46 protein-coding genes and 1 tRNA gene (1 of these 47 running past the window's edge) are annotated in these 57,671 nt (G+C 48.9%); 23 read left to right on the top strand and 24 right to left on the bottom strand.

Annotated elements, in window-relative coordinates; translation table 11 throughout:
- The 5 genes from IDZ20_RS00945 to tkt all read right to left on the bottom strand — a co-directional run.
- Nucleotides 1-791 carry the 5' portion of an efflux RND transporter permease subunit gene (locus tag IDZ20_RS00945; RefSeq protein ID WP_188149557.1) on the bottom strand. 2,383 nt of this gene lie to the left of the window's left edge, so only the first 791 of its 3,174 coding nucleotides appear in the window; it begins with the start codon at nucleotides 789-791; its stop codon lies beyond the left edge, outside the window.
- Between the two features lie 2 nt (nucleotides 792-793).
- Entirely contained in the window at nucleotides 794-2,023 is a 1,230-nt protein-coding gene (locus tag IDZ20_RS00940; protein ID WP_188149556.1) for an efflux RND transporter periplasmic adaptor subunit, read from the bottom strand.
- A 210-nt stretch (nucleotides 2,024-2,233) separates the two neighbouring features.
- On the bottom strand, nucleotides 2,234-3,256 hold the full coding sequence (locus IDZ20_RS00935) for an alpha/beta hydrolase (RefSeq protein WP_188149555.1): 1,023 nt from the start codon (nucleotides 3,254-3,256) through the stop codon (nucleotides 2,234-2,236).
- 379 nt (nucleotides 3,257-3,635) lie between these two features.
- The gene (locus tag IDZ20_RS00930) at nucleotides 3,636-4,811 is read right to left on the bottom strand and encodes a phosphoglycerate kinase (RefSeq protein WP_188149554.1); all 1,176 of its coding nucleotides are present in this window, start codon (nucleotides 4,809-4,811) and stop codon (nucleotides 3,636-3,638) included.
- 270 nt (nucleotides 4,812-5,081) lie between these two features.
- Complete coding sequence (gene tkt / locus IDZ20_RS00925) at nucleotides 5,082-7,085, bottom strand: transketolase (protein ID WP_188149553.1); 2,004 nt, start codon at nucleotides 7,083-7,085, stop codon at nucleotides 5,082-5,084.
- Nucleotides 7,086-7,374: 289 nt separating this feature from the next.
- Here tkt and IDZ20_RS00920 point away from each other — a divergent pair, with 289 nt between their 5' ends.
- The 5 genes from IDZ20_RS00920 (at nucleotide 7,375) to IDZ20_RS00900 (ending at nucleotide 13,043) form a co-directional block, all read left to right on the top strand.
- Nucleotides 7,375-8,373 carry an ArsR/SmtB family transcription factor gene (locus IDZ20_RS00920; protein ID WP_188149552.1) on the top strand — a complete coding sequence of 333 codons (999 nt, stop codon included), beginning with the start codon at nucleotides 7,375-7,377 and terminating at the stop codon, nucleotides 8,371-8,373.
- Between the two features lie 50 nt (nucleotides 8,374-8,423).
- A complete protein-coding gene (gene metK / locus IDZ20_RS00915) occupies nucleotides 8,424-9,578 on the top strand; it encodes a methionine adenosyltransferase (protein ID WP_188149551.1) in 1,155 nt (384 codons plus the stop codon).
- A 386-nt stretch (nucleotides 9,579-9,964) separates the two neighbouring features.
- Nucleotides 9,965-11,347, top strand: coding sequence for an adenosylhomocysteinase (gene ahcY, locus IDZ20_RS00910; RefSeq protein WP_188149550.1), 1,383 nt, complete (start codon nucleotides 9,965-9,967; stop codon nucleotides 11,345-11,347).
- Nucleotides 11,348-11,469: 122 nt separating this feature from the next.
- Nucleotides 11,470-12,315 carry a methylenetetrahydrofolate reductase [NAD(P)H] gene (metF, locus tag IDZ20_RS00905; protein ID WP_188149549.1) on the top strand — a complete coding sequence of 282 codons (846 nt, stop codon included), beginning with the start codon at nucleotides 11,470-11,472 and terminating at the stop codon, nucleotides 12,313-12,315.
- Nucleotides 12,315-13,043 carry a 16S rRNA (uracil(1498)-N(3))-methyltransferase gene (locus IDZ20_RS00900; protein ID WP_188149548.1) on the top strand — a complete coding sequence of 243 codons (729 nt, stop codon included), beginning with the start codon at nucleotides 12,315-12,317 and terminating at the stop codon, nucleotides 13,041-13,043. Before metF ends, IDZ20_RS00900 begins: the two co-directional genes overlap by 1 nt.
- An 8-nt stretch (nucleotides 13,044-13,051) precedes the next feature.
- On the opposite strand, the gene IDZ20_RS00895 is transcribed toward IDZ20_RS00900, so the two are convergent.
- Nucleotides 13,052-13,690: an SGNH/GDSL hydrolase family protein gene (locus tag IDZ20_RS00895; protein ID WP_188149547.1), complete on the bottom strand. Its 639-nt coding sequence runs from the start codon at nucleotides 13,688-13,690 to the stop codon at nucleotides 13,052-13,054.
- 105 nt (nucleotides 13,691-13,795) lie between these two features.
- Between IDZ20_RS00895 and IDZ20_RS00890 the strand changes: the two genes are divergently transcribed.
- Complete coding sequence (locus IDZ20_RS00890; RefSeq protein ID WP_188149546.1) at nucleotides 13,796-15,223, top strand: hypothetical protein; 1,428 nt, start codon at nucleotides 13,796-13,798, stop codon at nucleotides 15,221-15,223.
- Between the two features lie 33 nt (nucleotides 15,224-15,256).
- On the opposite strand, the gene tfpB is transcribed toward IDZ20_RS00890, so the two are convergent.
- Nucleotides 15,257-17,038 carry a type IV pilus assembly ATPase TfpB gene (gene tfpB, locus IDZ20_RS00885; protein WP_188149545.1) on the bottom strand — a complete coding sequence of 594 codons (1,782 nt, stop codon included), beginning with the start codon at nucleotides 17,036-17,038 and terminating at the stop codon, nucleotides 15,257-15,259.
- Nucleotides 17,039-17,166: 128 nt separating this feature from the next.
- On the opposite strand from tfpB, the gene IDZ20_RS00880 reads away from it, so the two are divergent.
- From IDZ20_RS00880 to ilvD, 5 genes are all read left to right on the top strand, one after another.
- On the top strand, nucleotides 17,167-17,979 hold the full coding sequence (locus IDZ20_RS00880) for a PhzF family phenazine biosynthesis protein (RefSeq protein WP_188149544.1): 813 nt from the start codon (nucleotides 17,167-17,169) through the stop codon (nucleotides 17,977-17,979).
- A gap of 98 nt (nucleotides 17,980-18,077) precedes the next feature.
- Nucleotides 18,078-19,229, top strand: coding sequence for an acetylornithine deacetylase (argE, locus tag IDZ20_RS00875; RefSeq protein WP_188149543.1), 1,152 nt, complete (start codon nucleotides 18,078-18,080; stop codon nucleotides 19,227-19,229).
- Between the two features lie 115 nt (nucleotides 19,230-19,344).
- Nucleotides 19,345-20,676: an amino-acid N-acetyltransferase gene (argA, locus tag IDZ20_RS00870; protein WP_188149542.1), complete on the top strand. Its 1,332-nt coding sequence runs from the start codon at nucleotides 19,345-19,347 to the stop codon at nucleotides 20,674-20,676.
- Nucleotides 20,677-20,818: 142 nt separating this feature from the next.
- Nucleotides 20,819-22,501 carry a response regulator gene (locus IDZ20_RS00865; RefSeq protein WP_188149541.1) on the top strand — a complete coding sequence of 561 codons (1,683 nt, stop codon included), beginning with the start codon at nucleotides 20,819-20,821 and terminating at the stop codon, nucleotides 22,499-22,501.
- 153 nt (nucleotides 22,502-22,654) lie between these two features.
- Nucleotides 22,655-24,493 carry a dihydroxy-acid dehydratase gene (gene ilvD, locus IDZ20_RS00860; protein WP_188149540.1) on the top strand — a complete coding sequence of 613 codons (1,839 nt, stop codon included), beginning with the start codon at nucleotides 22,655-22,657 and terminating at the stop codon, nucleotides 24,491-24,493.
- Nucleotides 24,494-24,724: 231 nt separating this feature from the next.
- On the opposite strand, the gene IDZ20_RS00855 is transcribed toward ilvD, so the two are convergent.
- From IDZ20_RS00855 to IDZ20_RS00805, 11 genes are all read right to left on the bottom strand, one after another.
- Nucleotides 24,725-26,095: a tetratricopeptide repeat protein gene (locus tag IDZ20_RS00855; protein ID WP_188149539.1), complete on the bottom strand. Its 1,371-nt coding sequence runs from the start codon at nucleotides 26,093-26,095 to the stop codon at nucleotides 24,725-24,727.
- A 15-nt stretch (nucleotides 26,096-26,110) separates the two neighbouring features.
- The gene (locus IDZ20_RS00850) at nucleotides 26,111-26,716 is read right to left on the bottom strand and encodes an energy transducer TonB (protein WP_188149538.1); all 606 of its coding nucleotides are present in this window, start codon (nucleotides 26,714-26,716) and stop codon (nucleotides 26,111-26,113) included.
- Nucleotides 26,717-26,723: 7 nt separating this feature from the next.
- The gene (locus IDZ20_RS00845; protein ID WP_188149537.1) at nucleotides 26,724-27,125 is read right to left on the bottom strand and encodes an ExbD/TolR family protein; all 402 of its coding nucleotides are present in this window, start codon (nucleotides 27,123-27,125) and stop codon (nucleotides 26,724-26,726) included.
- A 51-nt stretch (nucleotides 27,126-27,176) separates the two neighbouring features.
- On the bottom strand, nucleotides 27,177-27,704 hold the full coding sequence (locus tag IDZ20_RS00840) for a MotA/TolQ/ExbB proton channel family protein (RefSeq protein ID WP_188149536.1): 528 nt from the start codon (nucleotides 27,702-27,704) through the stop codon (nucleotides 27,177-27,179).
- 63 nt (nucleotides 27,705-27,767) lie between these two features.
- Nucleotides 27,768-29,150 (bottom strand): MotA/TolQ/ExbB proton channel family protein, encoded by a 1,383-nt coding sequence (locus IDZ20_RS00835; RefSeq protein ID WP_188149535.1) that lies wholly within the window; start codon nucleotides 29,148-29,150, stop codon nucleotides 27,768-27,770.
- Nucleotides 29,147-29,932 (bottom strand): DUF3450 domain-containing protein, encoded by a 786-nt coding sequence (locus IDZ20_RS00830; protein ID WP_188149534.1) that lies wholly within the window; start codon nucleotides 29,930-29,932, stop codon nucleotides 29,147-29,149. Before IDZ20_RS00830 ends, IDZ20_RS00835 begins: the two co-directional genes overlap by 4 nt.
- A gap of 329 nt (nucleotides 29,933-30,261) precedes the next feature.
- A complete protein-coding gene (locus IDZ20_RS00825) occupies nucleotides 30,262-30,798 on the bottom strand; it encodes a dihydrofolate reductase (RefSeq protein WP_188149533.1) in 537 nt (178 codons plus the stop codon).
- A gap of 32 nt (nucleotides 30,799-30,830) precedes the next feature.
- Nucleotides 30,831-31,664, bottom strand: a complete 834-nt coding sequence (locus IDZ20_RS00820) for a thymidylate synthase (protein ID WP_188149532.1) — start codon at nucleotides 31,662-31,664, stop codon at nucleotides 30,831-30,833.
- Nucleotides 31,665-31,701: 37 nt separating this feature from the next.
- Nucleotides 31,702-32,532: a prolipoprotein diacylglyceryl transferase gene (lgt, locus tag IDZ20_RS00815; RefSeq protein ID WP_188149531.1), complete on the bottom strand. Its 831-nt coding sequence runs from the start codon at nucleotides 32,530-32,532 to the stop codon at nucleotides 31,702-31,704.
- 155 nt (nucleotides 32,533-32,687) lie between these two features.
- Nucleotides 32,688-34,958: a phosphoenolpyruvate--protein phosphotransferase gene (gene ptsP / locus IDZ20_RS00810; protein WP_188149530.1), complete on the bottom strand. Its 2,271-nt coding sequence runs from the start codon at nucleotides 34,956-34,958 to the stop codon at nucleotides 32,688-32,690.
- Nucleotides 34,952-35,476 carry an RNA pyrophosphohydrolase gene (locus tag IDZ20_RS00805; protein ID WP_188149529.1) on the bottom strand — a complete coding sequence of 175 codons (525 nt, stop codon included), beginning with the start codon at nucleotides 35,474-35,476 and terminating at the stop codon, nucleotides 34,952-34,954. The genes ptsP and IDZ20_RS00805 overlap by 7 nt, the downstream gene beginning before the upstream one ends.
- Before the next feature lie 129 nt (nucleotides 35,477-35,605).
- On the opposite strand from IDZ20_RS00805, the gene IDZ20_RS00800 reads away from it, so the two are divergent.
- The 7 genes from IDZ20_RS00800 (at nucleotide 35,606) to IDZ20_RS00770 (ending at nucleotide 43,565) form a co-directional block, all read left to right on the top strand.
- The gene (locus IDZ20_RS00800) at nucleotides 35,606-36,259 is read left to right on the top strand and encodes a histidinol-phosphatase (protein ID WP_188149528.1); all 654 of its coding nucleotides are present in this window, start codon (nucleotides 35,606-35,608) and stop codon (nucleotides 36,257-36,259) included.
- A gap of 62 nt (nucleotides 36,260-36,321) precedes the next feature.
- A complete protein-coding gene (locus IDZ20_RS00795) occupies nucleotides 36,322-37,590 on the top strand; it encodes an imelysin family protein (protein WP_188149527.1) in 1,269 nt (422 codons plus the stop codon).
- A gap of 102 nt (nucleotides 37,591-37,692) precedes the next feature.
- Complete coding sequence (locus tag IDZ20_RS00790; protein WP_188149526.1) at nucleotides 37,693-38,559, top strand: HDOD domain-containing protein; 867 nt, start codon at nucleotides 37,693-37,695, stop codon at nucleotides 38,557-38,559.
- Nucleotides 38,560-38,765: 206 nt separating this feature from the next.
- Nucleotides 38,766-39,845, top strand: a complete 1,080-nt coding sequence (locus IDZ20_RS00785; RefSeq protein WP_188149525.1) for a hypothetical protein — start codon at nucleotides 38,766-38,768, stop codon at nucleotides 39,843-39,845.
- A 12-nt stretch (nucleotides 39,846-39,857) separates the two neighbouring features.
- Nucleotides 39,858-40,280 (top strand): type 2 periplasmic-binding domain-containing protein, encoded by a 423-nt coding sequence (locus tag IDZ20_RS00780; RefSeq protein ID WP_188149524.1) that lies wholly within the window; start codon nucleotides 39,858-39,860, stop codon nucleotides 40,278-40,280.
- A 559-nt stretch (nucleotides 40,281-40,839) separates the two neighbouring features.
- Nucleotides 40,840-42,282: a methyl-accepting chemotaxis protein gene (locus IDZ20_RS00775; RefSeq protein WP_245792035.1), complete on the top strand. Its 1,443-nt coding sequence runs from the start codon at nucleotides 40,840-40,842 to the stop codon at nucleotides 42,280-42,282.
- A gap of 65 nt (nucleotides 42,283-42,347) precedes the next feature.
- Nucleotides 42,348-43,565 (top strand): hypothetical protein, encoded by a 1,218-nt coding sequence (locus IDZ20_RS00770; RefSeq protein ID WP_188149522.1) that lies wholly within the window; start codon nucleotides 42,348-42,350, stop codon nucleotides 43,563-43,565.
- Nucleotides 43,566-43,689: 124 nt separating this feature from the next.
- Here the strand turns inward: IDZ20_RS00770 and gcvH are convergent, their stop codons facing one another.
- Together gcvH and gcvT are read right to left on the bottom strand one after the other, a co-directional pair.
- Nucleotides 43,690-44,079, bottom strand: coding sequence for a glycine cleavage system protein GcvH (gene gcvH, locus IDZ20_RS00765; RefSeq protein WP_188149521.1), 390 nt, complete (start codon nucleotides 44,077-44,079; stop codon nucleotides 43,690-43,692).
- Nucleotides 44,080-44,157: 78 nt separating this feature from the next.
- Nucleotides 44,158-45,303 (bottom strand): glycine cleavage system aminomethyltransferase GcvT, encoded by a 1,146-nt coding sequence (gene gcvT / locus IDZ20_RS00760; RefSeq protein ID WP_188149520.1) that lies wholly within the window; start codon nucleotides 45,301-45,303, stop codon nucleotides 44,158-44,160.
- A 184-nt stretch (nucleotides 45,304-45,487) separates the two neighbouring features.
- Between gcvT and mutY the strand changes: the two genes are divergently transcribed.
- The 3 genes from mutY to IDZ20_RS00745 all read left to right on the top strand — a co-directional run bounded on the left by mutY (nucleotide 45,488) and on the right by IDZ20_RS00745 (nucleotide 47,028).
- A complete protein-coding gene (mutY, locus tag IDZ20_RS00755) occupies nucleotides 45,488-46,546 on the top strand; it encodes an A/G-specific adenine glycosylase (protein ID WP_188149519.1) in 1,059 nt (352 codons plus the stop codon).
- A 30-nt stretch (nucleotides 46,547-46,576) separates the two neighbouring features.
- Complete coding sequence (locus tag IDZ20_RS00750) at nucleotides 46,577-46,855, top strand: oxidative damage protection protein (protein WP_188149518.1); 279 nt, start codon at nucleotides 46,577-46,579, stop codon at nucleotides 46,853-46,855.
- A 97-nt stretch (nucleotides 46,856-46,952) separates the two neighbouring features.
- A tRNA-Phe gene (locus IDZ20_RS00745) sits at nucleotides 46,953-47,028 on the top strand.
- Nucleotides 47,029-47,430: 402 nt separating this feature from the next.
- Here IDZ20_RS00745 and IDZ20_RS00740 read toward each other — a convergent pair.
- The 4 genes from IDZ20_RS00740 to IDZ20_RS00725 all read right to left on the bottom strand — a co-directional run bounded on the left by IDZ20_RS00740 (nucleotide 47,431) and on the right by IDZ20_RS00725 (nucleotide 51,264).
- A complete protein-coding gene (locus IDZ20_RS00740; protein WP_188149517.1) occupies nucleotides 47,431-47,586 on the bottom strand; it encodes a hypothetical protein in 156 nt (51 codons plus the stop codon).
- 163 nt (nucleotides 47,587-47,749) lie between these two features.
- Complete coding sequence (locus tag IDZ20_RS00735; protein WP_188149516.1) at nucleotides 47,750-49,318, bottom strand: tetratricopeptide repeat protein; 1,569 nt, start codon at nucleotides 49,316-49,318, stop codon at nucleotides 47,750-47,752.
- A 2-nt stretch (nucleotides 49,319-49,320) separates the two neighbouring features.
- Nucleotides 49,321-50,193, bottom strand: a complete 873-nt coding sequence (locus IDZ20_RS00730) for a protein kinase domain-containing protein (RefSeq protein ID WP_188149515.1) — start codon at nucleotides 50,191-50,193, stop codon at nucleotides 49,321-49,323.
- Between the two features lie 786 nt (nucleotides 50,194-50,979).
- Nucleotides 50,980-51,264, bottom strand: a complete 285-nt coding sequence (locus IDZ20_RS00725; protein ID WP_188149514.1) for a hypothetical protein — start codon at nucleotides 51,262-51,264, stop codon at nucleotides 50,980-50,982.
- Nucleotides 51,265-51,520: 256 nt separating this feature from the next.
- On the opposite strand from IDZ20_RS00725, the gene IDZ20_RS00720 reads away from it, so the two are divergent.
- Both IDZ20_RS00720 and IDZ20_RS16260 read left to right on the top strand, forming a co-directional pair.
- Entirely contained in the window at nucleotides 51,521-54,019 is a 2,499-nt protein-coding gene (locus tag IDZ20_RS00720; RefSeq protein WP_188149513.1) for a glycoside hydrolase family 9 protein, read from the top strand.
- Nucleotides 54,020-54,471: 452 nt separating this feature from the next.
- Complete coding sequence (locus IDZ20_RS16260) at nucleotides 54,472-57,666, top strand: extracellular catalytic domain type 1 short-chain-length polyhydroxyalkanoate depolymerase (RefSeq protein WP_188149512.1); 3,195 nt, start codon at nucleotides 54,472-54,474, stop codon at nucleotides 57,664-57,666.
- Nucleotides 57,667-57,671: the final 5 nt, after the last annotated feature.

The raw sequence follows: 57,671 nt of genomic DNA, 5'->3' as shown, positions 1-57,671 counted from the left end.
GCGAAATTACGCAGCGGTATATTTTCGTACTCTGCACCGATATAAGCCTGTTCTTCTACCCGTACCGAGATCACGCCTTCGTCTGCACGAATTTCGCCAGCTGAACGATTGGTTGAAAACTCGCGTACGGCGTTGGCAATTTCAACAAAGGTTAAATCAAATTCACGTAATTTATCCTGACTAACATCAATCGATATTTCGTAATTAGCACCGCTGTAAAAGTCGGTGATATTAACATCGGGCAATGCTCGCAACTCATCGTGAATCGTTTCACCTAGGCGCTTTAATTCACCCATCGAAAGGTCGCCAGCGATGCTTACATACATCACCTCTTGGCGAAATTTGGTGTGACTCACACGAACCGGCTCCATGCCGTTGGGGAAGCTCGAAATACTATCGACAGATGAACGTATCTCGTCCAGCACTTCCTGCACGTCGTAATCGTCCAGCACTTTCAAATCGGCGGAAGCGTAGCCGCGATTCGATCGAGTAATAAGGCGCTCGATACCCTGTACACTTTGCAACGCTTCTTCGAGTTTAACGGTGATGGTTTCTTCGACTTCTTGTGGCGATGCGCCGCGATAGATGGCCGACACATTCACCCAATTATTTTCGCCTTGCGGAAACATTTGTTGGCGAATATTGAGCGCCGAATTAAGGCCCGCGAGAATTATGCCAATCATAAGCAAATTCGCGGCAACAGGATTACGCGCAAACCAAGCAATAATACCTTTATTGGTATCGAGATGTTCTTCTTGAGAGGCTGGTGACTTAGGCGATGAATCGACCATAACTAGCCCTCGCCTTGAGTGCTAACGGCTTCGCTACTGGGCTTTTCCGCAGTATTCTTTTTTTCTATTTGCATGTTATTAACGGCAGGCTTTTCCCTTGGCTGCAGCGCCATTCCAGCAATGGGATACTGCAAACTCGATGTCACTAATTGGTCGCCATTTGCTAAGCCCTTGCCAATTACCGCAAGCTTCCCTTGGTTGCGTAGTACGTCAACGTCGACAAAGGCGAGCTTACCCTCTTTATAGATAGCCACGCGGCCGTCTTTAACCAAGTTACGCGGAATCAGCGCAACTTTATCCAATTGTTTTCCGGTAATACTCGCCGAGACATAAGTGCCAAACGGCAGGCTTTGAGCATTTTCGATACCACTATTTGCCAGCTTGAGCGCGTATGGATCAGCTAATGCCGCGACCAGATATACCATGCGATTCGCTTCGCTCACGACACCTTCGTCACGTACAATTTTGGCGCTACGCTTAATTAACTCACCACCACGGGTAGCCGTGAGCCATACTTCTGCGTTCTTACCAAGCTGATTTAGGTAGGTAAGCTCCGCGTTCGCAATCGGCAGACGAATCTCCGCAAGCTCTAGCGCCAACACTCTGCCCAATTGCGTACCAATATTTACAACACCACCGGGGCTAATCAAACGCTCCTCAATTAAAGCATCAAATGGGGCGACAATTTTGGTTCGCTCTAGATCCTTCTTCGCTTGCTGTAAACCCGCCTCGGCGGCTTTTACTGCCGCGAGCGCTTGCTCCTGTTGTGGTTTACGCAAGCCCAGCTCGGAGGGCGCAGAATTGGTTATCTTCGCCCACTCGGCTTCGGCGACCTGGCCCTGGGCTCGCTCGAGAATAAACGCCGCTCGCGCACTGGCGAGACTGGCGTTGGCTTGCTGTAAACGCACCTCATAATCAAAGGGGTCTATTTGCGCGAGTAGATCGCCTTTTTTTACCATCCCACCGCGCACAAATTGTTCGGATACCGAAACGACTTTGCCGCTAACTTGGGAGGTTAGCGCAGTCTGATACTTAGCCTGAACCACCCCCTGAGACTGAACCAGCAACACTTCACTACCCAGCGTTACAGGTGTTAACGTCACCAGAGGAGCGTCTTGGCTATCGGGCTTTTTCTCGGGGGGCTTTTTATTGAGAATGAAAATAGCCGCGATCACAAGGCAAATCGCAAGAGCGATAAAGGGAAGCAGGCGCCGCAAAAAAGGAGATTTCATTGAAAGTTATCCCAGACTAAAGAAGGCACGAAAAAGATATACACAGTGTGCCAGATTCCGGGTGAAAAACCGGCCTCTAATTGTGGGAATATTGTGAAAAGCTAAGGCTACACCCACAGCCGCCGGTCAAAAATCGACGTACTGAGGGCGCGAAAGGCGGATAGACGTAAACTATCTGGGATAACACAAACAGCTGTGCCAAAAACACGGCTAGGCTAGTGAGACAACCTTTTGCTCGAGAAATTTCAACAAAGCCGTGAAGGCAAATTCTCGCCGTTCTGGCGTTTCATTCACGATCTGATGAGCCATATCATTAACAATAACTTGCGAGGGGTATTTGAAGTGCTTCTTGATTACCTCAAGATTATATTGCCAGTCGACCGTGTCATCACTTGCCCCCTGAATAATCAGCAAAGGAGTTGAGCGCTGACTAATTTTACGCTCACCCAGCATGCGTGTTTGGGTGCTGAAATAGTCGACCCAAGCGGTCATTGCGAGAATCCAACGCATTGGTATTCGACGTACCTGAAGAGGGTCTTTATTCTTCAAAAACTCGCAAAACTCTTGGTGATGTGAGTTCACCGTAAATTTTCGACGAATATCCTTAACAAAATATTTAGCGACCGCCGCCCCCATTCGTACCCACGGCCAATTTCGCGGCCGCACCAAGGGGGCCAGCAAGGTAATAGACTTAATTTTATGGTCGTAAGCTTGGTCCATTACAAAATACAAAATGGCGGCGCCACCGGTACTCTGACCTACCAAGCTCACATCGGCAAAGCGTTCGCTGCGTTTAAGCAGCATCATGGTCGCCGCCAGCACGGCTGCGTACTCACTAAAATCACCGATCGAGGCAAGCGGCCCCTCACTCAAACCATGACCGGGAAAGTCGACTAACACCACGGTGTAATGCTGCAAAAGCAAGCGTCTTACTAGGTGCAGGTAGAGTCCGGCATGATCAAATAACCCGTGGGTAATTACCACTGTATCGGAATGTCCGAATCGATCGGGGAACCAGGTATGAGCGACACATTCGTAGCCCGCCAATTGAGCGCGGCCAACGTGGTAATTACAGTGGGTTTCCTCCACCAGCTGATCGAAGTTATAGCGCTGAAAATATTCCCGCAAGCTATCAGAACACTGTTCAAAATCTAGCGCTCGATTAAACTGTAACGCCGGTAATTGCTGACGTAGCTTAGTTCGCTCAACCTGACCCATTACCTTTACTGCCATCTACCCAACCTGTATTACTTGTTAAACTACCCAAACTTGAATATCCAAAAACAGTCGTAAATTGGCCAGCCTCACCAACTTAGTTCATACGTTAACTAAATACGCTCGGCAAACAACCCACGAAGACTGCCTCCCTGAGTTTAGCAGGCACAAGAGAGCTCGGCGCAAAATTAACGAAATTAAGCGGATCGAAGGAGAATAGCTAAGACAAACGGAACAAGCGCCCATAAAAAAGCCACTGCAACCATTGAGATTGCAGTGGCTTTTTAGCAACACAGCCCGCAAAGGCTAAAGTCGCTTTTTAACCGACCTGAATCGGAAATTGAATCTCGACAACAGCTGCTTTTAAAATAAGCAGCTGACATAACCCCAAGGAGTTTTATTCGCCTGCACGAGTCTCTAGCATGGCGACAGCCGGAAGTATCTTGCCTTCAACATACTCAAGGAATGCACCACCACCGGTAGAGATGTAAGAGATCTTATCAGCCAAGTCGAATTTATCAATTGCTGCCAAAGTATCACCGCCACCCGCAAGAGAAAAACCGGCACTATCGGCAATTGCCTGAGCAACCACTTCTGTACCCTTGGCGAAAGCCGCATATTCAAACACGCCGCAAGGACCATTCCAGAGAATGGTTTTAGCATCCTTTAGGATAGATGCAACGTGAGCAGCGGTTTCTGGGCCATAGTCGATAATTTCTTCGTCAGCCTGAATTTCGTTGATCTTCTTGGTTTCAGTTGCTGAATTGTCTGACCAATCACTAAAACCATCTTTAGTGGTACGCACGTCGGTTGCATAGATGACTTTGGTTTCACGACACAAACGCTGCGCTTCTGGAATCAAATCTTTTTCATAAAGTGAGTTACCCACTTCGTTGCCAGCAGCAGCTACGAAAGTATTTGAAATACCGCCACCGACAATCAGGATGTCACAAATTTTAGACAGGGCGTCTAACACAGTAAGCTTGGTTGAAACCTTGGAACCACCAACAACCGCAACTAATGGACGCTCTGGCTTGGCCAATGCTTTTTCAAGCGCATCCAATTCGCCAGACAGCAAGGGGCCAGCACATGCGATGGGGGCAAATTTAGCAACGCCGTGAGTAGAAGCCTGAGCGCGGTGAGCCGTACCGAAGGCATCCATTACAAATATATCGCAAAGCGCCGCGTAGGCTTTAGATAGGGTTTCGTCGTCCTTCTTTTCGCCTTTGTTAAAGCGAACATTTTCCAACAAAACAACATCGCCATCATTTAGGTCGAACCCTGCTTGCCAGTCTTTGATCACCGGAACATCTTTACCCAGCAACTCACTTAAACGCGCAGCCACGGGCTTAACCGAAGACTCTTCATCGTACACGCCTTCTTCTGGACGACCGAGGTGTGACATCAGCATCACCTTGGCACCAGCTTCAAGAGCCAACTTAATAGTTGGTAGCGAAGAGGTGATACGAACATCTGAGGTAATTTTGCCATCCATAATCGGCACGTTAAGATCCTGACGAATCAGTACACGCTTACCTTTAAGGTCTTGGTCCTTCATGAGTTTTACTGACATGTGTTTCTCCAGTGATAGGAAAGGGAATTTTTCTAGCGATTTAATGTATGTTAGTTGCAGCTTTGTGCTCGCCGCGTGCCATCTCCTCAGCTCTAATGGCCGATCAGTGGCTTAGGTCATTTTAACTCTGGCCTTACTCTGCAGGACTCAAAAGAGAATCCGAAAGCCTCGCAAACACAGGAAAATAAACCTAGATAAAAAGATAGAGTAGTACAAGAAAGCTATAGCGCCGACTTTCATCGCCACTATAGCTCGGTAAAATCAACCGTCTTAGTCTTCAATCAAATCTTTAACGGTATTAACAACGTTATCGACAGTAAAACCAAAGTGCTCCATCAAAACGCCACCAGGTGCTGACTCACCAAATGTAGTCATGCCAACCACACGGCCATCGATACCAACATACTTGTACCAATAGTCTGCGTGGGCAGCTTCAATCGCAACGCGAGCAGAAACGCTTAAAGGCAGAACAGATTCTTTGTACGCGGCGTCTTGCTGATCGAATACGGATGTACTCGGCATAGACACAACGCGAACCTTAACGCCGGCCGCAGTAAGTGCTTGCGCCGACTTAACCGCCAACTCAACCTCAGAACCGGTGGCAATCAAAATTGCAGCTGGCTCGCCATCGCAATCCACCAAGGTATAACCACCTTTCGCGGCATTAACGACCTGCTCAGGTGTGCGACTTAAAGGCGCCAAGCCTTGACGACTAAAAATCAAGGCCGCAGGACCGTCTTTGCGCTCTACCGCAGACTTCCACGCAATGGCCGATTCGGTGGCATCCGCAGGACGCCAAGTTTGCATGTTTGGGGTAAGACGCAATGTACCCAACACCTCGATTGGCTGGTGAGTAGGGCCATCTTCGCCCTGACCGATAGAGTCGTGGGTATAAACAAATACGTTGCGCAACTTCATCAGCGCCGACATACGTACCGCGTTGGCGGCGTACTGCTGGAACATCAAGAAGGTAGCACCGTAGTTAATAAAACCGCCATGAGCAGAAATACCATTCATGATCGCGCTCATACCAAACTCGCGCACGCCGTAATAGATGTAGTTACCGCTGGCATCATCTGCGGTTAAACCCTTGGAACCCGACCACAGGGTAAGGTTTGAACCGGCTAGATCGGCAGAGCCGCCGAGCAATTCCGGCAACAAAGCGCCGAAGGTTTCAATAGTATTTTGTGACGCTTTACGGCTGGCAATTTTCTCAGCCTTTGCTTGGCATTCAGCGATGTAAGCGTCGGCCTTAGCGGAGAAGTCGGCAGGTAACTCACCTTTTATAACACGGCGCTGGTATTCAGCAGCCAACTCTGGATAAGCAGCTTTATAAGCGTCAAATTTCGCATTCCACGCTTGCTCAGCAGCTTCGCCTTTAGTTTTACCATCCCAACCCGCGTAAACATCAGCTGGGATCTCAAATGGCGCATGTGGCCAATTTAAAAATTCGCGTGCGGCAGCAATTTCGGCATCACCTAATGGTGCGCCGTGACAATCGTGGCTGCCCTGCTTATTTGGCGAACCAAAGCCAATGGTGGTTTTGCAACAAATCAACGTAGGCTTGCTGGTTTCCGCTTGCCCCGCTTCAATCGCGGCTTTAATCGCAGCGGCATCGTGACCATCAACGTCGGCAACCACATGCCAACCGTAGGCTTCGAAACGCTTCGGGGTATCGTCGGTAAACCAACCTTCAACGTGACCGTCGATAGAAATACCGTTGTCATCCCAGAAGGCAATCAGCTTGCCCAAACCCAAGGTGCCGGCAAGTGAACAGGTTTCGTGAGAAACGCCTTCCATCAAACAGCCATCGCCCAAAAAGCTATAGGTGTAGTGATCGACAACTTGGTGTCCTTCGCGGTTAAACTGCGCGGCTAAGGTCTTTTCCGCAATTGCCATACCAACAGCGTTAGAAATACCTTGGCCGAGCGGGCCAGTGGTGGTTTCTACACCTGGGGTATAACCATACTCTGGGTGACCAGGGGTCTTAGAGTGCAGTTGACGAAAGTTCTTCAACTCGTTGATTGGCAGATCGTAACCGCTCAAATGCAACAAAGAGTAGATAAGCATGGAGCCGTGGCCATTAGACAGCACAAAGCGATCGCGGTCGGTCCAAGCAGGATTTTGAGGGTTGTGGCTTAAGAAGTCGTTCCACAGAACTTCGGCGATATCGGCCATACCCATTGGGGCGCCGGGGTGTCCACTGTTAGCTTTTTGTACTGCATCCATGCTTAAGGCACGAATAGCATTGGCAAGATCTCTGCGGGAAGGCATGTGACAATGACTCCTGATGTAATGATTATCTGTGAATTTCCGGCCCAAGGATTTACTGGGCCCGAAGGGGGACGAATTTTGGAGGGCGTATTCTCTCGCACATTGCGAGGCAGGTAAACCAGTAACTTATAGTCATTTTGACAAATAGACTAAAAACCGATCTACACCACGGCTATCGCCCATAAAAAGTGCGTTTTCTTGGGATTTTCTTATGCCTAGCGCTCATAAGGCCCAGCATCTATATCAAAATATTTTGATATAGAGTTGGTCTGCTGCTAGACTTGCGACCATGACTGCTCAAACTTCCATCAAATTGGCGCCAACTTCAGAACCCGATAGCGGCCTGTCAGATCTTGCCCAACGCTTAAAAGCGGCTGGAGATCCACTGCGGCTGGAGATACTCCGTGTGCTTGCCACCGACTCCTTCGGCGTGATGGAACTGTGCCAATTGTTTGATATTAAACAGTCGGGTATGAGCCACCATTTAAAAGTCCTCGCAACCGCAGGCTTGGTTGCCAGTCGCCGCGAAGGCAATTCAATCTTTTACCGACGCAACCACTCAAGCCTCGAAGACACCTCCGCGTCACTTACTGTCGCCCTCTACCAAACCTTAGATGGGTTGCCCATAACTGCGTCATTACAGCAACGAATTGATCAAATTCACAATCAGCGCGCCGAAGCCTCACAAGCGTTTTTTGCAGAGCAAACTGACACTTTCAAAGAAAAGCAGGATTTGATCGCCGCGTATCAGGTGTACGGGCCACAGATTTTAGAGTTGCTCGCGACAACCGCACTGCCTGCGTCACAAAGGGTGCTGGAAATTGGCCCAGGTGCCGGTGAAATGCTTCCCCAGCTAGCACAACAGTTTGCCCAGGTTGTCGCGCTCGATAATGCCGACAGCATGCTGCGCAATGCGCGCCAGCTGTGCCAGCAACAGCAGCTCGACAACCTCGTGTTCGTCTGCAACGACACTCGTTACTGCCAAAGCCAGCAGCAAAGTTTCGATTGCGCGGTTATAAATATGGTACTGCATCACACACCGTCTCCCGCACAAATTTTTGCCGATGTAAGCCAATGTTTAAAACCTGGTGGGGCCTTTTTGGTGTGTGAGCTGTGCGAACACAATCAAGATTGGGCGCGCGAAGCCTGTGGTGATGTTTGGCTTGGTTTTGAACCACAAGATCTCAGCCGCTGGGCGGCCGAAAACGCCATGCGAGAAGGCCAGAGTATTTATGTGGCCCTGCGCAATGGTTTCCAAATTCAGTTGCGTCAATTTTTTAAGTTATAACTTTTTATTAGCGTCGACAGACACTGTTAATTTTTTTAGGAGCTCAACCCATGTCAGATTACTCCCTGTTTACCTCCGAGTCGGTATCCGAAGGTCACCCCGACAAAATGGCCGATCAAATCTCTGACGCCATTCTCGACGCGATTTTAAAGGACGACCGCAATGCCCGCGTCGCTGTTGAAACAATGGTTAAAACCGGTATGGCGATTGTTGCGGGTGAAGTTCGCACCTCAACCTACGTGGATTTAGAAGATCTTATTCGCGATGTTATTACCGGTATTGGTTACAACTCTAGCGATGTAGGTTTCGACGGCGATTCTTGTGCGGTTATCAACGCTATTGGCAAACAGTCTTCCGATATCGCCATGGGCGTAGACGAAGCCGTCGATAAAGACATGGGCGCAGGCGACCAAGGTTTGATGTTCGGCTACGCAACCAACGAAACCTCGGTGCTAATGCCAGCACCTATTTACTATGCTCACCGATTGGTAGAAAAGCAGGCCGAGTTACGCAAAAACGGTAGCCACGCTTGGTCGCGCCCCGATGCAAAAAGCCAAGTAACCCTGCGTTACGAGAATGGTAAGCCGGTAGCGGTCGAAGCGGTGGTACTGTCTACTCAGCATTCCCCCGATGTGTCGCAGGCCACCATTCGTGAAGCTGTGATGGAAGAAATTATTAAACCGGTTTTACCGGCCGAGTGGCTGCACGCAAATACCCAGTTCCACATCAACCCAACCGGCCAATTTATTATCGGCGGCCCGGTGGGCGATTGTGGCCTTACCGGCCGTAAAATTATCGTCGACACTTACGGCGGTATGGCACGTCACGGTGGCGGTGCTTTCTCGGGTAAAGACCCATCTAAAGTTGACCGTTCAGCCGCCTATGCCGGTCGCTATGTTGCCAAGAATATTGTTGCTGCAGGCTTGGCTGATCGTTGCGAGATTCAAGTTAGCTATGCGATTGGTGTTGCCGAGCCTACTTCAATTTCAATTAATACATTTGGTACTGGCAAGATCTCTGACACTGCTATTGTCGAGCTGGTAAAACAGCACTTTGATTTGCGCCCACGCGGTTTGATCGAGATGTTAGATTTGCTGCGCCCTATTTACCAACAAACCGCCGCTTACGGTCACTTTGGTCGCGAGCTTCCTAACTTTACTTGGGAAAAAACTGACAAAGCCGATGCTTTGCGTGCGGCGCTGTAAAGCTCGGCTCTTAGAATATTGGCTAAGCTTACTCGTTATAAAAATGCCGCTTGTGATGGGTGACGTGCCAACGAGTTAGCAGGGTAGTGTCGATCCAGACACGCTGTGAATACTTCCCTGTACGCTCCGCACTCGCGGCAAGCTTGGTTTGCGAGAAACAGAAAATTGAGTTGCACCACCAGTTAAATACAAGCCGCGTATGGGGCTAGTGTACTGTGCCGTCGCCGGCAGGACGCCGGCGCAGAGCTTACAGGGATGGATTCACAGCGCGTCCAGAACACTAGGCCCATACGCAGCGCTCCATCAACGAAGCGCATAAACAAACAACCTACGAAGTGCCCACCAAATCTAAACGCACTTTCAGAAACAAATAACCGGAGAACAACATGACAGCCATAGAAAACTTTACCGACTACAAAGTCGCGGACATTTCCCTAGCCACTTGGGGCCGCAAAGAAATTGAAATCGCCGAAGGCGAAATGCCAGCACTAATGGCGCTGCGCGAGCGCTATAAAAGTGAACAGCCGTTGGCCGGTGCCAAGATTATGGGCTGTATTCACATGACCATTCAAACCGCCGTATTAATTGAAACCCTAATCGAACTAGGTGCCGAAGTACGCTGGTCATCTTGTAATATTTTCTCCACTCAAGATCACGCCGCCGCCGCGATTGCCGCTGCCGGTATTCCGGTATTTGCATGGAAAGGTGAAACCGAAGAAGAGTTTTGGTGGTGTATCGAACAAACTATTTTGAGCGGCGGCAAACCTTGGGATGCCAATATTATTTTGGATGACGGCGGCGACCTCACTCAAATCGCGCACGAAAAATACCCCGAGATGCTCGACAAAATTCACGGCATTTCTGAAGAAACCACTACAGGCGTACACCGCTTGCTGGAAATGATTGAAGAAGGCTCGCTTAAGGTTCCTGCAATCAATGTAAACGACGCCGTAACCAAGTCTAAAAATGATAACAAGTACGGCTGCAGACACAGTCTAAACGACGCCATTAAACGCGGTACCGACCACCTTTTATCCGGCAAGAAAGCTTTGGTTATCGGTTACGGCGATGTGGGCAAAGGCTCTGCCGCATCACTGCGCCAAGAAGGTATGATCGTAAAGGTAACCGAAATTGATCCTATCTGCGCCATGCAAGCTTGTATGGATGGTTTCGAAGTTGTATCGCCCTATAACGACGGCATCAATACCGGCAAGCCAGAAGATATTAACATTGAAGTATTAGGCAAAACCGATTTGATCGTAACCACCACTGGTAATACCAACGTGTGTGACTCGGCCATGCTGCAAACCCTTAAAAACGGCGCCGTCGTCTGTAACATCGGTCACTTCGACAACGAGATCGACACCGCATTTATGCGTAAAAATTGGCAGTGGGATGAGATTAAACCTCAGGTTCACAAAATCTACCGCGACAAAGCCACCAACAACCATTTAATCTTATTGTCGGAAGGTCGCTTGGTGAACCTAGGCAACGCAACCGGTCACCCATCGCGCATTATGGATGGTTCTTTCGCCAACCAAGTATTGGCGCAAATGTATTTGTTCGAAAAGAAATTTGCCGACCTACCAGCTGCTGAAAAGCCCGCCAACCTTTACGTTAAGATCTTACCGAAAAAGTTGGATGAAGAAGTGGCTAAGGCAATGGTTGAAGGTTTTGGTGGCGTAATTACTCGCCTTACCGACGGCCAGGCAAAATACATCAAAGTGCCCGTAGATGGACCATACAAGCCTGAGTCTTACAAATACTAGGTTAACCAAACGACTGAAGCGCGGCGCCCAACAATTGGCTCCGCCGCTTCAGCTTAATACCCTGCAAAATATTTGATTGGTAAAAACCGCGACTACAAAAATATTCAAACCGGTAATTCGACATGAGCGAAGAACAAGATTTTAGATTGAGTTTTGAGTTTTTCCCCCCAAAAACCGATGTCGGGCGAGAAAAGCTTAAAGATGTACGCGCCGAGTTAGTAAAGCTTAATCCCGACTTTTTCTCGGTAACTTATGGTGCAGGCGGTTCAACCCGCGACAACACCAAGGGCATTATCAAAGCCATGTGTAGCGAAGGTATCGACGTCGCCCCGCACCTCTCCTTTGGTGGCGATGACGAAGCCACCATCGAGGCCATGCTGGCCGAGTACAAAAGCCAGGGCGTAAAGCGTTTAGTCGCTCTGCGCGGTGACATGCCGTCGGGTATTGGTAGCGCAATGCAGATGGTTTACGCCAACGAACTGGTTGCTTTTATTCGCCGTAAATTCGGTGACGACTTCGAAATTGAAGTTGCAGCTTACCCAGAAATTCATCCCGAAGCCAAAAGCTATCTCGACGATGTTCGCTATCTAAAAGGTAAATTTGAAGCAGGTGCCAATAGCGCGATCACCCAATACTTTTTTAATCCAGACGCCTATTTCTATTTCTTAGAAGAGTGTAAAAAGGAAGGTATTGAAAATCGTATCTACCCCGGCATTATGCCCATCACCAACTTCCGTAACCTAGCGCGGTTTAGCGATGCCTGTGGCGCTGAGATTCCTCGCTGGATGCGCAAGCGCCTGGAAAGCTATCAAGACAACTCAGAAAGCCTAACCGCTTTCGGTATCGACTTGATCACTGAGCTGTGCGAAACCTTACTCGAAAATGGCGCGCCCGGCCTGCACTTTTACACCATGAACCAGATCGAACCTACGCGTTCGATTATCGAAAACCTCGGCCTTAACGATTAATGCGTATCCCTCGTATTTATACCGAGCAAACCCTTTCTGCTGGCAGTGAAGTAGAGCTGGAGGAATCCAGCTCGCACCATTTATTGAAAGTGTTGCGCATGAGCGAAGGCCGCGAGCTTATACTGTTTAACGGCAGCGGCGGCGAATACGCGGCGACCATTTCGATGGCGGGAAAAAAAGTTGCGCGCGTGCGGCTGGGCGACTTCAGCCAGGATGATCGCGAGTCGCCACTGATTACCGAGCTAGCGATTGGTATTTCTAAGGGGGATCGTTTCGATTGGGTTTTACAGAAAGCGACCGAGCTGGGCGTTACTAAAATCACGCCGCTGTTTAGTGAGCGCACTGAAGTTAAGTTGCAAGGTGAGCGTTTGCAAAAGCGTATTGGTCAATGGCAAAAAATTATCGTCGGCGCCTGCGAACAGTGCCAGCGCAACCGTTTGCCTGTATTAGAAACACCACAAGCACTCGAAGCTTTTTTGGTGAACTGTACTAGCGAGCAAAAATTCGTTTTGCATCACCGTGCCGATGCGCAATTGCGCGATATCAGCAAACCCAGCTCCGTCGTATTGCTGATTGGCCCTGAAGGCGGGTTGTCCGACGCCGAAATTAGTGCCGCCGAAAATTCTGGTTTTATTTCACTAACCTTGGGGCCGCGGGTATTGCGTACCGAAACTGCGCCAATTACCGCTCTCACCTTGGTTCAGTCTCTCTGGGGCGACTTGTTATAAATTTCGGTTTATTTAATTAAGCCACTTACCTTGTCGGCCAAAGCCTGCGCCAACACGAAATGGCCGGGTGCATCGAGATGCACGCCATCGACGGCGCTTGCGCTTACCACAGTGTTCGAATCATAGAAGTGAGTCTTAAACTGGCTTGCCACCGCTTTCAAATGACCCGCTAGTTCGCCACCAAAACGTTCTGCGCCAGCAAACTTATTCGCCATCGGGCCCTTAGCACCAGTAATCGCCGGCGGCGCGACGATCAGAATTTCTGGCACCGGCATGCTCTCTTCAATTGGCGCTTGGCGCACAGCGGTTACCAAACTCGCCACGCCCTGTGCCGCGTGCCAAGCGTTGTTATTATGCATGTTTTGTAAATCGTTGGTGCCAAGCATCAGCACTAGTAATGACAGCGGTGAGTTAATCTCAATTCTTTGCGCAATGTCCGTCATTGCGCGCCGCCCCGGTTTAAACGGGTCTTCCCACAGGGTTCGACGGCCATTCAAGCAATCTTCCACCACCCGCACATCCATACCGGCCGCGCGCAGAATATGTTCCATGGCGCCGGGCCAGCGCTCGTCGAAACTCAGACGCGCACGACTACCCGGCACAATGCCCCACGTGAGCGAATCTGAGTAAACTAAGATTGTTTGCATAACAACTCCCTTTCACGAATTTTCAATAAAATTTACCACTTAGGTGCGATGCCTCGCCGAGCGAAAGCAGATATGATACAAAATCTTTAATAGGAGAAGCAGGTTATGACTGGAGTGTTAAATATCGGCCTTGGGCTGAATCTATACAAGCAAGTTGTTGAGCTAAAGCGGACAGCCTTGATACTAAGTTTTTTAGTGGTTGGCGCAAGTCTTAGCGGTTGTGGTGGTTCAAGTAGTAATGAATCTGCTCTATTCCCCACTCCCCCCCCCACAGCAACACCCACCCAAGAGCCACACGACCCCTTCGCAACCATCAACTTCGCCGATATCGAACCGGTCAACACCAATTCCTCCTACGTAAGTGTGCTTAAGCCCTGCGTACTGGCCGAATCTAGTAACGATTTTTGCAGCTTAGCCAAACTACCTATTATGGGCTTGGAGAGCGACACCCTAAGCGTAGATGACGTTATGGCGCGCGTGCTGGTCTCTCATCAATGGCAGGCCGACAACTTCCGCCTGCTGCTAGAGTCCTATCCGGTAGAATTGCTCGCGCTGTTTAAAGGCTTAACCGCGGTGGTAATCGACGCCGATATTCGCCCCTCTCACTACCGTACAGAAACCGGCGCTATCTATTTGGACCCAGGCTACCTTTGGACAACGGTCGCGCACAAAGAAACCATTAGCAAGGCTGAAGATTATCGCGCGGGCTTTGCCGACCCGCTCGCGTTTCGAACCCTGTCGCGCTACACCAAAGATGACAACTATGTGTATAACTACGGCTCGCTAAACGACAATAGCACCCGCACGCTAGGTGATATCAGCTTGCTACTGGCGCGGTTACTTTTGCACGAGCTAGCTCATGTAAACGACTTTATGCCTCTGGACCGCTATAGCGACCTCGATACCAGCTTAAATGTGGATGGCGCTATATTGAGCTTGGGCCTCGGCGCTACAATTTCAGACCAGCTATACGACTTTGTACCCTTAACATCCAGCCTGCTGATGGATCTCGCCGAGGTGATGTTTTTCGGCCGCACTCCAACCACTGCTGAAAAAGCAATTAGTGCCAGCAATGTTTCCACAGCATTTTCAAACGATTCCGCCAGCGACGATTACGCCTACTCCAATCAGTACGAAGATTTGGCGATGCTGTTCGAAGCCGCCATGATGAAATACTTCTGGGATGTCGACTACGACCTAGCGATTACAGGAACGCCATCAAACGACGGGTACTACTGCAACGACTACGTGATTCGCTGGGGCGTTCGCAACCGCTTAGGTGATGCGGCTGTCGGGGCTCGAGCGAAATTCGTTACCGATGCCCTTATGCCCAACCTCGACATGGATGACTTCTACAATAACCTAGAGGAACCTCGCTATATGCTCGCGGGTTCTGACTGGTGCCTACCTACAATCTTCAGCGAAACCGGTGCAGGCCTGCAAAAAGTACAGCGCAGTGATACATCGTCACTCTCAACCATTGAAAAAGTTGAGCGGCCAATTCCAATCGACGACTTAGGTAAACCTCACTAAAACCTTGCTAGCACTCGTTAGTTGCAAGGTAATTTAAGTATATCGCTCGGGAGGAGGTGCGACTCGCATCACCTCCGCGAGCGTTGTCTTACCCTGTGCAATTTTTTGTGCACCGGATAAACGCAACGTCCGCATACCTTCACGCATGGCCTGTTGGCGCATGGCATTCAAATCGGTGTTATCGGTAATGAGTTCCTGCACACTATTACTTAACGACAGAATTTCGTAAATTCCCTGGCGACCCAAGTATCCGGTGTTGCGACACTCCAAACATCCCACAGGCTCAAACACAACCGCAGGCTTATTTACCTTCCAAGGTTTAACTAAATTGTCCCAGTGTTCGTCCGAAATCTCGCTCTCTTTTTTACAATGCGGGCAGAGGGTTCGAACCAATCGCTGTGCCATAACGCCCAACAGTGTTGAACGCAACAAATAGCTGGCAATATTTAAATCCAACAAACGGGTAATGGCCGATGGTGCGTCGTTAGTGTGTAAAGTAGATAGAACTAAGTGGCCGGTGAGTGCCGCCTGTACTGCCATCTGCGCGGTTTCTTCATCGCGAATTTCGCCAACCATGATGATATCTGGGTCTTGGCGCATTAAGGTGCGAATACCGGCGGCGAAATCTAAACCAATACTGTGCTGAACTTGGGTTTGGTTAAACGCCTCTTCTACCATCTCGATCGGGTCTTCAATGGTCGAGACATTAACTTCATCAGTCGCTAACTGGCGCAGCGACGAATACAGCGTTGTGGTTTTACCCGACCCCGTTGGCCCTGTTACCAGCATTATGCCGTGCGGTCGTGTGCCCATTGCTTGCCAGCGACGATAGTCTTCCCCGGCCAAGCCCAAATCTTCAAAGGTTCGAAATAACACGTCAGGGTCAAAAATTCGCATCACCAATTTTTCACCGAACGCCGTGGGTAAGGTAGACAAACGCAATTCTGCTTCAAGGCCATTGGGCCGCTTGGTTTTTATCCGGCCGTCTTGCGGTTTACGCTTTTCGGCCACGTTCATCCGGCCCAATATTTTTAAGCGGCTGACAATAGCGGTGGTAACGCTGGCGGGAAACTCGTAAATATTGTGTAACATGCCGTCGATACGAAAACGCATCCGCCCCATTTCACGCCGTGGCTCGATATGAATATCACTAGCGCGCTGATCAAACGCATACTGTAAAAGCCAGTCCACAATGTTAACGATGTGTGCATCATTTGCTTCAGGGTCTTTTAATTTACCCAACTCCAAAAGCTGCTCAAAATTAGTCATGCCCGACGCGCGCTGCCCGCCGCCATCTTTAGCGCCAGAGACAGACCGCGCTAAGGAATAAAACTCAACGCGAAAGCGCTCGACATCGCCCGGAGCGGCAATAACTTTTTTAATCTGTTGACGCACGGTTTGTTGGAGCTGCTGTTCCCAATCGGTCAGATAGGGCTCGGTAACGGCAATGGTGACCGTCTCGTGATTGATACCGACACACAACAGCCCGTGACGCTTTGCAAACTGATAGGACATCACTTCAGCCACTTCCGCCACGGGGATTTTCATTGGGTCGATATGAAACACCGTAAGCTCCGCCTTTTCAGCCAACCAGACCGTGAGGTGGGCTTCGTCCAACACCTTGCCGGGAGTGCGCTGATCTTCTAGGGCCTGCTGCGCGATATAGGTAATCGGATGCAATGCCGCCTGTTCGCGAGAGCGATGTGCGCCCATCAGCAGGTTGGCATCTTCGCGAAGCACAATACCTTCGTCCGAAAGTTCCTGTATGAGTGTACGTAAATCGAGATTTGTTGGAGCTAAAAAGTTGGATTTCATAATTTACTCAAACGCTTATGACGTTTTATTGATGCGCAGTCTGAAATGATTGTAGCCTGTTCCCTTAAAGACCTAAACTTAACCGAGTCGCATTCAGGGCAATTGAAAATAAGAAAGGACAAACACCAATGGAATTAAGCCTATATCAAGTCGATGCTTTTACCAATAAAGCCTTTAGCGGTAACCCCGCAGCCGTTTACCTATTAGAGCAACCGCTAGCGGCTGCGCTGATGCAAAATATTGCACTGGAGATGAACCTGTCCGAGACGGTTTTTCTGGTTCCAAACGGAGAGGCCTTTGATATTCGTTGGTTTACGCCGCAACTCGAAATTGATCTGTGTGGCCATGCCACCTTGGCCAGCGCCCATGTACTGTTTAATCACTATGGGTTTAAGGGTGATTGCATTCAATTTAATTCGAAAAGTGGCCGCTTAACCGCTAGCCGCAATGGCGACCTTATTACGCTCGACTTCCCTGCTCGCCCGCTCGAGCCTGTGACGCTGCCCAGCTCGGTTAGTACTGCTATGGGCGTAACACCGCAATGTGCCTATGGTGCGGAAGGCAGTAACAAGCTACTTTTGGTGTTCGCGTCGGCAGACGAGCTAAAGAGCCTCACCCCAGATATGAATGCACTTAAACAATTACCCTATCAGGGATTTAACTGTACGGCGCTTGGCGGCGGTGAAGCAGGTGCCGATGTCGATTTCGTCTGTCGCTATTTCGCCCCAGCGGCAGGTATAGACGAAGACCCAGTAACCGGCTCGGCCTACACCAACCTTGCTCCCTACTGGGTTAATCAGCTAGGTAATACACAATTTAAAGCGCGCCAACTATCCGCGCGCGGCGGCGAGCTACAAATAGAGCTGGCCGGCGACCGGGTGTTAATATCAGGCCAATCAGTGACAACCCTAGTGGGTACGCTTATGCTTTCAAGCGAATAATAAACTTAAAACCTCGGTTTTTACCCACGCCCTTCGAGATTATTAGGGGCTTTCACCTAGCACTCTCTATCGGCAGTTTTTAACAGGCACGTTAATTCATGACTAATAGTAAGCGTTTTATCCAACGGCTTTCTCAGCTCGTCGCCCTCCCTTCAATTAGCTGCACATCGGCGGAGTGGGATATGAGCAACCGCGCTGTGATCGATCAGCTCGCTAGCTGGCTTGAACCCTTGGGCTTTAGTTGCGAAATTCAGGAACTGCCAGACAACAAAGCCAACCTTATCGCCACGCTCGGCAGTGGTTCTGGCGGCTTGGTGCTGTCCGGCCACACCGATACTGTACCCTGTAACCCCGAACGCTGGGATCAAGACCCGTTTACCCTGCGCGACAGCAATAATCGCTTTTATGGGTTAGGCGCTACCGATATGAAGGGGTTTTTCCCTGTGGCCCTGGCCGCTATCGAAAACCTCGGTGAGCAATTGCAAAAGCTGAAGCAGCCGCTGATTATTCTTGCCACCGCCGATGAAGAATCCTCTATGAGTGGCGCGCGGGCACTGGCTGAAGCCGGTAAACCTAAGGCTCGTTACGCGGTTATTGGCGAACCCACAGGTATGCGACCAATTCGCATGCACAAGGGAATTACCATGGCGAGTGTTCGTATTCAGGGCTTGGCTGGTCACTCATCCAACCCCGCACTTGGTCACAATGCATTGGAAACCATGCACGAAGTGCTTGGTGAACTTCTGGCGTTTCGAGGTGAGCTGCAAAAGCAACACCAACACACGGGGTTTGAGGTTCAGGTCCCAACCCTTAACCCAGGCTATATCCACGGTGGCGACAACCCCAACCGCATCTGCGGTCATTGCGAAATGCATTTCGATTTGCGGCCGCTGCCAGGTATGCATATCGACGAACTGCACAAGCAGCTCGCCGACAGGCTGTTACCTATCGGGCATCGCTGTAACACACCAATTACGCTAACGCGCTTGATTGGCGATATCGAACCCTTTGAAGAGCCGGCAACCAGCGCGCTGGTACAAATTGCAGAAAAGCTTACGGGCAATCCATCTGAAAGCGCGGCCTTTGCGACCGAAGCGCCATTTTTACAGGCGCTGGGCATGCAGACCATCGTCATGGGTCCAGGGTCGATTAACCAAGCTCATCAGCCCAACGAATATATTGAGCACAGCGAAATCCAACCGGCTATTGATGCAATACAAGCACTTATACTGCGTTGTTGTAACGAATAAATGGCAAACAAAACGATAAACTAAGAACAAATGCGCCGATTGTCCGCAAACTCCCTTATAATTTCGGGTAACTTACTACGTTTGGGCCTAGCTCAACATCGCCACAGGAACTCTAGTGTCTTTAGAATCTGATCAATACATTAACTGGTTTCGCCACACCTCCCCCTATATCAATAACCACCGCGGCAAAACGTTTGTGGTGATGCTCCCCGGCGACTGTGTCGACCAACCCAGTTTTACCAACATTATCAATGACCTAACGCTACTAGAGAGCCTTGGCGTTAAGCTTGTGGTGGTTCACGGCGCGCGCTCTCAGATCGAACGCCAGCTGGCTAACAGCGGTTTCGAATCCGCCTTTCATAACGGCGTTCGTATCACCGCGCGCGAGCACCTTGCGGACGTATTGAAAGCCGTTGGCGAGACTCGCTTCATTATGGAAGCTGCATTTTCCTATGGCCTACCTGACTCCCCCATGTATGGCGCAAAAATTCGCGTGCGCAGTGGTAACTTCGTCACCGCCATGCCTCGTGGCGTTATCGATGGCGTCGACTATCAACTTACAGGCAAGGTCCGCAGTGTCGACGCCGAAGCCGTAAATGAGATTCTTGCCGACAATAGCTTGGCGCTCGTCTCGCCTTTGGGTTATTCCTTCACCGGTGAGGTTTTTAACCTGAGCTTTGCCGATGTGGCGATTCACATTGCCACCGCGATCAAGGCCGACAAATTGATTGCCTATAATGATGACGGCCCGATAATCGACAAGAATGGCAAACAATTCCGTGAACTTACATTACTCCAGTGCGAGAAATTTTTAGTCGCTCAACAAGAGCACAATCGCTCCAACACCTATTTTTCGCTGCGCGCGTGCCACAAAGCCTGCGATGGCGGTGTCGCTCGTGCGCACGTGGTCTCCTCCACAGAAGACGGCTCTTTGTTAAAAGAGCTTTATACCCGCGACGGCTCCGGCACCATGGTTTATCGCGATAACTACGAAACCATACGACGCGCTCGCATCGAAGATGTAGTTGGTATTCTTAACTTAATCGAGCCCCTCGAAAACAACGGCATCCTAGTGAAGCGATCGCGTGAGCTACTCGAGACTGAGATCAGCTGTTTTACGGTGATGGAAAAAGATAACTTGATCATCGCCTGTGCGGCGCTTTACCCAATAGCTGGCTCGCAAGCGGCGGAGCTCGCTTGCGTTGCGGTACACGACGATTATCAACGAGACGGACGTGCCGCAAAGCTGCTAACGCATCTCGAACGCCAAGCCCACAAACTCAAGCTGGACACCCTATTCGCACTTACCACGCAAACCGCTCACTGGTTTATCGCCCACGGCTTTCGCGAGTCTGACGTATCGGCATTGCCTGGCGAGCGCCAGAGCCTATATAACTTTCAGCGACGCTCCAAAGTCTTTACCAAAACGGTCGAACCAAGGGAATAGCCCTTAGCGGCGTCTATAAATATATGCGTTTGGCGAGTCACTTTCGCTAGCGATCATCAGCCACGTTCACACGCGATATATCTCGCAGCAAAACTGTGGATTTGCGCCTAAACTTAGTGTTCAGGCGCAAAAGGCACAAGCTATGAATCACCCCCTTCAAACCAGCGGCGAAGGCGATCTCAAACAGATTGATATCATTAAGATCTACAGCAATAAACGCTGCTTAGTGATTGACGACTTCCCTGAGATTCGCGGCTCGTTAACGCGCATGCTGAAAACCTTCGGCGCCAGTACTGTCGATACGGCAGCCAATGGTGAAGAAGCCATTAAGCTGTGCTCGAAGAAGCGCTACGACATCGTGCTTTGCGATTACAACCTCGGCGCAGGAAAAGACGGTCAACAGATTCTTGAGGAAGTGCGCTTTTTACGCGTCCTCCTAATGACCAGCCTGTTCGTGATGATTACCGGTGAATCCTCAAGAGAAATGGTGCTCGGCGCGCTCGAATGTCAACCCGACGACTACATCACCAAACCCTATACCCAGCAGTCATTACAGATGCGGCTTAATCGCGCCATTATCCGCCACGAAGCGCTGCTTCATATCAAGAAAGCAATCTCGGCGGGCGACTACCAAACAGCGCTCGACTACTGCAACAAGATGATTACTGAAGGCTCTCGATTCGCGTCCGACTGCCTAAAAATGAAAGGCCACTTACATTTTTTATTGAAGCAATTGATCGAAGCCACCCACGTATACGAAAGTGTTTTAGGTAAAAAGCCGCTCATATGGGCGAAGCTTGGTATGGCTAAAACTCAAATTTCGTTAAACAATCTCGACGCCGCTGAAGAAGTTTTGGAATCTGTCCTAGCCGAAGACTCTCGTTATATCGAAGCGCACGACCTACTCGCCGACATCTACGAAAAACGTAACGATTTTATGGGCTCCCAACACTCTACAGAAAACGCTACACGCATATCTCCAAAAGCCGTATTGCGACATCGCCGTCTCGCGGCCTTAGCCGACAGGAACAACGACGACGAGGTAACTCTTCGCTCCCATCAGCAGGCAATCAAGTGGGGGCTAAACTCCTGCCATGAGTCTGAACAGGATTACTTTAATTACTCGCGAAAAGTCAGTGACATCGTTAAGGGTAGTGATACCTCGGAAGCCAAAGCACTCGCAGCCAACGCCACAAAAGTGCTCGATAGGGCACGTAAACGGTATACCGATCGCCCCGAGGTTGCGGTGCAAGCGCAGTTTGTTGACGCGCAACTTTTACAAAGTCGCGGCGAAGAGAATAAGGCCCGCGAATCGATCGATAAGGCGCGCGCAATGTACAACAACCTAGCGACGCCACCGCTTGAGTCGAGCTTAGAGTACGCTCGCACCTTACACGCACTTAACGACGAAGACGACGCGCGCGAGCTGTTAACTCAACTCGCCGCCCGTTACGAAAATGATACCGAGGTCATGTCGGTAATTGATGGTATTACCGGCGAGCCCATAAGCGAGGCTGGCAAGAAGGTGGCCGCCAAGCTAACCCGCGAAGGTATCAACTCTTATGAAGAGAAATCCTTTGATACCGCTATCCAAGTGTTTATCGAGGCCTTGGTTACCTACCCGAAACATATCGGACTAAACCTCAACTTAGTACAAGCGCTCATCGCACAATCAGAAGCGAACGGGTACGAGCCACAGTTTGAGAAGCTCTGTCGCCGCTGCCTCCGTTCAATAGGTTCGATCCCGCCCAATCATAAGCAATTTAAGCGTTATGACTTTCTGTTAAAGCAGCTTAAAACCCACTATCCAAACGCACTTAGTTAAGTTCACCTGATTAACCGCTCTTATTGCCTCTCGCGGCTGTAACGGACGAAAAAATATTGGCAATCTGCTATCCTTGCTGCCCAAGATTTTTAATCCGACTGGCTAATTTTTTAGCCTTGTCGTAACGAAAAGCATAGGCCGCAGGAGTTTCTAATGCCCGTATACCGTTCTCGCACCACCACCGCCGGTCGTAACATGGCCGGTGCCCGTGCCTTATGGCGCGCCACTGGCATGAAAGACGACGATTTTCAGAAGCCGATTATCGCCGTCGTAAACTCCTTCACACAATTTGTTCCCGGCCACGTGCACTTAAAAGATCTCGGGCAATTAGTCGCCCGAGAAATCGAAAAAGCTGGTGGCGTGGCAAAAGAATTTAACACCATCGCCGTCGACGACGGTATTGCTATGGGGCACGACGGCATGCTTTACAGCCTGCCAAGCCGCGATATTATCGCCGATTCGGTCGAGTACATGGTTAACGCCCACTGTGCTGACGCGATGGTCTGTATTTCCAATTGCGACAAGATCACCCCCGGAATGCTCATGGCCGCTATGCGCGTCAACATTCCCGTAGTATTCGTCTCCGGCGGCCCTATGGAGGCTGGCAAGACTAAGCTTGCTGACCACGGCTTAGACCTCGTCGACGCCATGGTGATAGCCGCCGATGACTCCGCTTCAGATGAGACCGTTGCGGAATACGAGCGCAGCGCTTGTCCTACCTGCGGTTCGTGCTCCGGCATGTTTACGGCCAACTCAATGAACTGCCTTACCGAGGCACTCGGCTTAAGCTTGCCAGGCAATGGTACAACGCTGGCCACACACGCCGACCGTAAGCGGCTGTTCGAACGTGCCGGAGAATTGATTGTAGGCATTACTCGTGAATTCTATGAGCAGGACAACTACAACCTTTTACCGCGAAGTATCGCCAACAAAGCGGCTTTCGAGAACGCCATTTCGCTCGATATTGCGATGGGTGGCTCTACCAATACAATTTTGCACCTACTCGCCATCGCTCAGGAAGGCGAGATCGACTTCGACTTAGACGATATCGACCGCATGAGTAAGATCGTGCCGCAATTGTGTAAGGTTGCTCCGAATACACAGAAATATCACATTGAAGATGTTCACCGCGCTGGCGGAATCATGGCCATTCTTGGCGAACTAGATCGTGCAGGTTTGCTTAATTCAGAGTGCCCCACGGTACACAGCAAAACCTTGTCAGAAGCCATTAATAAGTGGGATATCACACTTACTAGCGATCCCGATGTAGCGCACTTTTACCGCGCCGGCCCTGCTGGTATTCCGACTCAAGTAGCCTTCAGTCAAGATACTCGCTGGAACACGCTCGACGGCGACCGTGCGACTGGCTGCATTCGCAATCTCGAACACGCCTATAGCAAAGAGGGCGGCCTCGCCGTTCTTAGAGGCAATATAGCGCTCGATGGCTGTGTCGTTAAAACCGCCGGTGTAGATGAATCAATATTAGTATTCGAGGGTATTGCTCATGTCACAGAAAGCCAAGACCAAGCCGTCGCGGACGTATTAGATGGCAAGGTAAAAGAGGGGTCTGTGGTAATTGTTCGATACGAAGGCCCCAAAGGCGGACCTGGAATGCAGGAAATGCTTTACCCAACCTCTTACCTCAAATCGAAAGGCCTAGGCAAATCCTGTGCACTGCTGACCGACGGTCGTTTCTCCGGTGGTACATCAGGACTTTCGATTGGCCACGCGTCACCCGAAGCTGCGGCTGGTGGTGCAATTGGCTTGGTACGTAACGGTGATACTATCCGTATCGATATCCCCAACCGCACCATCAACGTATTGCTTAGCGACGTAGAGTTAAACACACGCCGTAAAGAGCAGGATATTAAAGGTTGGAAACCCGTTGAAGCGCGTCCTCGACGTGTATCTGCAGCGCTTAAGGCCTACGCGATGCTTGCCACAAGTGCCGATAAAGGCGCCGTACGTGACCTAAGTAAGCTCGAGGATTAATAGCCTCCGATCCGCTTATTAAAGCGACGGGGCTTGGTAGCAAGACCACCTCAACCAATCTGCTAAGGCCTTAGTTATTCAGTAACCTAAGGCCTTTTTTACGCCCCCGCAGCACGTCATCCGCACTAATCGCCCTCTTTGTATAGCCATCACGTATTTAAAAACTACACGCATAAAAAAAGCCCCTTATTAGGGGCTTTTCACTTTCAACTAAACGGAATTCTATGATGCTTATTTGGCTAACTGCTGCTGCCGAAAAAGCTCATTCTTCGCATATTTCAACCAGCTCTCAGCAAACTTCTTGGTAGCCTTATCTTTCATAGCCTTATCAAAAGATTTAATCGCATCCTCATACTCTTCCATATTCAAATAGGCGATACCAACATTAAGATTAACGCTACCTTCCTGCTTTAAATCACCGAGCTTTAAGGCTTTATTACCTGCGGCAACAGCTGATTTGTTATCGTCGACCGTTAGGTATAGATCCATCAACTGAGCATAAAGATTGCCATCATCTTTCGCCTTATCGGCGGCTTCTTTCATCGCAACAATTGCTTTCTTATATTCCTGAGATAAACGCCAAGCTGCGGACAAGGTTTCCAAGTTCTTTTCTGAGCGAGGCACTATCTTAGCCTTCATACCCTCTTCAAGAACTTTTGCAGCCTTGTAAGGGTAGTCATTTGCCATCGAAAGATAAGCCAAGTTCAAATAGTGTGAATCTTTTTCGAAAGCACCAGCGACATAGCTCGCATCCAAAAAGTAATACTGCTCTTTATCACGCTCAAGCACACCGTAGACACTTGGTAGCTGCTGCCAGTAGGACTTCTTCGGATAATGACGAACAAGTTTGTGCAACACTACCAACGAGCTCTTATAGTCTTCTTTTTCCAGCATCAAAGCCTTCTGAATGCTATACCAGCTTTCTTTGGCGATTTTACCCGAATCTTCAACCATTTTTACTGCAGTGTTAATACTGCCAGAAGCGCACTTTTTATCATCCATTTGATAACAAATTTGCGCACGCAAGTAAAAAGCATCGGCAGAGGGCGGATCGGCGTATTCCATCCAACGATTTAAATACTTAACAGCAGCACTATAATCTTCGTTTGAGAAAGCCAATTGAGACAGCGTATACACGGTCTGTAATTCCAAGCCCCAAGGAATTAAGGGCGCCTGCTGAACAACTAAATCGTAATACTTAACGGCATTCTTCATATCGTCCATGGAGTAGTACACAAATCCAAAATAGTTATAGATTTGCGCCAACTCGTAGCCGTTACACTTCTCGCAGCCTTTTTCAATTTTGCGAAGCTCTTCTAAGCCAGCCGGATAATTTGGCGGCACTTCCGAACCGTCTTTGTTCGGCGCCGGCGACACTAAATCCGCCACCCTACCCAATTTTTTGAAAAAGCTTTCGCTAATACCTGGCAGAGGGCGCTTGTCTTTGACTTTCGCTGCTGCCGCAACAGATACAAAAGAAGACGATAAACCCAGTTCAGTACTTGCTTTGTCGGCTACTGGAGCCAAAACAAAGCAAGCGGCAACTGCTATAACGCTGCTTCTGCTAAAGCGGCAGAATGATGTCACTAAATTCAATTTCATAGGAGTCACCGCCGATTAGTCGTTCTCGCCCATTTGGAAAGTGAAGCGGTTGCGAACGCCAGGAACTTCAATTGGCTCACCGTCTACAACTTTGGGCTTATATTTAAATTTCTGTGCAGCCTTAACCGACGCACTTGCGAACACGGTATCAGGGCAATCTACAACAGTTATATCGCGGGTTTCACCGGAGCTAGTCACAGTGTATTCAACCGTACAGTAACCTTCTAAACCACGGTTTAGGGCACGAGATGGATACTTTGGTGAAACTTTCACGATTGGGAGGTAATCACCATCTGAATTAAAGCCGCCAATACCTGCAATCTGAACCCCTGTATCAATTTGCGGCGCAAACGATATTTCGGTATTCACATCGGGATTGTCGAACTCTGGCTCAGGTAAATCGGGTGGTGGCTCTTCCGGCTCGTCGGGTTTATCTGGCTTGCGCGTGTCGTACTCTGTGGTGATTTCACGCTCGGGCATTGTAATGTCGGGAATCTTAAATTCCTCGGCTTCTTGAGGCTCGGTCATGTTGCGCAAAATCAAAAAGTGCATCAACAGTAGTAATCCAAGGGTTACAACTGCCGCAGGAGCCAGTGATGTTACAAATCTCGCTATGCTCATAAGTAACCTATTTTTTCTCAGCGGAGACAGATACATCGGCAACACCGGCCTCTCGGGCGGCTTGGGCAACTTCTGTCAGCGTTTTGATATTGGATTTGTTATCAGCTTGAATAACTACCGCACCCTTAGGATTTTCAGCCAACAAAAGTTGGATCTGATTTTTAATCTGACGGGGGTCGATTTCATTCTTGTTAATCCAGACTTTATTATCTGCATTGACTGCTACCAGAATATTGGCGTTTTTCTTCAACGCCGCCGTTGTGGCGTCAGGACGATTTACCTGAATACCCGGCTCTTTGATGAAAGATGCAGTCACAATGAAGAAGATCAACATAATGAACACCACATCAAGCATAGGTGTCAGGTCGATAGCACCTGTTTCTTCTTCTGCGTTCGCTTTTCTGCTCATGGCTTCTCTCTTAATTCAGCCTGCTGTTTCAGCCTGCAATCTAGATGTGACCTAGTGGTCCATCGTCAGCTGGTCTTCGACCAAATGGTTTTCACGCTCTGCAATTCGGGTGACTAAGGTAGTACCGAATACACCGGAAATTGCTGCAACCATTCCAGCCATTGTAGGGATAGTAGCGCGAGATACACCCGCCGCCATCGACTTGGCATCGCCACCGCCGGTAACCGCAAGAATGTTAAACACTTCGATCATCCCCGTAACCGTTCCCAACAAGCCCAACAGCGGACACAAGGTCACCATTACACCGATAAGGTCACGATTTTGGTTAATTTTCTGTGTAGCTCGATTAATAAGTGCATAACGAATTTGACGTGAATTCCACGAATTGCGTTCGGCACGGTCTTCCCAAATATCTAAGGTCGCTTTTTTAACCTTTGAAAGAGAACCCTTGTAAAACCAGACGCGCTCGAAGATTAGTGTCCACATGAAAAACGTCAGTGCTGCGATCCAATAGAGTATCGGTCCGCCCGACGCTACAAAGGATTGAATGGCTGCTAATGCTTCCATCAATGCCAGCATGTTGAATTCCTCTAGTAAATCACTCTGACGGAGCTAATAAGAACTCCGCCAGAGAATGAAGGTTTACTTACGTTCTGATTTTTCTGCGATAAGGCCAGCGCTCTCTTCTTCAAGAAGGTGCACAATGCCTTTCGCCTTGCCATTCAGGAAGGTATGTAGCAATACCGTTGGGATAGCAACAATAAGACCCAATACGGTTGTCACCAAGGCTCCAGAGATACCGCTAGCCATTGCTTTCGGGTCACCGGCACCGTATACGGTAATAGCCTGGAAGGTAACGATCATACCGGTCACTGTACCCAATAGACCCAACAACGGAGCAACCATCGAGATGATCTTCAGCAAGTTCAACCAACTTTCGATTGGTGGAACCTCTTTCAAGATTGCTTCTTCTAGCTTCAACTCCATAGTTTCTGTATCGGCGTTTGCAGCATCTTCGCCAGCTTTCATCACACGACCCAGTGGGTTGTTGGTGTTAGCTGAGGTATTGCGCAACTGAGCTTTAACTTTGCTGCCAATAGTTATTAACGACAAGAACTTAATCAGCGCGATAATCAAAGCAAATGCACCTACACCAGTAATGATGTAGCCAACTTCGTTACCTTGATGCCAGCGTTCAACTAGAGATGGGCTGTTGATAAGTGCAGCCATCATAGAACCACCGGAAGGACCAGTCGGGTCAATACCAACCTTAGTAAAGCCGGAACTTGCGCTTTCCAGAGCTGAAGCACCTTTAAGGAAGCTAGAGCTAGGCTGGCGAGGCAATTCATTCAAACTACCGCTCTTCACGTCGTAACGAAGGTACTTACCGTCAGATACTAAGTTGTAGTTGCCAATACGTATAACTTCACGCTGTGCTTTGTTACCCGATGGATCGGCAACTTCAGCGGTAAATTTAACAACTTTTCCGCCTTCAACAGTTTCACGCTGTAGTTCGTACCAAAGACGCTCAATCTCGTCGATAGAAGGCAGCTTGGTTTCACTGTTCATCTTTTCGATCAAATTGGTAATAAACTCGGTACGACCAGCGATCTGAGCGCTAACCATCGACGTTTCAAGGTTAGAACGCAAGTCGCCGGAAGTCGACGTCAAGTGACCGAACAGCTCTTTCAAAGAACCTAAACGCTCATCTAGCTGCGCGCGTTTAGCTTGAACCTGAATCTCCTGCTCTTTATAGGTTTTTTCAAGTTCAACAGAGCGTACTTCTTCAGCCTTTTTAGTGGCTTCAGCATTGGCCAGCAACTTTGCTTGGTTGGCCTTTTGCGTACGGAATTCCGCTTCGCGTTTCTTGTGGTCAGACGACTCAGAAATCTGGCTGTTCTTAACCATTTTCAGCAGTTCGTCTAAAGACGCTGCTTTGTCGTCTGCGGCGGATACACTACCCGACAGGGCAAGAGCACCGGCTGCAAAAAGTGCAATCAGATTTTGCTTGAATGTCAGTTTCATTGTGCGGCCTCCGGAGCAAGAATCGGCAATTCCATAACATCGATCGACGCTTGTTTCTTAGCAATACGGATACCTTTCAAGATGGCAGCACGATATTCGCCAGCATCGAGTTCAACCCAAGCACGCTGCGATTGATCCCAGGCACCTGAAAGTTTGGTATCGATAGTTTGATACATGAGGGCTATACGGCCCACCAACAGAATGTTCACTTGGCGCTCTTGGCCACCCACATTAAGAGTATCTACGTAGGTGTCGAGTTTACGACCGTATTCCGCTTCAATATTGTAGGCTTCAAGCACCTGACGGAACTTTTCAGCTACCGAAATATCGGCGCGATCTTGGTTGCTGCGGAGTGTGTCAACACGCTTTTGGCGTTCTTCAGTGTGGAAAGGTAAATCCAGAGAAACGAACTGCTCTAGACCTTCCAACATACGAAGAATCAAAGGCTGGATCTGACGCTCGATTACAGTAACCTGATCGATTGACTCGTTCAGTTCACCGATAACCTTACGCTGGTTAGCAAGTTGCTTTTCGAGCTGAGCGTTATAAACACGCAAGCCTTCAATTTCCTTGTTAACGATTTTGAATTTCTGCAACAGACTTTGCGTGTCTGCTTGCATTTTATCTATGCGTTTTTGCGATTGTTGGCCAGCAGATGTCTTTGCCTGGCTGACTTGCATAATGGCATCCAAAGTTTTATCTGCATGGGCTGCGCCAGCAAAAAGCGCTCCTGCAGAAAGAACTGTGGACAATGCCACAGCTGTGATTCGCTGCTTCTTCATAATTCCCCCAACTCGGGTGCGTAAATTGAAAAGGTTGCGACCGGGCTAAACAATATTGGTCAACCCAGAATGTGTAAACAATTTAAAGATTTGAGACTCGATAATCGTCAGAGCTGCGCATTTTAATAAGAGCACTCGCCAACATTCAAACACTAAAGCAAACACATATATAAGAACGAACAAACCATAACGAAAAGTAACACCTGAGACTGTAACTTTGTGAAACAGGTAACGTTTTGGTAACACTCGTACATAAAACAAGCGTTTGTTTGCTTAGCCTGTGACTACCTTCCTCAAAACCTTGGTGACTGTGGTGTAGAGTCTAGCACTTATTTTCTACGGTCTAGTACAACAAACGAATATGCATAGGGGTTGCTTGCATCCGCTGCATTATGCTCTCTCGAAACTTCCTGCCATTGAGCACGATCAAATTCCGGAAAATATGCGTCACCATCAACGTCAGCATGCACCTCGGTCAAGTATAAACGATCACTTGCAGGTAAAATCTGAGTGTAGAACTCAGCCCCACCAATGACCATCACTCGCTGAACGCCCGCCGCCTCAGCAGCGCTAGCCGCCCGAACAATAGCGGCCTCCAGGCTATGTACAACCTCTACACCAGGAGCCGTCCAATCAGTTTGACGCGTTACGACGATATTGGTTCGGCCCGGTAGAGGCCGTCCGATCGAATCGAAGGTTTTCCGCCCCATAACAATCGGATGACCAAGAGTAACCGATTTGAAATATTGCAAATCACGCGGCAATCGCCACGGCAATTGGTTATCGCTTCCGATTACCCCATTTTCAGAAACCGCGACCACAATCGCAATCTCCACGCCATAACCAGCTTTAATATCGTTCGTCATCAGTACCTCTCTGAGCTCGTTATTTGATCTTTTTAGACAGAGATCGGCGCGGCGATATGCGGGTGTGCTTGATAATCAACCAACTCAAAGTCGGCAAACTCAAACGCAAACAGATCTTTAACGTCGGGATTTATCCGCATACTTGGCAGTGGGTAAGGCTCGCGCTGCAGCTGGATCTCAACCTGCTCGAGGTGGTTCAAATACAAATGGGCATCGCCAAAGGTGTGAACAAAATCTCCAGGCTTGAGACCTGAAACCTGCGCGATCATCATGGTAAGTAGCGCGTAAGAGGCAATATTAAACGGCACCCCCAAAAACACATCGGCGCTACGCTGATATAACTGGCAGGACAAACGGCCATCCAACACGTAAAACTGAAACATGGTGTGACAGGGCGGTAAAGCCATTTTGCCGCGCTTTGCATTTTCGTCGGGTGCCACACCCTCGTCGGGCAACAGCGCGGGATTCCATGCCGACACAATTAAGCGTCGAGAATCTGGCTTGGCCTTTATCTGCTTTAACAGCTCAGCAATTTGATCGATTACGGTGCCATCTGCAGCGGTCCAAGACCGCCACTGAGCTCCGTACACAGGCCCAAGTTCACCCTCTTCCGTAGCCCATGCATCCCAAATCTTTACGCCATTTTTCTTGAGGTAAGCAATATTAGTCTCACCTTTTAAAAACCAGAGTAATTCGTGAATTATGGATTTTAAATGGCACTTTTTGGTGGTTACTAACGGAAACCCCTGCTCGAGGTCAAAGCGCATTTGATAGCCAAAAACGCTAATAGTACCGGTGCCCGTGCGATCTTCTTTACGCACACCGGTATCGCGCACGTGGCGCATCAAATCTAGATATTGCTTCACAGAAACTGACCTTAAAAATTTAAATGAGGGCTATCGACTAACGGGATACGCCCGAAGCTTGGCGTCGATAGGTCCATATCAACACAGCTGCACCTACCACAAACATAGGAATAGATAGCTCCTGACCGCGGGTCATCCAGCCGAACATATCGTAGCCAATATGCGCGTCGGGCTCGCGGAAGAATTCTACGCCGAAGCGGAAGACACTGTAAAACACCAGAAATAGCGCCGCAACAGCCGCGCGCGGACGGGGCTTACGAGAAAACCAGTAGAGGATACAGAAAAGCACTAAGCCCTCAAAAAAGGCCTGATAAAGCTGCGATGGATGGCGCGCAACATTGGGATCGTTAGGAAATACCATGCCCCAGGTTGGATTGGTAGTAACCCGCCCCCAGAGTTCTTGACCAATAAAGTTGCCGATCCGACCAAAGCCCAAACCCAACGGGACTAGGGGTGCGACAAAGTCCATCAAGTCTAAAAACTTCACGCCTATTTTACGCGCGAACAGCAGCATCGCAACAACTACACCAAGGAGGCCACCATGAAAGCTCATGCCCCCTTCCCAAACCCGCAACAACCAGAGCGGATCCTCTAGAAAAGCTTCGAAGTTATAGAAGATAACGTAACCAAAGCGGCCACCTAACACCACCCCCATAGCGCCATAGAACACCATATCCTCAACCTGCGCTCGCGTCAGCGGTGAATGCGGCAAGCGCGCTCGGTACATTCCGATCAACCAAGCGCTGGCAAAGGCGAGAAGGTACATCAAGCCGTACCAGTGCACATCTGGCAAGGTGATGTTTTTACCCAATATCGTGTAGGAACCAAGAGAGAGAGCGACGGGATCAAGATCGGGATATTTAAACATTCGAAGCGACTTTTGCAGATAGTTTGAGTTTCAGAGCTGGCGAGGATCATACCAGAGCTCTATGAAGAATTGACAACAAACACGTAACGCGGCGAGACAGTGACAATGAAAGCGTCACCAAGTTCGGCGAAACCAGCTTCACTCCTACGCTCGGTTTAATGATCGAGTTTGATTTCGCTATGCGGGCGAGCAATCCGAGATAAGCCAGTTTGACGGAAGGCAACATCAATACAGCGATTGATCGATTCGGCATCGGGCAAGCTCATAACCTCGGCCAGCAACTCCTCGGCTTGACGCATGGTTACGCTGCGAATCACCGATTTAACCTTAAGCAGGTTAGACGCGCTCATCGAAAGCACATCAAACCCCATCGCCATCAACAACAAAGCCGCGGCCGGATCGCCAGCAAGCTCCCCACAAATACTCACGGGTACGCCCTGTCGATGCGACTCCTGTACAACATACACCAGAGCTCTCAGCACCGCCGGATGGAGTGAGTGATAGAGATCGGCCACGCGAGGATTGTTGCGATCCACAGCCAATAAGTATTGGGTTAAGTCGTTGCTGCCGACCGAGAGAAAATCCACCCGCGAGGCAAATTCCTGCGTTTGAAAAACCGCAGCTGGGACTTCAATCATCACCCCCAGAGGTGGCATCTCAATATCGTGCCCTTCTTCGCGCAACTCATCGTAAGCTCGATATAGCAGCATTTGAGCAATTTCCAGCTCGGAAATATTGCTAACCATTGGCAGCATGATACGAAGATTATTGAGCCCTTCACTGGCCTTTAGCATCGCCCTTACTTGTGACAGAAAGATTTCGGGGTGATCCAAGGTAACCCGTATTCCTCTCCAACCAAGGAAAGGGTTGTCTTCCTCAATCGGAAAATAAGGGAGCGACTTGTCACCGCCAATATCGAGTGTGCGCATGGTGACCGGGTGAGGAGCAAAAGCTTTTAACTGTTCGCGATAGGTTTGACGCTGCTCCTCTTCACTTGGAAAGCGGTCGCGCAGCATAAAAGGGATTTCAGTTCGATAAAGACCGACGCCTTCAGCACCACGACCGATGGAGATCATTGCGTCGGCAACTAAACCCGTATTGACCCAGAGCGCAACGCGGTGGTGATCCTGCGTCTCGCTCGGTAAATCTTTTAAGGATTCCAATTCCTCATTGAGTTTTACATCGTCATCAAGAATCTCTTGATAGCGCGCCTTAAGCGAATCGCTTGGGTCGATGTAAACCGTTCCGCGATAACCATCGACAATCAACTCGCGACCATCGAGGCGGGTAAACGGTAGGTCGACCGCCCCCATAACCGTTGGGATACCCATCGAACGCGCTAAAATGGCAATGTGACTGTTACTGGAACCGCGCGTCGAAACTATCGCTTTCAAGCGGCCTTGCGGAACATCCGCCAATACCGACGCACTTAAATCCTCACCCACCAAAATAGTATTATCGGGATAAACGCGATCGTGATGGGTCGCCTCCTGTAGGTAAGCCAACACGCGGCTACCTAAATCGCGTACGTCCGACGCACGCTCACGCAAATAGGGGTCGCTCATACTGGAGAAGGTTTTCACGTGCTCAAGAATCACCTCGCTCCACGCATAGGCAGCACCAAAACCACTGGAGATTCGCTCGGTAACCTCTTTACCTAAGGACGTGTCATCTAGCATGCCGATATAGGCATCGAACAATATTCGCTCTTCTTTATTTAAACGATTTTCCAACTCTGAGGCCAAGCGCCGCACATCTTTTCGAACTTCAGACAGGCAGTCTTGGAAAAAAGCGAGCTCCTCTTCAACCGCCATACACATGGTATGGGGCACAGAATTTAGATCGGCGAGCGGCGACGACACCACACAGCGCCCGATAGAAACGCCAGAAGCACCCGGCACTCCCAAAAAACGCGCCTCCGCCTTCTGACCAATACCGCGCAGTGCACCGGTTGCCTCAGCATGGGCTATTACCGCCGCCAGCTGCGCCGACATGGTGATCAGAAATGCCTCTTCACCTTCATCGAACTTGCGCTTTTCGCGCTGCTGCACAACCAATACGCCGAGCACTTGGCGCTGGTGAATAATAGGAACACCAAGGAATGAGCGATAGCGCTCCTCCCCCGTTTCTGGGAAATATTGGAATTTGGGATGAGATTCAGCATCCTCAAGATTAAGAGGCTCTTCGCGCGCCGCGACCGAACCAACCAAACCCTCGTTTAATGCGAGTACTACCTGACCGACCGCCGACTGATTCAAACCGTCGGTGGCCATAAGAACGAATTCACGCATTGAATTGCGTAGATAGACGGAGCACACCTCCGTAGTCATTGCCGTTTTGACCCGAGCGACAATGATATGCAGCACCGAATTCAGGTCGGGCGCTACATTCACCTCCTGAACAATACTGCGTAGGGCACCTAACATACAGCGCCCTTAGTAAGCTGCTGCGATGTAACCTGCGATATCAGCAAACGATTATGTACTGGCGCCAACTCTTTCAGAGCGCGGCGATACACCTCGCGCTTAAACGACACCACCCGTGCCAGCGGGTGCCAATAGCTCACCCAACGCCAATCGTCAAACTCTGGAGGACCGCCGGCATTGAGCTTTACAGCATCATCTCCAGAAGTAATTTCAAGCAAAAACCACTTCTGTTTTTGACCGACACACAGCGGCTGCTTCTGACGAACTAAACGCTGAGGCAAGCGATAGCGCAACCAACCATCGGTAACACCTAGCACCCGAACATCGTCCGCAGTCAGGCCCACTTCTTCTTCCAGCTCGCGATACAACGCTTGCTCTGGGGTTTCATCTTGTTTGATACCGCCTTGTGGGAACTGCCACGCATCCTGCCCGCCAATCCGACGCGCCCACAGAACACCACCTTGACCATCAGCCAGTATTATCCCTACGTTTGGTCGAAAGCCATCGGTATCAATCACGCAAAACCTCTCTTGTAGTTGTTATAATCCGCGGGCTATTGTTTCACAAACCAGCAATTAGCAGCAATTCAACAATCCAAGCTTCTCACATCCACCCCAATTCCACGCCAACAAAAAGCAGGACAGACCTTGAGCTTAGCAATATTCGATCTCGACAACACTCTAATCGCCGGTGATAGTGATCACGCTTGGGGCGAATTTCTAGTAGAAGAAGGCATAATCGAGGGAGAAGCCCACCAACGCGCAAACGATCAATTTTATCTCGATTACCAGGCCGGCAGTCTCGATATCATGGCCTATCTAGAGTTCGCCCTGGCGCCTCTTAGTCGTTTTACAATGCTTGAACTAGAAGAACTGCACGCCAAGTTTTTTCAGCGTAAAATCGCCCCCATTATGCTGCCAAAAGCAGCAGCCTTAATTGCCAAGCACCGTGCAAACGGCGACCGCCTGCTAATCATTACCGCTACCAACCGTTTTATTACCGCACCTATCGCTAAAGCCGTGGGTATCGAAGAGTTGCTGGCGTCGGATGCTGAGATAATTGATAACCACTATACCGGCAAACCCAGCGGTACACCCTGCTTTCAAGAAGGCAAAGTAAAACGCTTAAACACTTGGCTAGAGCAAAACAACGAAAACCTAGCGGGCAGTTATTTTTATAGTGACTCAGCAAACGATTTGCCACTTTTGAACGTTGTTGACCACCCGGTAGCCGTTGACCCTGACGCGAAACTGGCAACGGTAGCCAAGGCACACGACTGGTCTATTATTAGCTTACGTTGAGGTACGCAGTCACCTCGTTTAACTTCAACGCCTTTGAACTTCGACCTTTGGAAAACGACAAGATGGACGCAACCGTAAACGACGCTTTTGACTCGCGATCAAACCGCTCCACATGCCGCCCAAGCGGCTGGATTGGCAGTTCAACGGCATTGCTCTGTCTCAGTTTGTTACTATTACTACTAACCGCTGGCTGCGAAAAAAACACGCCAACCACGGCTCCAGAGACAGCCGAACAGCTCAATAATAGTGATATGGATCTCGATCAGGCGCAGTCCGGCGTTGCTACCGAACAACTTTGGCGGGTAGCGAGCGAGTCGTTAAACGCTATTGAGTCTGAGGCACGAAACCTTAGCCAAGCGATATCGACCTTCCTAGATCAACCGACCCCCGCCAACCTCACATCAGCCCAACAGAAATGGCGTAGTGCCTACTTCAGCTACCAAGGCTTCTATTTTTACAGTCAACTGGCTGTGACTGAAGCAGAAGTCTTCGCGCCCCTCGTTCAGGCCGATTTCTATATTGGTGCCGAACCGATCCAACCGGGCTACCTCGACTATTTTGGCGACTACCCCTACGCCGGATTAGTCCACGATATCAGCGTGCCCCTAAATCCTGAGTCCCTCATAAAGCAGCATGGTATGACCGACGCCGAGGAAATCGTTCTCGGCCTACACGCAATTGAATTTATGTTGTTCGGTGAGAATGGCAGTCGTCCGCCAATCGACTACCTAGAACTAGACGAGCTCACCACATCAAATAACGAACAAGGCTACAACACTGTAAACGAGCTACCCAACAATCGGCGCCGCGCACTTTTACAAACCCAAGCAAACCAATTAACAACCGATATAGAAGGCTTACATAACGCATGGGAAAACCGTGGGATTGGCTCAATTCACAGCAGCTGGCAGGACCTTACGCCGAGTGAGCAGGTCCTTACAATTCGCAAAGCGTTTGAGCGCACCGTTACCCAGCTACTGTTAAAAACGGTGGCGAGTAGCACCGCAGCCAACGTCGCAACCGAATCAAGCGAAACTGAAACGAATACCGCTACTGACAGCAGCGGCGCTACCCCGCAAACAAACCAAAACACAGACCTACCATTCCAATTGCTGTCAAACTCACAATTAGCACAGGCTCTCGCAAATGCCGTAGCGTCACTAAAAGGTTGCTACCTATATTTGCCAGAGACGACCGGCGCAACCATTACCGCCGAACTTGAACGCGCCCACCAACAACTAGAACAAAGCAGCGCTAGTGGCACGCCGATTGATTGGAGTCAGGTTTACCAAGCAATTAAGGACTCGTCCGAAGCCTACCAAACACGATAACCGCAACTGCAAGCCAACCCATCAAAACGGCGTAAAATTACGCCGTGAGTGCAAATTTAGCGTCTACACTTAAGTTGTTTTCACAACATGAATGTAGCGTCCATGCACGAAGATCTCACAACCAACCAGATACAAAAAATACTTCAGGGCGTTTCCATACCTCCCCAGCCGCAAATAATGGTAGACCTGCAGATGGAGCAGCTCTCGCCGACTTGCAGTATTAACGAAATAGCCCGGCTCATCAGTCAGGATGTCGGACTCTCTGGCAGCATACTCAAAACCGTCAACTCGCCCTACTACAAACACAGCAACACCATCACCTCTATTACTCAGGCGGTAAGCCTGATGGGGGTAAACTCCGTGGTCAATATGGTGAACGCCCTATCTATTCGAGGTGCGCTATCGGACGACGACATTATCGCCCTCGGAAGCTTTTGGGATACAGCGATGGACATTGCTACCGCCGCGGCCATCATCGCCAAACGATTGGGCATACCCAATCCAGAAGAAGCCTATACGCTCGGGCTCTTCCACAACTGTGGCATCCCACTAATGATGCAACGCTTCCCAAACTATTGGGAGATTATGCGCGAGTCCTACGCTCAACAATCAAAAGCGATCACCGAAGTAGAAAACATCCACTTACACACCAACCACGCCGTGGTCGGCTATTACGTTAGCAAGTCGTGGAACTTACCTAGCTACCTCTGCCAAGCAATACACGACCATCATCGCGTCGACGCCGCTTTTGCCGACGATAGAAGCGACACACGAAAGAAAACATTACTCGCAGTTCTAAAAATCGCCGAACATATTGGCGGCATATATCGATCACTTGGTAAAGAAGATGTCGACTACGAATGGGAACGCATATCGGAAACGGTATTAATCTATACCGGCTTAAGCCGGTACGAATTTGCGAACCTCAACGATGAAATTACCGAAATGGGATTAGGTGTAAACAATTAACTCCGCAACCCTTACTTTTTTTCATGTTCTAAATCAAAAAAAGCCGTTCAACTACACACCTCAAATTTGCATATCTGAATCCTTGACTATACTCCAACCGATTAGGCTGCAAACCCGCCAATACTTTAGAGGAATTACTAAAATTAATTGCCACGGCGCGCAACCTCCTACTAGGTCAAATTTAAAATTAGATTCGGAGATGCTAGATGAGCATAAAGAAATATCTTACAGCTACGACACTCGGTGCCGTACTGATTTCCAGTCCGGCTTTCGCAGCCGACATAAAACTTAGCGGTTTTCTTTCTGCTGGTGTAGGCAAAACGCTGGACGACGATACCACTTTCAGCGTCGACCCGATCACGGGTGCAACCTATAACAACGACGATATTCTGTTTGCGCCAGAGTCGATGGTAGCGCTACAGGCACAGTCCACCATAACAGATCAAATGCGCGCCACAGTACAGGTTGTCGCGAAAGGCGCCAACGATTACAACGCCAATGTCGAGCTTGCCTTCTTAAGCTATGAGCTCACCGATAATCTCACCGTAAATGCCGGTCGATTCCGCTTACCGTTATATTTCTATTCCGACTACCTAGACGTAGGTTATGCCTACCATTGGATTCGTCCACCCGGCGATGTTTACAGCATTCCTCAGTCGGCTATTGACGGTGTAAACCTGCGCCACTCAAGCTACCTCGGGAATAGCGACGTCGAAATTGAAACGATTGCTTGGTACGGCGCAAGTGATATTCCTTTCGGCGAAGACACCACCCTAGAAGTACGAGATGACTGGGGTATAGCACCGACACTGACATGGGACTGGCTAAAGGTAAGACTGCTACACAATAGTTTGCAGGTTGGTGATTTTGGTTCAGCAACATACCAAGCGCTAGCTTTTATGGCCGATTACAACGACTTTATTTGGCGCAGTGAAATATCCGTGCTCGATAGCGGCGGCAGCGAAACACTCTCGTGGTATGGGTCACTCGGTTATCAAGTTGGTAATTTCACGCCACATATCACTCTTAGTAATAGCAACCCAGACGAAAGCGATGATTTTAATACTTTTGATCCCGCCACCTTCCAAGCAACTGGCCTACTCGATACCGAAGCAAATTCCACCACCGTTGGCGTACGCTGGGACTTCCATCCTTCGTCCGCACTAAAACTGGAATATACAACGCGTACCGATGAAAGCATTTCAACCGTCAAGGCGACTAACGTAGCCACCACGGTCGAAAATGACGTGTCTGTAATATCCGTTTCTTTAGACATTATCTTTTAAGGAGGACGACCAATGAAAAAATTTCTATTACCGTCACTCGCCCTCTGTTTTTTTCTCGGCAGCAGCATCGCCAGCTACGCCGAGCAGGTCGTTATTGTTCACCCAAGTAACACCTCAGGCATTAGCGCAACGGACATTCAACGCCTTTACCTAGCGAAGCTTAAAAAGTTCTCAAACGGAAGCGCCGCCGATGCAGTTAATCAAGAAGAAGGTAGCGCTATTCGAATTAACTTCGACTCCACGGTAGTGGGTAAAAACGAAGCGCAGATGAAATCCTACTGGGCGAAGTTAGTTTTTACGGGTAAAGAAGTACCCTTAAAACAAGCTGGTAGCGATCAAGAAGTTATCGACCTTGTATCAAGCAACCCAAGTAATATTGGTTACATCGACGCAAGTAACGTTACCGACGCTGTAAAAGTCGTTCACACCTTCTAGCCTTTTCTTGCCAGTTCATACAGCGCTTCGGTTTTTGTATTAACTACTCTTCACCTCTCCCTTGGGCTAATCAAAGTCCAAGGGGTTTCATCCCCAAGACTCTAATATCGTTAAACTTTTTGTCCTGTCCAATGCTACTACCGTGCGGTTCAAATCCATTAGTTAGCTAGTAACGTCTATCAACAAGCCTTCCTCGCGCTATATATTTGACATAGATCTACAAACGGTACCAATCGATATTTGCCGTTGGATTGCAAAACACCAATTACGCTCTAAACTTGATTAAGAAATACTCATTACAGTCGATAGATATCGTTACCCATATAATTTTCTGCCCTTGGGGCCACCGAAAATTTTCTACGCCCTGCCTTAGGAGTTCAATTTGAACCTTTTACGAAATATTTCGATAAGAAAGAAAATTCTACTAATACCTATTTTCGGTGCTTTTGGATTCTTTTCCTATCTGGCTATAAGCGTCCACTTCCTTAATAACACAACCGAATTACTAGTAGACGCTCGAACCAAACAGGTTCCCCTGCTTCGGCTGGCGGATCATAACTTGATAAGAGTAGAAAAAATTCAGGAAACGCTCGCTTATGCCGTTACATCGGCCGAACAAGAGGTGCTTTCTAGCGCGAACAAACTGGCTCAAGAATTTCGCAAAGACATATCCAAAGCAAAGGAAATCGACCCTGCATTAGATAGTGAATTGAACAATATTTTAAGTGAGTTCGAAACCTATTATTCACAGTCCTATAACTTATCGTCGGGTATGGTTAACGATACCATCGATTTCTCGACCGTTGGCGCAAGCAGTACCAGAATGAAGCAAGCGCTAGAAATACTTCAGGAGAGCCTAAATAGTTTTCAATCCACCCGCAGTCAACGCTTCGACTCCGCTTTCGATCAAACCACCGAAAATGCAGAAAAACTAACCTCTCTGGGAATTGCCGTAGGGACGGCAACCGTAGCATTACTATTTTTTGTCGCCATTCCCATTAGCAGCATGATTAAAAATAGCATTGACGAAGTGATAGCAACGCTTAAGAACATAGCAGAAGACAACGGCGACCTTACGCTTCGGCTTAAGAGCAACAACAAAGACGAAATCGGCGAATTGGTTTTGTGGTTCAATACCTTCACCGAAAAATTGCAGCAAGTCATTTTACAAATTGTTGAAACAGCTCCACCTTTGGCGTCGTTAGCAACCGACGTTAACTCACTTTCCAGCGCTATCACACAAACACTTGGCGACCAAAATAGAAGCGTCGCCGAATCTAAAAATAACGTCGAAATGATGAGCACCAGCGTTAGCTCGATTGCCATGAACGCATCTGAAGCCGCAAATGCGGCACGCATCGCCGATGAAGAAGCCGGTAAAGGCCAAATTATCGTCGTCAATACAGTTAAAGGTATCCAAGCACTTTCAACCAGTATTGCTCAAGCCTCCGATGCTATTGCCAAGCTAGAACACGATACCGCTAGCGTTAACCTTGTGCTCGATGTTATCAAAGGCATCGCAGAACAAACCAACTTACTCGCCCTTAACGCGGCGATCGAAGCCGCTCGTGCTGGCGAGCAAGGTAGAGGCTTTGCGGTAGTTGCAGACGAAGTTCGCGGGCTTGCATCAAGAACCCAGGAATCCACCGCAGAAATAAACACCATACTTGCGCAGCTGCAGTCCGCAGCCCAAGCCGCCGTGCACACCATGGGCGAAAGTACCAACGCCGTCGAACAGTCAGTACAAGAAGCGAATCAAGCGGGGCAAAGTCTACAAACCATTACCGATACAGTGAACACTATTAGCGCTATGAACGAGCAAATCGCCAGCGCTACAGAAGAGCAACAAAGTATTTCCAACGAAATGGTGCAAGAAGCCGAGCGAATTCACGAACAAACCGTTAGCACATCTAAATCTGCATCGCAGCTCAGCGGTGTGAGTGAGCGGTTAAATTCCCTCGCCACAAACCTAGAACATATCACTCGACAATTTAAGGTTTAATCGAAAGCCATTATTTATACAAAAGCTATCTAACTAAGTAGTGGCATTTTCAAGGAATCAGAACCATGAACAAGACTAGAGGAAATTCCGCCGTTTATAGTGCAGTAACCATCGCAATGTTATTGCATGCACCACATGCTTTAGCTGATATTAATCTCAGCGGCTTCGCATCCATGACTGGCGGCAAGCTCATATCAAGCGATAGCACTTTAGATGGCTACGATGACGACTTTTTATTTGAAGAAAATTCCTTTCTCGGTATTCAAGCCAATGCAGATTTAAGTAATGGCCTTAGTGCCGTTGCACAGATGGTTACTCGCGGTAAAGACAACTGGAATACAAAATTGGAATGGGCTTACCTCGGCTACGAGGTAAATGACAATATTAAAATAATTGCCGGCCGCCAGCGCATGCCCTTTTACAGCTATTCCGACTACGTTGATGTGAGTTACGCGTTTCACTGGATTACGCCACCGGAAGCAACCTATAGTGTCCCATTTAATTCCGGCACTGGTTTAGGCGTATTGATTAATAACAACTTCGGCGCAACCGACTCTAACTTGCACATCGTTGTTGGTCGCAATACCGAGCCGCTGGAAATTCAAGGTAGCTCTTACAACACCAACATCAGCAATATGGTTAGCGCAGCCTGGACACTTAATTACGATTGGCTAACTTTTCGAGCTGGCTACTCGCAAGCCGACATTGAAATTGATCTATATGATTTACAGCCCTTGGCGGATGGCTGGGCCTTAGCCGGAGCTGGCTTTAGCCAAGCGACCAACAACCCCAGTTTTGCAACGGAGTGGGCAGGCTTTTCCCAATATATTTTAGCGAACGACGGAGATGAAAAAGGCACCTTTGGCGGCCTAGGCTTAACCATTGACTACAATGATTATCTTTTCGTTACCGAGCACACCAGCCTTACTACCGAGGGTTCAATTACCCAGGACGAAGCGACCGGCTACTACCTAAGCTTCGGCAAACGCCTTGGCAGCTTCACACCGCACTTCACTTACGGCGCCCAGGAAGTAACACCTTCCTCGTCAAGCTTTCTCGATACAGTTCCGCGCGGCGTCTCGGATCAAATAGATGGTTTAATTGCCACCACCCAAGCGATTTTCGGCGAGCCAGCTCGCGACAACACCTATTATATTCTGGGGCTCCGCTGGGATTTCCACAATGCTGCGGCGCTTAAGCTCGAGTATAAATCTCAAAACGAAAAATTGCCGGTTGATAACACCAATAATCTTCTACGCTTTGCCATCGTAACGGTGTTTTAAAAAGAGATTTGAAAAAGGTTACAAAAGGAGTTTTTACATTCTATCTAACCAACAATTTAAAAAATTCATAACCACAAAAAAGCCCAGCTAAATGCTGGGCTTTTTTGTGGTTGCACAGAAGAATTTACTCTTCTTCAATTGCAGCTTTATAGTCTTCAGCCGACAGCGCCGCTTCTAACTCAGACAAATCGGAAGGCTTAACCTTAAAAAACCAGCCGTCATCAAACGGGGAGGAATTCACCGTTTCCGGCTCGTCTTCCAATAACTGATTTACCGCGATAACTTCACCGGTCACCGGCGAGAAGATATCCGATGCTGCCTTAACCGATTCGACTACACCGGTTTCTTCGCCGACGTTCACAGTAGAGCCTACTTCTGGGGTCTCAACAAAGACCACATCGCCCAAAGCTTCCTGAGCGTGATCGGTAATACCAATAGTAACCGTGCCATCTGTTTCTAAGCGCGCCCACTCGTGGCTAGTAAGGTATTTAAGTTCAGGTCGGATTTCGCTCATCTTGGCTTCCTTCAGGATTCAGTTAATCTGTTACCCAGCACTACCCGCTGGAAAGTTTAAATTCAATTGGCGGCTATTTTAAAACACTTTTTGACCATTGCGCACGAAACACGGCTTAACTAAGGCAACCGGCAGCAATTTATTTCGCACCTGTACACACACTTCTCCACTAAAACTAACCGGAACTCGCGCCAAAGCAATCGAATAGCCCAGTGTTGGCGAAAAGGTACCGCTGGTTATCACCCCAGTTTCCAATGCGTCAGTGTCATTCGCACTAGCCTTCCCATTAGCTAAGGTTACCTGTTGGCCCTCGCGCAACACACCGCGCTCGGTAAGTACCAGCCCGACAAGCTTATGGCTTACACCAACGGCCTTTTCGGCCTCTAAAACAGCACGACCAATAAAGTCACGATCTTCCGGATTCCAGGCTACCGTCCAACCCATATTCGCCACTAGCGGCGATGTTTGCTCATCCATCTCATGGCCGTACAGGTTCATTCCCGCTTCCAAACGCAACGTATCACGAGCACCCAAACCGCAGGGCGCAACACCCGCCGCTCGCAGCTCACGCCAAAAACCTTCGGCCTGCGCTTGGGGCAACATAATTTCGTAACCGTCCTCGCCGGTATAGCCTGTGCGCGCCACAAACCAATCGCTGCGCTCGGCTTTGTTTAGAAAAGCCCCCTGAAAAATGGCTAGCGATTCAATAGCCTCGGCATTCAGCAATTGATGAACCTTAGCTCTAGCGTTTGGCCCCTGCACCGCGATCATCGCCATCTCTGGGCGCTCACTTACCGTTACGGCATAGGCCTGAGCCTGCTTGTTGATCCACGCTAGGTCTTTTTCGCGAGTCGCGCAATTCACCACCAAACGATAGCCAAAAGCCATCTTGTAGACGATTAAATCATCAATCACACCGCCTTCAGTATTTAGCATTCCGCTATACAGCGCCTTGCCGTCGAGCTTTAACTTGTCCACGTCGTTGGCCAACAAATAACGCAAAAACACACGCGCACCGTTATTAGCCTCTCCATTAACTTCCCCCGCATCCGCGATATCGACAACCGTCATGTGAGACACATCGAACATGCCCGCGTCAGACCGCACCCAGTTGTGCTCCTCTATTTGCGAACCGTAATGAAGCGGCATATTCCAACCACCAAAATCGACCAGCTTGCCGCCCATTTCGCGGTGAACATTAACTAAAGCCGTTTCTTCTAACATGAGCAATTCCAACAAAATCAAAATGGATGATAATTTGCCGCGCATTGTACAAGGAATAAACCAGCGCGGCATTAGCTTAAGGGGTGGTGATAGAATGCCAGCCAATATTGAGGTTTACTCGGCCAGCCCACAAGCTAAGCACTAGCCGAACCCCGAACTTATTCGCAACACAAGACCAAACCCTATGCCCACCATTGCCAAACGACTCCTCAACTGGTTCGACCAACACGGCCGTAAAAACCTGCCCTGGCAGCAGCCGATCGAGCCCTACCGTGTATGGCTCTCGGAGATAATGTTGCAACAAACCCAAGTCGACACCGTAATCCCCTACTTCAATCTGTTTTTAGAACAGCTACCAACACTGGCAAGCTTAGCCAAAGCCCCGCAAGACCAAGTGCTACACCTATGGACAGGCCTCGGCTACTACGCCCGCGCCCGCAACCTGCACAAATGCGCGCAAATTGTTATGGAACAACACAATGGCCAGATGCCCAGCGACCCTGAACAGCTTGAAGCACTACCCGGCATTGGCCGCTCCACCGCCGCCGCCATAGCCAGTATCGCCTTCGGCAAAGACAGCGCCATTCTCGACGGCAATGTAAAGCGCGTGCTAGCTCGCCATCACGCCGTAGAAGGCTGGCCCGGCAAACCAGCGGTAGTAAGCCAATTGTGGCTACACGCCGAACACCATATGCCCAGCAAGCGCTGCGGCGACTACAGCCAAGCCATAATGGACCTAGGCGCCACACTCTGCAGTCGCAGCAAGCCTAAATGCGATATTTGCCCGCTGCAGTCCAGTTGCCTAGCCCATAAACAAGGCAACCCCCAAGACTACCCAGGCAAAAAACCCCGCAAAGTGCTGCCGGTAAAAACCGTACAAATGCTGCTAATTCAAAACCTAGACGGCCACATACTGTTACAACAGCGACCGCCAAGCGGTATTTGGGGCGGCCTCTGGAGCCTGCCGGAATTCCCGCCCGAAGACGACGCCTGCCAGCAAACAGAAGCCCTTACCGGCGTAGTAAGCACTCACACCGAACTGCCACCCGTGCGACATACCTTTAGCCACTACCACCTAGACATTCAACCGCAGCTACTACAGCTGAGCGCAAATATCACAAAAGCCCAGCAAGTGATGGAGACCGCCCCGCAGCTTTGGTATAACCTGCAGCAACCACAAGAGCTGGGCCTAGCAGCCCCCGTAAAAAAATTGCTCAACCAGCTCGCCAGCGCCAAGCCCTAGCGCGCCGCCAGCAAAACCACAGGAACCCACATGACCCGCACCGTAATTTGCCGCAAATACAAACAAGAACTCGAAGGCCTAGTAACGCCACCACTACCCGGCCCCAAAGGTCTAGCCCTATATGAAGACGTATCCCAAAAAGCGTGGAAGGCATGGCTAGAACACCAAACCATGCTGATAAACGAAAAACAGCTAAGCCTGATGGACATGACCGCCCGCGCCTACCTTAACGAACAGATGGACAAGTTCCTCTCTGGCGACGACTACGACCAAGCCGACGGCTACGTAGCCCCAGCAGACAAGAGTTAGCCAAACAATTTGCGCTAGGCTATTGACTAAAACCGCGCGTGAAGGTTTAATACGCGCCTCTTTCGCTTAGAGCCTTAAAGCTCTGCAAAAGATGTTTGCCCGGATAGCTCAGTCGGTAGAGCAGGGGATTGAAAATCCCCGTGTCGGTGGTTCGATTCCGCCTCCGGGCACCACATTAAAAAAGCCCCGCATTGTAAAATGCGGGGCTTTTTTAATGTCTGGTGTTTGGTGGCGGATGAGAACCACCGATGTGGTTCGACCAATTGCCCAGCAATTGGCCACGAGCGCAACGCGCGAAGCCCGCAGGGGCGAAACAGCCCTTAGGCTGATTCGATGCTTCCGCAGTGCGCGCCAGGTCAAACATTGAGCAGAAGCCCAAGATCCAGCGCCGACGTCGGCCTGTGGATTCATCCATAATATGGCGCTATTGCCAAATTATGGTAAAAAACGTCCACTGCCAAAAATTGGTAAAACGAGGCTTTAAAAGTTGAAAAGCCCAGCAATGTAGAGTTGCTGGGCTTTTGTATTGCTTGAACTATAGTATCTGCTCACTTGATTAAGAGTCATGTCTTCGGTCACCTTGCGCGTAAATCGTTAATCACGCCCATATTCATTAGCAAGGTTTGAAGCACCGTAGGCTTGCCCTTGCCAATGAATATGGGTGGGATAGATTTATAGCAGCGCAAGGGGAGTGAAGACATGGCTGGCAGCAAACGGCCAACAGCGGTCATTCGCGCCGCCTAATTGTTGTCGGTAGGATCTCTCCAAAGCGGACATCTTGTCACCAAAATAAATCAACTCTGATCCAAACGATTTCGATTTTGTCCCTTTTTTTAAAAAGATGGAAAGGTAGAACAAGGTAATCAGGGCCTCTGCCTAGCCGCGGGCGATCTTCTATTCTAATAGAGGTATAAACTTTGAACTCAGGTTAACCGGCTTTGTTGTGGTGACGTGAAGATTGTAGGCAGTTAGATCAGTTTTTTTATCAAAGAATTTATTGGTATTAAGTTCTTCAATTTTATATTTCTTTGAGATATTTTTAGCTTCCTGAATTAAAGATTCTGCTTTTTCCTTATCAAAATTATATATGGCTCTCGAATAAAAATATGACGCTAGTGCTAGTTGGCGTTGTTCTTTTTTTACCTTAAGTTTTGAAATTACTTTTTCGTAAAGCATAGACCCTTCGTCAACATACCCTGAAAGTATCAGATGTAGACCGGAGGTAGCATAAAGAATAGCTTTACTGTGTTCAGGGTTGATTTTTACTTTTTCATGAAGAGCTTTCATTAATGGAGTGGCTAACGAGACATCCCCCCTTAGCAGGTATGCCACAATCAGATTATTAAGCTCTAAGAAGCTCATGTCAGACAGGGGAACTCGTCCTTCAGATAAATTTATAACAAATTCAAAATCGTCGAGTGCAGCGAGGCACAAATAACCAGCAGAAACAATTGAGCGATCACTGAATGGCTGAAATGCATGAAGGTTGACCAGGTGGTCTCGACATTTTATGAACTCTTTATCTGTGTAGCTCTTTGTCACCTCGCCTTCGATAGTTTGCTGTAAACTGATCAAGTTATGACTAAAATCAACTCCGGCTTTTTTTTGGAGCCAGACACATTGTGATATGGTATTTTCTGAAGGGAAAACCAGAGAGTCATTAAGAGATTTTTTACCCTTTTTTAATGCTCCGTTCATGATCTCCAAAGTTCCGTAACCAGCAGCAAGCTCGCTAATTAGGTACGGCTGTCCCCTGTATTTTTCTATGAGGTATTTGATGTTTTTTACGTCTATTTTGTTATTTCCAATAAGTGCTTGAATAGATAATTTAGCTGAAGCAATAAGAGGGTTGTGGTTAGCCGATTTTATTGAGTTTAGATATTTTGCTGCAGCTTGTAGCTGATCAACGTGAACAAGAAAGCGAGATTTAGCTCTCACCATAAAAGGGTTCTCCGGGGCCAAATTGCAACCCGTATCTATGCACTTCTTTGCCTTTTCATTTTGACCTATTGACGTATAGTAAAATGCGAGATCCGCCCAGCTCAGTGCGTCATTCGGGTAGCTGCGTAACTTACTTTTTAATTTACTTATTACGCGATATATATCGCCCTTATGAGTAGAATACATTAAATCTTCATCAATATAATGTTGCTTCGGCGAGATTAACTCCCTCACTTCGTTAGTTATTTTTGTGTCATTATTTTGGAGGTAATTAACGACATTTTGGTAGTCTTGAGAATCTTGAGACTCTACGTGACGAAGCCTTACCAGTAGATCTATTGCTGACGAGACGGTTTTGCTTTCTTGCCATTCAGAAATTGAGTTGGATAGCCATTGTCTGTCTCTTTGGTTAATTGTTCGTGGGAGCGCGTCTACGTTGGAAAATTGCAACGAAAAAGATTTTCTAGATGTGTGCCATCTAGGAATTAAGTGTCGCTTATCTGAAACAACTTCAATCTTCATGGTCATAACCTGGCAATCTGGGCTTGAGTTGCAAGTGTATTAAATTTTCCTACGTAGCGTTCAAATGAAAGTCGCTGGGCTGTTCGTTTCGCACCTGGTGCTCCACGCTTTTCCTTATCTGGGTGGCACATCTCGAATACTACTGTTTTCAAGTTGACAGCAATTTTTTCACCGAAGTCTTTTTCACACTTTTTATGAAAACGGTCAATAATAGTATTGAAAGCGCTTATTAATATAGGTAAGGCTTCAATATATGACATCGAAAAAACATGTGGCGTTAGTAGTCTAGCCTCTTCCATCATCTTTGCTGGCATTTGAATTCCTGTTACCAACTGATAAGCAAGGCTTCCAACCATATAAATATCGGTATGGTATCTATCGATAAAATCATTGCCATGCACGCCAAAATTCCCTTCAATCGGTTCGTATCGTGGATCGCCTGTAAACTGCGCACCAAGAAAAGGAGACCTCCCGCCTTCATCTGTTACTCTCCCAAGGTCTGAAAGTTTTGACTCTTCAGAGAAGCATAGTACGTTAGACGGTTTTATGTCTTGATGCGCAATACGGGCCCTTTGCAGTTGAGCTGCTCCTACCGACACATGGTGTATCGCTTTAAAGGCGTTCCGCCATTTCTTGTGGTTTAGGTTATTGAGAAATTCTTGTCTCAAATCTCCATCGGCCTTTTCAAATATTAGGTAGTAAACCGTGCCGTTTTGGAAGTTAGGAACCGTTAATTCTCCAGCATCTAACGCCAAGACAACTTTGGACATGCGCAGCGCTTTGCAGTGCTCTAAGATGTCTCGCTCAAAAATGTACTCAGTAATTAAAGATTGGATAGCCTCAGGGCCCTGCCCTAAGGCCCGAGATATATCCATTGCTTTAAGGAACCCCACCTTTCCTTCCGGTGATTCTGCTAGCCACCTAGTACAGAAATTACCCCCTGAGACCATTTTGTGGTCCTGTAGATCCTTGGTCACGATCCAGCCAGACTTGGTGGTGAGACCTAACAAAGCTCTTGATGGCACAAAATTCACCTTTATTGAATTGGTTTTTTAATATCTATTTAATACTGGAGGCTACCGTCGCGATTTGAAAGGATGTTACTCCTGAATATTGCCTTTATTTTCCCACATTTTGACTACATCGTTCTGCTGATTGTGTCGAACTGTGTCATAAAGGTCATTAAGCTTATGAAAAAAACAATATTTTGCACTTAAATACACGTTCGAATCCCTTCCTCACCGCGATACAAAAAAGCCTAGATCAATAGGTTCAGAGTCGAATGGCACTAAGTTAAGGGATTTAGCATTGAAATTAGCTAGGGGATCAATTGGGTGTGGATTCATCCATAATATGGCGCAATCGCCAAATTATGGTAAAAAACGTTCACTGCCAAAATTTGGTAAAACGGAGCTATCTCTGCCCTCTCGAACACGCTAGGCTTTACATAAAACTGTCTAGCGACTTTTCAATAATTTTCACATCGTTCAAACCCGATGAACTCGACATTGACCGCTTTTATTTTGCTCTCCCAAAAGTTGAGCCAAACGCTTAAGTGCACCCTCTATTACTGGGCGTGAAAGGGTACCACTACCAATGTCGTAGTATTTTTTCATATCTAAATCCCTTTACCTGTTAGATAACAAACATAAAATTTCTCGCTACGAGAAAACCTCTTTTTCGAAAGCTTCACAATAATATTCATCTTCAAGTAGGCGATCACTCTGAAGCTTAACCACTTCGCTTACACCTTTAGTTGAATTAGCCCAAGGCGGCATATTAAGTACTTCGACGAGACGCTCAACAATACTGGCTTTGAGTGCCACCATTCGCGGTTCTGCATCCATAGGTTTTGGGGTTAGCTCGCACTCAAATTCATGTCTGTACCAATCCAGCACCAAGTCTGAAAATGCTATTTCATCCCCAGCAAGCAAGAGGTTAGCCATTTGATCTAGCTATACGTCATTGGCGTACAGTAGCGAGCCGGAGCAAAACTGGAATATAAGGTTTGGCATGATTCACGAAATACCCACCCCACATAATCCCCAACCGACTTTGCCTATCACTTAGGCTATTTATTTTATGCTCACGAGTTGGATTTGCCCCTAGTAGAGAGCAACCACAGAATGTAATAGTCATTTTCACCATAAGATAACGTATTTAAGCTAATATAGGAGGGCTAACAATAATTCGAGGTCTCCCATGACACCTATAACCCAAGCCCCCCTGCGCGCTTTTTTCCTACGACTTCTGCCCTTAGCACTGCTTCCGTTTGCGGGTGTTGCCGCGGCGGCGGATATAAAGCTTAACGAGAAAGAGATTTTTGCAGCACCCGGCGCGGAAGTGTTGGTGTTTAGCAATTGGTACGACGGCCTGTTCAGTGACGCCAAAATCAGCGGTGTTGAGATTATTCACCACGGCGAGCGCACCGCAACAAATGGCGATGTTCGCCTCTATGCAACGCCTGAACAATGGGACAGCATCCCCGAGTTTATTAGGCGCGAAGTCGACCTCGACAAGGGTGTGATTGAGGCTTTTCTAAAATATTCCAACCACGATTTTGAGTTCTCTATTCGCGCTGAGAGTAAGGGCGAAAACCTGCTTATCTCCGTTAACCTGCCAAAACCTCTGCCAAAAGCGCTAGAGGGCAAGGCCGGGTTTAACCTTGAGTTTTTGCCTTCGGTGTATTTTGAAAAAGCCTTTTTGATGGATGGCACGGCTGGTAGCTTCCCGCTTTACCCTGGTGGCCCTAAAGAGCAAAACGATGTTGTGGCACCGCTGCCGTTAGCGGTGGGCAAACACCTTGTGTTGGCGCCAGAAGATGACGAACAACGTATTGCGATTAGCTCTAAAGCGGAGATTAGCCTGTACGACGGTCGTAACAAGGCGCAAAACGGCTGGTTTGTTGCACGTAGCCTGCTGCCGGCCAATAAGCGCGGCAAAGTTTTGGAGTGGCAGTTAGAGGTAAATTCCACCCCAGGCTGGCTTCGCGAACCGGTTATTGGCCACTCTCAAGTGGGCTACCACCCAAGCCAAACTAAGGTGGCGGTTATTGAGTTGGACGGCGCCGATAAAGCCCTTGGCAAAGCCCGCCTGCTAAATATTGGCAACAGTGGCAAGCCGAAAGTTGTACTGGAGCAAACCGTAAAAGCCTGGGGCAAGTACAAACGCTATAACTACCTGGAGTTCGACTTTAGTGAGGTGAAAAAGCCCGGCCTTTACCAAATAGAATATCGCGGTCAGCGCACGGCTAGCTTTCCGATTGGCAAAGACGTTTACGCCAAGGCGTGGCAGCCAACTTTGGATGTGTTCTTCCCGGTACAAATGGATCATGTGTTAGTCAATGAAGCCTACCGTGTTTGGCATGGCGCTTCGCACCTAGACGATGCGCTGCAAGCGCCGGTTAACCACGAACATTTTGACCTCTACGCGCAAGGCCCCACTACCGATACCCAGTACCAGCCGGGCGAACATATTCCAGGCCTTGATATTGGCGGTTGGTACGACGCTGGCGACTTTGATATTCGAACCCAAACCCAATACGGCACGGTACTGGGTTTGGTAAGTACTTGGGAGACATTCAAGCTCAACCGCGACACCACATTAGTCGATTACGACGCGCGCTATGTGGACATTCACGTGCCGGACGGTAAAAACGATCTGTTGCAGCAAATTGAGCATGGCAGCTTGGCACTGGTTGCTCAGTTTCGTGCGGTGGGCCATGCCATTCACGGCATTATCGTTCCCGATATTTCGCAGTACACCCATCTTGGTGATGGCCTGACCATGACCGACAACTTAATTTACAACGCCAAGTTAGGCGTAAACCAAAGTAACGGTTTTGAAAGCGGCAAGTTCGACGATCGCTGGGCCTTTACCAGCGAAAGTTCGGCGCTAAATTACGGTTCTATTGCCGCGCTTACGGCGGCCAGCCGCGCGTTAAAAGGCTACAACGATACACTCGCCAAAGAGTGCGCAGACGTCGCACTAAAAGCCTGGAATAAAGAGCAAGGCCGTGCGCCGCTACTTTATCGACACGGCAATACCACCGGAGGCCCGCTACATGCTGAGAAGCTAAAAGCAGCGGTTGAGTTGTTGGTGTCGAGTAACGGGAATGAAGAATACAAGCAGGTAATAACGGCACTACTGCCAGAGTTAGATGCGGAATTTATTTATCACGCACCCTATTTGTTGCAGGCCATGCCCTATATGGATAGTGACTACAAAAACAAAATGCGCGCGCTGGCCCAACAACACAGTAAAACCTTGGCGAGCTATGCGCAGCAAAATCCATACGGCGTAGAAATTACTGAAGGCGGCTGGGCGGGTAACGGCACTATTATTCGCTTGGGTATTGTTAATTATTTATTACACAAAAACTTCCCCGATATTATTAGCCGTGAGCAAGCCTTTAAGTCGCTGAATTATTTATACGGCACACATCCTGACTCTAATATTTCGTTTGTTTCGGCTGTTGGCACTCGCTCCAAGCGTGTGGCATACGGCAGCAACCGTGCAGATTTTTCGTTTATTGCGGGTGGAATTGTTCCTGGCGTTTTAATCCTTAAACCCGACTACCCAGAAAACAAAGAAGACTGGCCCTTTTTCTGGGGCGAGAATGAATACGTGGTAAATCTTGGCGCAGCGTATATTTATTTAGTTAACGCGGTGGAAAGTCTTTTGAATGATAAGACGGAATGATTTAGATGTATCCGCCAAGTATTTACATTTTTTAATGCCACCTGAAAGAGGTTTATTATCAGGATTAAAAAACTGAAACCACCGTAAAAAAACTTACCTATAAATAATATAAGGGGCCTAAAAAGCCCCTGCATATCTTCGCAAAAAAATGACTACGGTTACATTTAAACAGCGAAAATACCACACCAAAAACAACCACTATATTTCTAAATAAAATACAAAAAACCGCTATTTTTAATGGTTAAAATTATAAAAAAGAATATTGGATCGAACGATTTAGACCGATTTATTTTTTTAGAATTTCCCGCAAGAAAAGCACCCTGAGAATGTGGTAGTTTGCGTACCCTTAACTCCGTCATTCCATTAACCGACCATAGGTTTCGATTCATATTTAACAGCGAGAAAAACGAATCTAAACCTATCCAACAATAATCAATAAGGGTACAGATGCTATGAAAAAATATTTACATAAACTGCTGCGGTGTATTGCAACGGTGGGGTTTTATCAATTATTTGCGCCGGCGGCCTTTGCGGCCTCGTTATCGCAAGTATCAAACTTTGGTAACAATCCATCCAATTTAGATATGCACTTATATGTTCCTGATAACGTGCAAAGCAATGCGCCATTACTCTTAGCCGTTCACTACTGCACCGGTACTGGCCCAGAATTTTTTCAAAACACCAGCTACAACAACTTAGCCGACACTTACGGTTTTATCGTTATCTACCCAACCGCAACGCGCAGCTCTAAGTGCTTTGATGTTTACTCTTCGTCAGCACTTACGCGCGATGGTGGTAGTGACCCGGTTGCGCTTATGTCGATGGTTAATTATGTGCAAAGTAACTACAACGTAGATGCTAACCGTATTTTTGTAACCGGCGTTTCTTCCGGCGCAATGATGACAAATGTGATGCTGGCACTTTACCCAGACGTATTTAGTGCTGGCGCGGCATTCGCAGGCGTACCCTATACCTGCTTCGCAACTACTGGCAGCTCTGAGTGGAGCGGTGAATGTGCGAACGGCAATATCACTAAAACTGCACAAGCCTGGGGTGACGCAGTACGCAATGCCAACCCGGGCTACGGCGGCGAACGCCCGCGCATACAGTTGTGGCACGGCACCAATGACGAAACACTGAACTACAACAATTTTAACGAGGCAATAAAACAGTGGACGAATGTTCACGGCTTATCACAAACGCCAACCTTTACCGATCAACCATCGGCAAATGCGACCCGCACTCGCTACGGCAGCAGCGGTGCAAATGCGCAGGTAGAGGCCATTAGTTTGCAAGGCGTGCCGCACAATTTACCGGTCGAAGAAGAGGAGGCGATTCGCTTTTTCAACCTAGACGACTCAACCCCGCCGTCTAGTTCCAGTTCGTCTTCCAGCTCATCCTCTAGCTCTTCGTCGAGTTCTTCGTCAGGTGCAGGCGCCAACGCTATTGTTGTTCGCATGAGCGGTGTTACTGGGGAAGAGAGCGTTACGCTTGAGATTGGCGGCGCGGCGATCCAGACCTGGACCTTGTCTACCAGCATGAGTAATTACTCGGTTAGTACGAATGCAACCGGCGAGCTTCGGGTTTCGTTCACCAACGACTCGGGCGATTTGGATGTGCAAGTAGACTACGTCAGTATTAACGGCGATGTACGCCAAGCAGAAGACCAACAGGATAATACCGGCGCTTGGGACGAGACCTGTGGCGGAGGCTCCTATTCAGAAATGCTGCACTGCAACGGTTCCATTGGTTTTGGCAATGTTACGGGTGGCAGCACTGTAACCCCCACGCCCAACCCTACTGTTACACCCACGGTTATTCCTACCTCAACACCGACTCCGGTGCCAACAGCGACGCCAACAGCCACACCAACCACACCGCCAGATCAGTGTGAGGAAGTGTGCTATTGGTGGAATGACGCCCCTCGCCCGCTTTGCCAGAACAATAGCGGCTGGGGATGGGAAAACAATCAAAGCTGTATCGGCCGAGAAACCTGTGAAAGCAGTTCTAATGGTGGTCAAGGTGTGGTGAGCAACTGCAGTAGTCCGACGCCGACTCAAGTTCCAACGCCTTCACCAACGCCTTCACCAACACCAGTGCCTAGCCCAACGCCCTCACTGGAACCAACTCCTACACCGCCGCCGGCTCCAACAGCGACACCCACCCCGGTGCCCACAGCAACACCAACGCCGATAGCTACCGCAACACCAACCCCAGTGCCATCGCCAACACCAACGCCGGTCGCTAACGGCCAAATGTGTGACTGGTACGGCTGGGAGCTACCGATTTGCCAGAACCAAAACTCCGGCTGGAGCTTCGAAAATGGCGTCAACTGCATCGGCATTAACAGCTGCGAAAATGTCGTTGGCGGAAACCCTTTACCGACTCCGACTCCAACACCCAATCCGACTCAGTCGCCTACTCCTACCCCCTCACCTACTCCCACCCCTACACAAACGCCAACGCCAGGCCCCATCGGCGGCTTTGAGCCGCTTACCGAAGAAGACACCGGCGCAAGTTGTTACGTGCCCGATACGGGTTCCTATGCCAGCCTACCGGCCATTTCTGAACTGCCGAACCCGTTCAAATCGATGGATGGAAGCAACGTATCTTCCCGATATGATTGGACCTGTCGACGCGCCGAAATAAAAGCCATGCACGAGCGTTGGATTTACGGCGAAAAACCAAGGTTTAACGGTTCGGTTTCCGGCAGTGTCAGTAACAACAGTATCTCGGTGAGCGTTACCGAGAACGGCAATACCGTTACCTACAGCGCCAGCGTTGATATGCCCAGCGGTACAGGGCCCTTCCCCGTTATGATCGGTGTCGGCGGTTCTAACCTGAACAACAATGGCCTAAAAAACAAAGGTGTGGCCGTGGTGAACTTCAACAATAGTGAAATCGGCGCTCACAACGGCAGCGGTTCTCGCGGTCAGGGTAAGTTTTACGATATTTACGGCAGCAACCATTCCGCGGGCTCTACCGTCGCTTGGGCATGGGGCGTTAGCCGTATTATCGACGTGCTAGAAAACACCTCTGGCCACAATCTTAACGCCAGTCGTATCGGCGTTACCGGTTGCTCACGTAACGGCAAAGGCGCAATCGTTGTCGGCGCAATGGATGAACGTATATCGCTCGTCATTCCGCAAGAGTCTGGCTCTGGCGGCACCGCCGCATGGCGTGTTTCCGACGCACAAAAAGCCGCCGGCACTAACGTTCAAACCGCTAGCCAAATTGTCGGCGAAAACCCATGGATGAGCTCCAGCCTTGAACAGTTCGCCAACAACGGCACCGTCACCAAGCTGCCCGTGGATAACCACGAACTGTTAGGTATGGTTGCACCGCGCGGACTACTCGTTTTAGAGAACAGCGATATGGAGTGGCTGGGCTGGGAAAGCACTTATACCTCGGCAGTGGCCTCTCGCGAGATTTATAAAGCACTTGGTATTGCCGACCATATGGGTGTTAACCAGATAGGCGGCTATGACCACTGCCAGTTCCCGTCGGGATCACAGCAGTACGTGGATGCATTTGTTGAGAAGTTTCTACTTGGGAACGATTCAGCCAATACCACGATTGTAAATTCCAGTAAGGTGAATGTTGATACCGCTCGCTGGATGCCGTGGAATACGCCCAACCTTCAATAGCATTA

The sequence above is a fragment of the Teredinibacter waterburyi genome (assembly GCF_001922985.1).
Classification (GTDB): Bacteria; Pseudomonadota; Gammaproteobacteria; order Pseudomonadales; family Cellvibrionaceae; genus Teredinibacter; species Teredinibacter waterburyi.
Note: the sequence above shows the minus strand (reverse complement) of the source record. Positions and strands in the feature narration are given on the sequence as shown.

Coding starts and splice junctions, on each gene's coding strand:
- IDZ20_RS00835 (WP_188149535.1), bottom strand. CDS start 29,150: ATGAAACTGACATTCAAGCAAAATCTGATTGCACTTTTTGCAGCCGGT.
- metF (WP_188149549.1), top strand. CDS start 11,470: ATGAGCGAAGAACAAGATTTTAGATTGAGTTTTGAGTTTTTCCCCCCA.
- IDZ20_RS00845 (WP_188149537.1), bottom strand. CDS start 27,125: ATGAGCAGAAAAGCGAACGCAGAAGAAGAAACAGGTGCTATCGACCTG.
- mutY (WP_188149519.1), top strand. CDS start 45,488: ATGCCCACCATTGCCAAACGACTCCTCAACTGGTTCGACCAACACGGC.
- IDZ20_RS00725 (WP_188149514.1), bottom strand. CDS start 51,264: ATGGCTAACCTCTTGCTTGCTGGGGATGAAATAGCATTTTCAGACTTG.
- IDZ20_RS00770 (WP_188149522.1), top strand. CDS start 42,348: ATGAACAAGACTAGAGGAAATTCCGCCGTTTATAGTGCAGTAACCATC.
- IDZ20_RS00935 (WP_188149555.1), bottom strand. CDS start 3,256: ATGGCAGTAAAGGTAATGGGTCAGGTTGAGCGAACTAAGCTACGTCAG.
- ptsP (WP_188149530.1), bottom strand. CDS start 34,958: ATGTTAGGTGCCCTACGCAGTATTGTTCAGGAGGTGAATGTAGCGCCC.
- IDZ20_RS00855 (WP_188149539.1), bottom strand. CDS start 26,095: ATGAAATTGAATTTAGTGACATCATTCTGCCGCTTTAGCAGAAGCAGC.
- IDZ20_RS00920 (WP_188149552.1), top strand. CDS start 7,375: ATGACTGCTCAAACTTCCATCAAATTGGCGCCAACTTCAGAACCCGAT.
- IDZ20_RS00840 (WP_188149536.1), bottom strand. CDS start 27,704: ATGCTGGCATTGATGGAAGCATTAGCAGCCATTCAATCCTTTGTAGCG.
- tkt (WP_188149553.1), bottom strand. CDS start 7,085: ATGCCTTCCCGCAGAGATCTTGCCAATGCTATTCGTGCCTTAAGCATG.
- IDZ20_RS00890 (WP_188149546.1), top strand. CDS start 13,796: ATGACTGGAGTGTTAAATATCGGCCTTGGGCTGAATCTATACAAGCAA.
- IDZ20_RS00730 (WP_188149515.1), bottom strand. CDS start 50,193: ATGGATATATCTCGGGCCTTAGGGCAGGGCCCTGAGGCTATCCAATCT.
- IDZ20_RS00790 (WP_188149526.1), top strand. CDS start 37,693: ATGCACGAAGATCTCACAACCAACCAGATACAAAAAATACTTCAGGGC.
- IDZ20_RS00900 (WP_188149548.1), top strand. CDS start 12,315: ATGCGTATCCCTCGTATTTATACCGAGCAAACCCTTTCTGCTGGCAGT.
- IDZ20_RS00740 (WP_188149517.1), bottom strand. CDS start 47,586: ATGACCGCTGTTGGCCGTTTGCTGCCAGCCATGTCTTCACTCCCCTTG.
- gcvH (WP_188149521.1), bottom strand. CDS start 44,079: ATGAGCGAAATCCGACCTGAACTTAAATACCTTACTAGCCACGAGTGG.
- metK (WP_188149551.1), top strand. CDS start 8,424: ATGTCAGATTACTCCCTGTTTACCTCCGAGTCGGTATCCGAAGGTCAC.
- IDZ20_RS00825 (WP_188149533.1), bottom strand. CDS start 30,798: ATGACGAACGATATTAAAGCTGGTTATGGCGTGGAGATTGCGATTGTG.
- gcvT (WP_188149520.1), bottom strand. CDS start 45,303: ATGTTAGAAGAAACGGCTTTAGTTAATGTTCACCGCGAAATGGGCGGC.
- ilvD (WP_188149540.1), top strand. CDS start 22,655: ATGCCCGTATACCGTTCTCGCACCACCACCGCCGGTCGTAACATGGCC.
- tfpB (WP_188149545.1), bottom strand. CDS start 17,038: ATGAAATCCAACTTTTTAGCTCCAACAAATCTCGATTTACGTACACTC.
- IDZ20_RS00940 (WP_188149556.1), bottom strand. CDS start 2,023: ATGAAATCTCCTTTTTTGCGGCGCCTGCTTCCCTTTATCGCTCTTGCG.
- argE (WP_188149543.1), top strand. CDS start 18,078: ATGACTAATAGTAAGCGTTTTATCCAACGGCTTTCTCAGCTCGTCGCC.
- ahcY (WP_188149550.1), top strand. CDS start 9,965: ATGACAGCCATAGAAAACTTTACCGACTACAAAGTCGCGGACATTTCC.
- IDZ20_RS00850 (WP_188149538.1), bottom strand. CDS start 26,716: ATGAGCATAGCGAGATTTGTAACATCACTGGCTCCTGCGGCAGTTGTA.
- lgt (WP_188149531.1), bottom strand. CDS start 32,532: ATGTTTAAATATCCCGATCTTGATCCCGTCGCTCTCTCTCTTGGTTCC.
- IDZ20_RS00750 (WP_188149518.1), top strand. CDS start 46,577: ATGACCCGCACCGTAATTTGCCGCAAATACAAACAAGAACTCGAAGGC.
- IDZ20_RS00795 (WP_188149527.1), top strand. CDS start 36,322: ATGGACGCAACCGTAAACGACGCTTTTGACTCGCGATCAAACCGCTCC.
- IDZ20_RS16260 (WP_188149512.1), top strand. CDS start 54,472: ATGAAAAAATATTTACATAAACTGCTGCGGTGTATTGCAACGGTGGGG.
- IDZ20_RS00830 (WP_188149534.1), bottom strand. CDS start 29,932: ATGAAGAAGCAGCGAATCACAGCTGTGGCATTGTCCACAGTTCTTTCT.
- IDZ20_RS00880 (WP_188149544.1), top strand. CDS start 17,167: ATGGAATTAAGCCTATATCAAGTCGATGCTTTTACCAATAAAGCCTTT.
- IDZ20_RS00895 (WP_188149547.1), bottom strand. CDS start 13,690: ATGCAAACAATCTTAGTTTACTCAGATTCGCTCACGTGGGGCATTGTG.
- IDZ20_RS00735 (WP_188149516.1), bottom strand. CDS start 49,318: ATGAAGATTGAAGTTGTTTCAGATAAGCGACACTTAATTCCTAGATGG.
- IDZ20_RS00930 (WP_188149554.1), bottom strand. CDS start 4,811: ATGTCAGTAAAACTCATGAAGGACCAAGACCTTAAAGGTAAGCGTGTA.
- IDZ20_RS00780 (WP_188149524.1), top strand. CDS start 39,858: ATGAAAAAATTTCTATTACCGTCACTCGCCCTCTGTTTTTTTCTCGGC.
- IDZ20_RS00785 (WP_188149525.1), top strand. CDS start 38,766: ATGAGCATAAAGAAATATCTTACAGCTACGACACTCGGTGCCGTACTG.
- IDZ20_RS00865 (WP_188149541.1), top strand. CDS start 20,819: ATGAATCACCCCCTTCAAACCAGCGGCGAAGGCGATCTCAAACAGATT.
- IDZ20_RS00720 (WP_188149513.1), top strand. CDS start 51,521: ATGACACCTATAACCCAAGCCCCCCTGCGCGCTTTTTTCCTACGACTT.